Annotated in this window: 56 protein-coding genes (1 of these 56 running past the window's edge); 19 read left to right on the top strand and 37 right to left on the bottom strand. The window is 57.9% G+C overall.

All coding sequences use genetic code 11. From position 1 onward, the window contains the following. From IT585_08420 to IT585_08430, 3 genes are all read right to left on the bottom strand, one after another. Positions 1–150, bottom strand: a 150-nt coding sequence (locus tag IT585_08420; GenBank protein MCC6963260.1) for a prepilin-type N-terminal cleavage/methylation domain-containing protein, incomplete at its 3' end; no start/stop codon positions are given. A gap of 82 nt (positions 151–232) precedes the next feature. Continuing rightward, positions 233–670, bottom strand: coding sequence for a prepilin-type N-terminal cleavage/methylation domain-containing protein (locus IT585_08425; protein MCC6963261.1), 438 nt, complete (start codon positions 668–670; stop codon positions 233–235). 192 nt (positions 671–862) lie between these two features. Next, the gene (locus IT585_08430; protein ID MCC6963262.1) at positions 863–2,248 is read right to left on the bottom strand and encodes a sigma-54-dependent Fis family transcriptional regulator; all 1,386 of its coding nucleotides are present in this window, start codon (positions 2,246–2,248) and stop codon (positions 863–865) included. Between the two features lie 102 nt (positions 2,249–2,350). On the opposite strand from IT585_08430, the gene IT585_08435 reads away from it, so the two are divergent. From IT585_08435 to IT585_08450, 4 genes are all read left to right on the top strand, one after another. Next, on the top strand, positions 2,351–3,136 hold the full coding sequence (locus IT585_08435; protein ID MCC6963263.1) for a DUF169 domain-containing protein: 786 nt from the start codon (positions 2,351–2,353) through the stop codon (positions 3,134–3,136). Between the two features lies 1 nt (position 3,137). Continuing rightward, the gene (locus IT585_08440; GenBank protein ID MCC6963264.1) at positions 3,138–3,596 is read left to right on the top strand and encodes a GAF domain-containing protein; all 459 of its coding nucleotides are present in this window, start codon (positions 3,138–3,140) and stop codon (positions 3,594–3,596) included. Between the two features lie 479 nt (positions 3,597–4,075). After that, the gene (locus IT585_08445) at positions 4,076–5,224 is read left to right on the top strand and encodes an FAD-binding oxidoreductase (protein MCC6963265.1); all 1,149 of its coding nucleotides are present in this window, start codon (positions 4,076–4,078) and stop codon (positions 5,222–5,224) included. An 18-nt stretch (positions 5,225–5,242) separates the two neighbouring features. Beyond that, positions 5,243–6,067: an alpha/beta fold hydrolase gene (locus IT585_08450; protein ID MCC6963266.1), complete on the top strand. Its 825-nt coding sequence runs from the start codon at positions 5,243–5,245 to the stop codon at positions 6,065–6,067. Between the two features lie 10 nt (positions 6,068–6,077). Here IT585_08450 and IT585_08455 read toward each other — a convergent pair whose 3' ends face one another. Both IT585_08455 and IT585_08460 read right to left on the bottom strand, forming a co-directional pair. Continuing rightward, positions 6,078–6,581 (bottom strand): zf-HC2 domain-containing protein, encoded by a 504-nt coding sequence (locus IT585_08455; protein ID MCC6963267.1) that lies wholly within the window; start codon positions 6,579–6,581, stop codon positions 6,078–6,080. Next, the gene (locus tag IT585_08460; GenBank protein MCC6963268.1) at positions 6,578–7,150 is read right to left on the bottom strand and encodes a sigma-70 family RNA polymerase sigma factor; all 573 of its coding nucleotides are present in this window, start codon (positions 7,148–7,150) and stop codon (positions 6,578–6,580) included. Before IT585_08460 ends, IT585_08455 begins: the two co-directional genes overlap by 4 nt. Before the next feature lie 91 nt (positions 7,151–7,241). Here IT585_08460 and IT585_08465 point away from each other — a divergent pair, with 91 nt between their 5' ends. Next, on the top strand, positions 7,242–7,661 hold the full coding sequence (locus IT585_08465; GenBank protein MCC6963269.1) for a hypothetical protein: 420 nt from the start codon (positions 7,242–7,244) through the stop codon (positions 7,659–7,661). Here IT585_08465 and IT585_08470 read toward each other — a convergent pair. Then, positions 7,634–8,326, bottom strand: a complete 693-nt coding sequence (locus IT585_08470; GenBank protein MCC6963270.1) for a hypothetical protein — start codon at positions 8,324–8,326, stop codon at positions 7,634–7,636. The two genes, IT585_08465 and IT585_08470, sit on opposite strands and share 28 nt — an antisense overlap. A 358-nt stretch (positions 8,327–8,684) precedes the next feature. Between IT585_08470 and IT585_08475 the strand changes: the two genes are divergently transcribed. Further along, a complete protein-coding gene (locus IT585_08475) occupies positions 8,685–10,142 on the top strand; it encodes an amidophosphoribosyltransferase (protein ID MCC6963271.1) in 1,458 nt (485 codons plus the stop codon). Between the two features lie 138 nt (positions 10,143–10,280). Here IT585_08475 and IT585_08480 read toward each other — a convergent pair whose 3' ends face one another. The 19 genes from IT585_08480 to accC all read right to left on the bottom strand — a co-directional run bounded on the left by IT585_08480 (position 10,281) and on the right by accC (position 28,982). Beyond that, on the bottom strand, positions 10,281–11,735 hold the full coding sequence (locus IT585_08480) for an NADH-quinone oxidoreductase subunit N (GenBank protein MCC6963272.1): 1,455 nt from the start codon (positions 11,733–11,735) through the stop codon (positions 10,281–10,283). A 52-nt stretch (positions 11,736–11,787) separates the two neighbouring features. After that, a complete protein-coding gene (locus tag IT585_08485) occupies positions 11,788–12,000 on the bottom strand; it encodes a glutathione S-transferase N-terminal domain-containing protein (GenBank protein ID MCC6963273.1) in 213 nt (70 codons plus the stop codon). 2 nt (positions 12,001–12,002) lie between these two features. Continuing rightward, on the bottom strand, positions 12,003–13,553 hold the full coding sequence (locus tag IT585_08490) for an NADH-quinone oxidoreductase subunit M (protein ID MCC6963274.1): 1,551 nt from the start codon (positions 13,551–13,553) through the stop codon (positions 12,003–12,005). A gap of 2 nt (positions 13,554–13,555) precedes the next feature. Continuing rightward, on the bottom strand, positions 13,556–15,484 hold the full coding sequence (gene nuoL / locus IT585_08495; GenBank protein MCC6963275.1) for an NADH-quinone oxidoreductase subunit L: 1,929 nt from the start codon (positions 15,482–15,484) through the stop codon (positions 13,556–13,558). 22 nt (positions 15,485–15,506) lie between these two features. Next, complete coding sequence (gene nuoK / locus IT585_08500; protein ID MCC6963276.1) at positions 15,507–15,809, bottom strand: NADH-quinone oxidoreductase subunit NuoK; 303 nt, start codon at positions 15,807–15,809, stop codon at positions 15,507–15,509. 2 nt (positions 15,810–15,811) lie between these two features. Beyond that, positions 15,812–16,312, bottom strand: a complete 501-nt coding sequence (locus IT585_08505; protein ID MCC6963277.1) for an NADH-quinone oxidoreductase subunit J — start codon at positions 16,310–16,312, stop codon at positions 15,812–15,814. After that, complete coding sequence (gene nuoI, locus IT585_08510) at positions 16,312–16,815, bottom strand: NADH-quinone oxidoreductase subunit NuoI (GenBank protein ID MCC6963278.1); 504 nt, start codon at positions 16,813–16,815, stop codon at positions 16,312–16,314. The genes IT585_08505 and nuoI overlap by 1 nt, the downstream gene beginning before the upstream one ends. Before the next feature lie 10 nt (positions 16,816–16,825). Beyond that, positions 16,826–17,809 carry an NADH-quinone oxidoreductase subunit NuoH gene (gene nuoH / locus IT585_08515; protein ID MCC6963279.1) on the bottom strand — a complete coding sequence of 328 codons (984 nt, stop codon included), beginning with the start codon at positions 17,807–17,809 and terminating at the stop codon, positions 16,826–16,828. 1 nt (position 17,810) lies between these two features. Beyond that, positions 17,811–20,408, bottom strand: coding sequence for an NADH-quinone oxidoreductase subunit NuoG (nuoG, locus tag IT585_08520; protein MCC6963280.1), 2,598 nt, complete (start codon positions 20,406–20,408; stop codon positions 17,811–17,813). Next, a complete protein-coding gene (nuoF, locus tag IT585_08525; GenBank protein ID MCC6963281.1) occupies positions 20,405–21,709 on the bottom strand; it encodes an NADH-quinone oxidoreductase subunit NuoF in 1,305 nt (434 codons plus the stop codon). The genes nuoG and nuoF overlap by 4 nt, the downstream gene beginning before the upstream one ends. Before the next feature lie 2 nt (positions 21,710–21,711). Next, positions 21,712–22,188, bottom strand: a complete 477-nt coding sequence (locus tag IT585_08530) for an NAD(P)H-dependent oxidoreductase subunit E (protein ID MCC6963282.1) — start codon at positions 22,186–22,188, stop codon at positions 21,712–21,714. Then, positions 22,185–23,354, bottom strand: coding sequence for an NADH dehydrogenase (quinone) subunit D (nuoD, locus tag IT585_08535; GenBank protein ID MCC6963283.1), 1,170 nt, complete (start codon positions 23,352–23,354; stop codon positions 22,185–22,187). Before nuoD ends, IT585_08530 begins: the two co-directional genes overlap by 4 nt. Before the next feature lie 2 nt (positions 23,355–23,356). Beyond that, the gene (locus IT585_08540; protein MCC6963284.1) at positions 23,357–23,857 is read right to left on the bottom strand and encodes an NADH-quinone oxidoreductase subunit C; all 501 of its coding nucleotides are present in this window, start codon (positions 23,855–23,857) and stop codon (positions 23,357–23,359) included. A 39-nt stretch (positions 23,858–23,896) separates the two neighbouring features. Then, positions 23,897–24,388, bottom strand: a complete 492-nt coding sequence (locus tag IT585_08545) for an NADH-quinone oxidoreductase subunit B (GenBank protein ID MCC6963285.1) — start codon at positions 24,386–24,388, stop codon at positions 23,897–23,899. Continuing rightward, on the bottom strand, positions 24,379–24,741 hold the full coding sequence (ndhC, locus tag IT585_08550; GenBank protein ID MCC6963286.1) for an NADH-quinone oxidoreductase subunit A: 363 nt from the start codon (positions 24,739–24,741) through the stop codon (positions 24,379–24,381). The genes IT585_08545 and ndhC overlap by 10 nt, the downstream gene beginning before the upstream one ends. Positions 24,742–24,900: 159 nt before the next feature. Then, entirely contained in the window at positions 24,901–25,305 is a 405-nt protein-coding gene (gene mce / locus IT585_08555; GenBank protein ID MCC6963287.1) for a methylmalonyl-CoA epimerase, read from the bottom strand. Positions 25,306–25,389: 84 nt separating this feature from the next. Then, a complete protein-coding gene (locus IT585_08560) occupies positions 25,390–26,946 on the bottom strand; it encodes a methylmalonyl-CoA mutase (GenBank protein ID MCC6963288.1) in 1,557 nt (518 codons plus the stop codon). Between the two features lie 9 nt (positions 26,947–26,955). After that, the gene (locus IT585_08565) at positions 26,956–27,462 is read right to left on the bottom strand and encodes an acetyl-CoA carboxylase biotin carboxyl carrier protein subunit (protein MCC6963289.1); all 507 of its coding nucleotides are present in this window, start codon (positions 27,460–27,462) and stop codon (positions 26,956–26,958) included. Next, positions 27,459–28,982 carry an acetyl-CoA carboxylase biotin carboxylase subunit gene (accC, locus tag IT585_08570; GenBank protein MCC6963290.1) on the bottom strand — a complete coding sequence of 508 codons (1,524 nt, stop codon included), beginning with the start codon at positions 28,980–28,982 and terminating at the stop codon, positions 27,459–27,461. Before accC ends, IT585_08565 begins: the two co-directional genes overlap by 4 nt. Positions 28,983–29,108: 126 nt before the next feature. On the opposite strand from accC, the gene IT585_08575 reads away from it, so the two are divergent. Then, the gene (locus IT585_08575; protein MCC6963291.1) at positions 29,109–29,651 is read left to right on the top strand and encodes a DUF3592 domain-containing protein; all 543 of its coding nucleotides are present in this window, start codon (positions 29,109–29,111) and stop codon (positions 29,649–29,651) included. Here the strand turns inward: IT585_08575 and IT585_08580 are convergent. The 3 genes from IT585_08580 to IT585_08590 form a co-directional block, all read right to left on the bottom strand. Continuing rightward, positions 29,638–31,065, bottom strand: a complete 1,428-nt coding sequence (locus IT585_08580) for a M48 family metallopeptidase (GenBank protein ID MCC6963292.1) — start codon at positions 31,063–31,065, stop codon at positions 29,638–29,640. The two genes, IT585_08575 and IT585_08580, sit on opposite strands and share 14 nt — an antisense overlap. 40 nt (positions 31,066–31,105) lie before the next feature. After that, a complete protein-coding gene (locus tag IT585_08585; GenBank protein ID MCC6963293.1) occupies positions 31,106–31,663 on the bottom strand; it encodes a LemA family protein in 558 nt (185 codons plus the stop codon). A gap of 79 nt (positions 31,664–31,742) precedes the next feature. Next, positions 31,743–32,126, bottom strand: a complete 384-nt coding sequence (locus IT585_08590; GenBank protein ID MCC6963294.1) for a zf-TFIIB domain-containing protein — start codon at positions 32,124–32,126, stop codon at positions 31,743–31,745. Positions 32,127–32,302: 176 nt separating this feature from the next. Here IT585_08590 and IT585_08595 point away from each other — a divergent pair, with 176 nt between their 5' ends. The 7 genes from IT585_08595 (at position 32,303) to IT585_08625 (ending at position 41,019) form a co-directional block, all read left to right on the top strand. Further along, positions 32,303–33,613, top strand: coding sequence for a hypothetical protein (locus IT585_08595; GenBank protein ID MCC6963295.1), 1,311 nt, complete (start codon positions 32,303–32,305; stop codon positions 33,611–33,613). 15 nt (positions 33,614–33,628) lie between these two features. Then, complete coding sequence (locus tag IT585_08600; protein ID MCC6963296.1) at positions 33,629–34,474, top strand: phosphate ABC transporter substrate-binding protein; 846 nt, start codon at positions 33,629–33,631, stop codon at positions 34,472–34,474. A 139-nt stretch (positions 34,475–34,613) separates the two neighbouring features. Continuing rightward, positions 34,614–35,390 carry a hypothetical protein gene (locus IT585_08605; GenBank protein MCC6963297.1) on the top strand — a complete coding sequence of 259 codons (777 nt, stop codon included), beginning with the start codon at positions 34,614–34,616 and terminating at the stop codon, positions 35,388–35,390. 90 nt (positions 35,391–35,480) lie between these two features. Then, positions 35,481–36,638, top strand: coding sequence for a hypothetical protein (locus tag IT585_08610; GenBank protein ID MCC6963298.1), 1,158 nt, complete (start codon positions 35,481–35,483; stop codon positions 36,636–36,638). 1 nt (position 36,639) lies between these two features. After that, the gene (locus IT585_08615; GenBank protein ID MCC6963299.1) at positions 36,640–37,119 is read left to right on the top strand and encodes a substrate-binding domain-containing protein; all 480 of its coding nucleotides are present in this window, start codon (positions 36,640–36,642) and stop codon (positions 37,117–37,119) included. A gap of 55 nt (positions 37,120–37,174) precedes the next feature. Continuing rightward, the gene (locus IT585_08620; protein ID MCC6963300.1) at positions 37,175–38,818 is read left to right on the top strand and encodes an MCP four helix bundle domain-containing protein; all 1,644 of its coding nucleotides are present in this window, start codon (positions 37,175–37,177) and stop codon (positions 38,816–38,818) included. Positions 38,819–38,865: 47 nt separating this feature from the next. Next, positions 38,866–41,019, top strand: a complete 2,154-nt coding sequence (locus IT585_08625; protein ID MCC6963301.1) for a DUF2723 domain-containing protein — start codon at positions 38,866–38,868, stop codon at positions 41,017–41,019. Here IT585_08625 and bfr read toward each other — a convergent pair. Together bfr and IT585_08635 are read right to left on the bottom strand one after the other, a co-directional pair. After that, positions 41,000–41,479, bottom strand: a complete 480-nt coding sequence (gene bfr, locus IT585_08630) for a bacterioferritin (GenBank protein ID MCC6963302.1) — start codon at positions 41,477–41,479, stop codon at positions 41,000–41,002. The two genes, IT585_08625 and bfr, sit on opposite strands and share 20 nt — an antisense overlap. 104 nt (positions 41,480–41,583) lie before the next feature. Then, positions 41,584–41,967, bottom strand: coding sequence for a VOC family protein (locus tag IT585_08635; protein ID MCC6963303.1), 384 nt, complete (start codon positions 41,965–41,967; stop codon positions 41,584–41,586). 309 nt (positions 41,968–42,276) lie between these two features. Between IT585_08635 and IT585_08640 the strand changes: the two genes are divergently transcribed. The 3 genes from IT585_08640 (at position 42,277) to IT585_08650 (ending at position 46,153) form a co-directional block, all read left to right on the top strand. Next, the gene (locus IT585_08640; protein MCC6963304.1) at positions 42,277–42,606 is read left to right on the top strand and encodes an RNA-binding protein; all 330 of its coding nucleotides are present in this window, start codon (positions 42,277–42,279) and stop codon (positions 42,604–42,606) included. A gap of 184 nt (positions 42,607–42,790) precedes the next feature. Next, a complete protein-coding gene (locus tag IT585_08645; protein ID MCC6963305.1) occupies positions 42,791–43,546 on the top strand; it encodes an SDR family oxidoreductase in 756 nt (251 codons plus the stop codon). Between the two features lie 147 nt (positions 43,547–43,693). Then, a complete protein-coding gene (locus IT585_08650) occupies positions 43,694–46,153 on the top strand; it encodes a sodium-translocating pyrophosphatase (GenBank protein ID MCC6963306.1) in 2,460 nt (819 codons plus the stop codon). Between the two features lie 219 nt (positions 46,154–46,372). Here the strand turns inward: IT585_08650 and IT585_08655 are convergent, their stop codons facing one another. Continuing rightward, a complete protein-coding gene (locus tag IT585_08655; GenBank protein MCC6963307.1) occupies positions 46,373–46,870 on the bottom strand; it encodes a hypothetical protein in 498 nt (165 codons plus the stop codon). A 385-nt stretch (positions 46,871–47,255) separates the two neighbouring features. Further along, positions 47,256–48,920: a carbon starvation protein A gene (locus tag IT585_08660; GenBank protein ID MCC6963308.1), complete on the bottom strand. Its 1,665-nt coding sequence runs from the start codon at positions 48,918–48,920 to the stop codon at positions 47,256–47,258. A gap of 183 nt (positions 48,921–49,103) precedes the next feature. Here IT585_08660 and IT585_08665 point away from each other — a divergent pair, with 183 nt between their 5' ends. Continuing rightward, positions 49,104–50,066 (top strand): dockerin type I repeat-containing protein, encoded by a 963-nt coding sequence (locus tag IT585_08665; protein ID MCC6963309.1) that lies wholly within the window; start codon positions 49,104–49,106, stop codon positions 50,064–50,066. A gap of 19 nt (positions 50,067–50,085) precedes the next feature. Next, positions 50,086–51,063 (top strand): hypothetical protein, encoded by a 978-nt coding sequence (locus tag IT585_08670; protein ID MCC6963310.1) that lies wholly within the window; start codon positions 50,086–50,088, stop codon positions 51,061–51,063. Between the two features lie 173 nt (positions 51,064–51,236). Here IT585_08670 and gatD read toward each other — a convergent pair whose 3' ends face one another. The 5 genes from gatD to IT585_08695 form a co-directional block, all read right to left on the bottom strand. Beyond that, positions 51,237–52,619: a Glu-tRNA(Gln) amidotransferase subunit GatD gene (gene gatD, locus IT585_08675; GenBank protein ID MCC6963311.1), complete on the bottom strand. Its 1,383-nt coding sequence runs from the start codon at positions 52,617–52,619 to the stop codon at positions 51,237–51,239. Beyond that, positions 52,612–54,594: a Glu-tRNA(Gln) amidotransferase subunit GatE gene (gatE, locus tag IT585_08680; protein MCC6963312.1), complete on the bottom strand. Its 1,983-nt coding sequence runs from the start codon at positions 54,592–54,594 to the stop codon at positions 52,612–52,614. The genes gatD and gatE overlap by 8 nt, the downstream gene beginning before the upstream one ends. Positions 54,595–54,870: 276 nt before the next feature. Beyond that, positions 54,871–55,542 (bottom strand): hypothetical protein, encoded by a 672-nt coding sequence (locus tag IT585_08685; GenBank protein MCC6963313.1) that lies wholly within the window; start codon positions 55,540–55,542, stop codon positions 54,871–54,873. Between the two features lie 187 nt (positions 55,543–55,729). Next, positions 55,730–57,373 carry a phosphoenolpyruvate carboxykinase (ATP) gene (gene pckA, locus IT585_08690; protein ID MCC6963314.1) on the bottom strand — a complete coding sequence of 548 codons (1,644 nt, stop codon included), beginning with the start codon at positions 57,371–57,373 and terminating at the stop codon, positions 55,730–55,732. Continuing rightward, positions 57,370–57,671, bottom strand: partial view of an aminotransferase class I/II-fold pyridoxal phosphate-dependent enzyme gene (locus IT585_08695; protein MCC6963315.1) — the 3' portion only. It continues 916 nt past the right edge of the window; 302 of the gene's 1,218 nt are visible here — the last part of the coding sequence; its start codon lies beyond the right edge, outside the window; its stop codon occupies positions 57,370–57,372. The genes pckA and IT585_08695 overlap by 4 nt, the downstream gene beginning before the upstream one ends.

Raw genomic sequence — 57,671 nt, forward strand, 5'->3', positions numbered from 1 at the left:
AATCTGCTTGGCTTCCGACTGCTTCGACTTGGTGGTGGCCCGCATAAACCGCGGAATCGCCAACGCCGCCAAGATACCAATGATCACAACCACGATCATCAGTTCGATCAGGGTGAAGCCCTTCTGGCCTCTCTGGAGTTTAGAGAACATTACAACCTCCTCATGAGTTGGTTTGTTATGCGATTTGCTGTTTTCCATATCGTCAAACAGTGTTTCAAAACTGAAACAATTCTCAGTTTTCCGAGTCGTCCATGCCCGGCGTGACCTGCAGTTCGCCTAACTCGTTGATAGTCCATTGGTCTTGGGTCGGGTCGTCATCAAGAATCCCGCTGGTCGCCGTTGCAGTAAAAGTTGTCGGCGTGCCGGCAATCGTATAGCTGTAGCGCGCCGGCGTCCGCATATCGACCCAGATTTCCGCAAAGGCGTTGGGCGTAACCGAATTGGCCACTGTGCCGCCTGGCGGAATCCAGTAAGTGTTGTTCTGCTGAAAGTAAGTCGACTGGTTATTGTGGATCTGCTTGAGAATGAGCTTCGCTTCGGATTGCTTGGATTTCGTGCTGACCGCGATGAAGCGCGGAATGGCCATCGCCGCCAGAATCGCGATGATTACGACGACGATCATCAGTTCGATGAGCGTGAATCCGCTATGATCAACTGTTCTGCGTTTCATCTTTTCTCCTTGCCAATCGTCAGGGAAAGCCCAAGCAAGGATGATGCCCGATCTCTGCCTGATCGTAATTCCCTTTCTGACCGCCGCTTGCGCCGGCGTCGCTTCCGCCGTCATGAAAGCAGCGACTCAAATCAGCGGAAACTGCACCGCCGCCCTCGCAAAGTGCAAGACTCCCCGCTCAACTCCGGATTACTACTGCGCGGAATCTTTTTCCCCTTCTCGCTTCAACCCGTAGCGTTCGATCTTGCGGTAGAGTGTCGATGCGTCGATCCCGAGAAGCTTCGCCGCCTTGGTCTTTTGCCAATTTGTCTGGTTGAGAATCCAATAGATGTACGCTTTCTCGATCGACTCCAGCGTTGGATTGCCGGCATCGCCGGAAGCCGTCACCTCGACTTCTTCGCTCTTCTGCAATTTGTCGGGGAAATCGGCGGCCGTGATGACATTGCCCTTTGACAGCAAGAACGCGCGCGTGATCGTGTTCTCCAATTCGCGCACGTTGCCCGGCCACTCGGCGTGGGCGATTAGTTCTTCGGCATCTGTACCGAGGGTCTTCGGCTCCGCGTCGTGTTTCGCTCCCAGCCGTTGAAGAAAGTGGTTCGCCAACAGAAGGATATCCTCGCGGCGCTGGCGCAGCGGCGGCAAGGTGATCGGCAGGACATTCAGACGGTAGAACAGATCGGCGCGAAATCTCCCGGCTTTGACATCGCCTTCCAGATCGGAGTTGGTGGCCGCCAGCAGACGCACGTCCACTCGCACCGGCGTCGTCGAGCCGACCGGAGTGAACTCCTGCGTCTCCAGCGCGCGCAGCAGCTTAACCTGCAGCGCCGTCGAGAGATTACCAATTTCGTCGAGGAACAAGACGCCGCCGTCCGCTACTTGGAACAGTCCATCCTTGTCGCGGATGGCACCGGTGAACGACCCGCGTTTATGGCCAAAGAGCTCGGATTCAAGGAGCAACTCGGGGATGGCGCCGCAATTGATCGCGACGAACGGTTTCTCGCAGCGGCGGGAATGGCCGTGGATCGCGCGCGCAATCAAGTCCTTGCCGGTGCCGCTTTCGCCGAGGATCAATACCGTCGAATCGGACGCGGCAATCTGCTTCACCAGCTCTTTCAGTTTGACCACCGCCGGCGCGTTGCCGATGAAACGATCGAGCGTGAACTTTCCGGCCAACTCATCCTTGAGCTTCTGGTTTTCGCGCCGCAGTTCGCGATTTTCCAGCAGGTTCCTGATGACGTGCTTGATCTCGTCAACCTTAAACGGTTTAGTGATGTAATCATCGGCGCCGCGCTTGAGCGCGTCGACCGCGGAATCAACCGAGGCAAACGCCGTCATGACGACAAAGTGCAGATCGTCGCGCCGCTTCTTGGCTTCGACGAGCAACTCGATGCCCGACATCTCCGGCATCATGATGTCGGAGATCACCAGGTCCGGCGCTTCGCTTTCGAGCAGAGTGACGGCAGCCTTGCCCGATTGCGCCGTCGAGACTTCATAGCCCTCTTTGCGCAGCATGATTTCCATGAAGTTGCACATCGACTCTTCGTCGTCGACCACGAGGATACGCGGGATCTTGCTCACTCTGCCAGTTTCGGCAAAATGCAAGAGTTCTGAAGACGCTTGTTTCGAAGTGGAGCAGCGCCCGATCATTGACAATCGACTGCTTTCCTCTATATTCCCACCATGTCCGACTTGCTTCAGAATCTTAACGACACCCTCACGCGGCACATCCGGCCTGACACGTTTCCGCTGGCCATCAAGATGTGCAAGAGCGACGACGACCTGCCGCCGCGGGTCAAGCGCCCCTTTCGTGACCTGGGCTACAAATCGGCGATTTGCCAGGGAATCGCGGTAGCGCGCCGCTATGGCTACGTCATCGCCCTCGGCCATGAGGACATTTCCTGCCCGTTGGCCAAATCTGCGTTCGGCTTCGAACCGCTGGTCGAACACTTCACGAGCGGCTGTTGTTGCGAGGGGATGTACACCGAGACGGCGCAGGCCGGCGCGCGCACGGAAAGCGAGTTGCCCAAATTCTCGTTCCGCGAGTACAAGTACTTCCTGACCGCGCCGCTCGAGCGCACCGCTTTCGAGCCGGACGTCATCCTCATGTACGGTAATTCCGCGCAAATCATGCGGCTGCTGGCGGCGTCACTCTGGAAATCGGGCGGGTATCTGCACTCGCGCTTTTCGTCGCGGCTCGACTGCGCAGATATCTGTATCGAGACGATGCAGACGCAAAAACCGCAGGTGATACTTCCCTGCTACGGCGACCGTCTCTTTGGCGGGACGCAGGATCACGAGATGGCGTTCACATTCCCGCATCAACTGAGCCAAACGATGATCGACGGCCTTGAGGGCACGCACAAGGGCGGTATCCGCTACCCGATCCCGGCCTATTTGCGGTTCACGGCCGAGTTTCCCGAAAAATATCGCGAACTGGAGGACTACTGGAAGAATGAGCGCGGCTGAGATGAGTTACTTGACCGAAGAGGACGTGCTGGCGCGCTTGCGCGAGGTCGCTTCAGCGCCCGACTCTCGCGAGCGCCTGCCGCTGGAGGTCGTTCATATCCTCAAGCACAACTACCCCCACTATGATTGGGTGGGAATCTACATTCTGGACAAGCCAGATGAACTGGTGCTGGGGCCGTTTCTCGGCAAGCCGTCACCGCATGTGCGCATCAAAACCGATTCCGGTATTTGCGGTGCTGCGGTTCTGCACGAGGAGACGATCATCGTCGACGACGTCAACGCCGACCCGCGCTACCTGGCCTGCTCGCTCGAGACCAAATCGGAGATCGTTGTGCCGGTCTTCAAGAACGGCAAAGTCGTCGCCGAAATCGACATCGACTCGCACACCCATGCCGCTTTCACCGACAAGGATCGGCAACTGCTGGAGCAGGTGGCGGAGATACTGGCGGCGGCGTACTGAGCGCCAGAATCGTGCCTGATCTGTCCGATCGGAAATTTGCTCTGCTATATGTGCCCGGTCCGCAGTCGGCCGTACTCCTGCGATCAGTCCGAATACTGCGACTGCTGCCACTCCTCACGAACACGTTCGCGAAACTTGCGATCCAGCGCCATCCGGAGCAGGCAGCAGATTAGCCTTACAACCTCTGCCAGTCGTTTCATGGCCGCCGTGATCCCTTGATCCAGTGTTCGAGGATCTCGGCGACGATAAAGCCACAGGCGATGCCTAATACAAATCCCAACAGAAACACCATGACTCGGTCCCTTTGCTGATGGCCAACCCTTGTAAGTGCATATTAACTCCGATTCGAACTTCGCGCAATCCCGAATTCTCTTATCTGGAGCCCCTAAACCGCCGTCACCGCCCGCCCTTTTCCCGCTTGACTACGCCCGTTTCCCCCCTTAATTGGCACGGAAGGGTTTGTCCATAGGAGCGTTTTCATGTCGGAAAAATTCGACGTCGTCATCATCGGTGGGGGGATTCTCGGGTGTTCGATCGCGTTCTATCTTGCCAAGAAGAAGTTCGGGAAAATTGCTGTCGTTGAGAAGGAAATGTACCTCGGCAACGGCGCCACCGCCAAGTGCGCCGGCGGCATCCGCGCGCAGTTCGGCACCGAGATCAACGTCCGCATGTCGATGCTTTCCGAAGACAAATTCGAAACCTTCAAGGAAGAAACCGGCGCCGAAGTCCAGTTCGATCAGGTCGGCTACTTGTTCCTGCTGACGAACGAAGATCACGTCGCCAAGTTTCGCACGCAATTTGCGATGTGGCAGCGCCTCGGGCATCCGGTGGAGTGGCTTTCGCGCGAAGAAATCAAGAAATTGGCGCCGCCGCTCTTTGTTGACGACGTTCTCGCCGGCACGTTCTCCCACCGCGACGGCATCGGCGATCCGCATCAGTTTACGCAGGGCTATGTCGCTGCCTGCCGGCGGCTCGGGGTGAAGTTCTTTCTCGAGCACGAGGCGATCGGCATCACACATACCGGCGACGTGCTCACCGGAGTCAAGACGGCCAAAGGTGATTTCGCCACCGACACGATCGTCAATTGCGCCGGCCCGCATTCGGCCATCGTTTCATCATGGCTGGGGATCGATTTGCCGGTGAAACCGTATAAACGACAGATCGTGACCACTGCGCCGCTCGATTTCATCAGCGACACGTTCCCAATGGTGGTCGATATCGGCTCCGGGTTGTACACGCACAAGGAGTCGGCCGGGTTGTTACTGGGTTGGGCTGATAAGGACACTCCGGAAGGTTTCGATGAGTCGGCGCACCCCGACTATACCGAGGCAATTTTGATGAAGGGCCTCGATCGGATTCCGCAGTTGGAGACGGCACAGATCAAGACCGCCTGGGGCGGCCTGTACGATACCACACCGGACCATCACGCGGTTCTCGGCTCGAGCGGCGTGATTCCGAAGTTTTATCAGGCGAACGGTTCATCGGGCCACGGCTTGATGCATGCACCGGCCGTCGGTATTGTGATGTCGGAGTTGATCTGCGGCGAGCCGACGACGATCGACATTTCCTCGCTCTCGCCGCACCGCTTCGCGGACAAGGCGTTGATCGAGGAAAACACGGTAATCTAACGGAGGACTTCGCTGCCAATGACTGATCGCCACTTGAGACGCGTGCTCCCAAGCCCGACCAGCCTGTTGACAATTACCTGCCTTCTGATTCTGATCAGCCTTTCGTCGGCGGTAGCGGCGCGCTTTCCGCTGAATCCGCCGATCGAAGTTACCGTCGACGCTCCCGATTCCAGCGTGGAGTTGGTCGGCCGCCTTGAAATCCCCCACGCCAGCCTGGTGAAGAGCGGCAAGCCGCCGTTGTTGATCCTCTTGCACCAATTCGGCATGAGCAATGTCAACTGGGGCATGTTCACCGAACAATTGCTGCGCAACGGCATCGCTTTTCTTGCGATGGACCTGCCCGGACATGGCTTGTCCATCTATGATCTCAAGCAGCAGAAGAATCGGCCGCCGTACAGCTACTACACCGGCGAACTTCTCAACTTCCCGCAGGATGTTGCGGCGCTGGTGGAGCAGACGATCCGGCTCCATCACGATCGCGTCGACACGACCCGGATCGCCGTCCTCGGCGCCGGACTTGGTGCCAACGTCGGATTGCTTTACGCCCACAACGATCCGCGCGTGAGGTACATCGCGCTGGTATCGCCGGGACTGGAGTTCAACCAGCTGCGGATTGCGCCGGTACTGCGCGAATTTGACGACCGCCCGATCATGATTGCGTACTCGGACACTGACGTCTATGCCGTGCAAACGGTCGACCTCCTGACCGATATCATCCCGCGCAAATTCGATCTTTTCGTGAGTTCGTCGATGTATGCGGGCAACCGGCTGCTCAATAGCGAGCCCGCCCTGCAAGTCAAGGTCCTTGATGATCTGAGGAGATTTCTTGTAAGGGAGAAATGAGCGCCGGAGCTTAGGCTCTCTCGCGGCGGCTTCGTCGTGGCGAATCGACTAACAGCACGAGCGCCGCAGTCAGCACCACGGCCAAAAGTGCTAATCCAATGTAGCGAACCGCGGGATTCGCCAACCACTCGCTGACAACGATGCTGAGTGTTTCCGGCCGTGCCGCCAGCTGTCCGGCGATGACATCATTACCCCTTGAGAAAAACTGGCTGAACGTCCAATAGGCCAGCGCCGCAAACGCCGCGCTCGCACCAAACACCGCAAACAGATAGCGAATCACGGTGGCCCAAACGCCCAGCACCGGAAACTCACCAACCACTTTCCTGGAGAAGTCCGCAGGTAACGTCGAGTCATTGGCCCTCAGGTAGTTGTCGATCCGGTGCCCGATCGTGAGCATGCCGACGCAGCGAGAGCAGACATCGAGGTGGCTTCTTACAGCCTCATCTCGATCCTGGTCAAGTTTGCCGGCCAGGAACTCGTTTAGTTGCCAGCGAATTTCGCGACACTCGCTCATAGCAGCTCCTCCGGACGATACTTCCCGGTTACGATCTCTTTGAGCGCGCGCTTGCCGCGATGGAGATAGGTCTTAACGGTGCCGATCGGGATTTTCATCACTTCCGCGATTTCAACGTAACCGACGCCGCGCAGGTAGAACAGCCGCAAGGCGGTGGCATAGTGAATCGGCAATTGCGCCAAGGCCTCCTCGATCACGCGGCTGCAAAACAGCGATTGATACACCTGGTCCGGGTGCGATGCCTGGTCGGCGGCGAGATACTCGTGCTCTGACAGCGAGACTTGCTCCAGCCTCTTTTTCGCACGCTCCGCCAAAGCGAGATTCAAAGCAATTCGATAAAGCCAGCTTGAAAACTTCGCATCGCCACGAAACGAGCCGAGATTCTTGAAGGCGCGAATAAACGCCTCGTACGTTAGTTCCTCGGAGCGCCCGGGATCGTCGAGCATCCGGTTGATCAGCGCAAACACCCGGTCTTTGTAGGCGTCGGTCAGCCGCGCCAGTGCCGGCTGCTCGCCGACGCGGGCCCGCTCGACTAATTCGCGGTCGTGATCGATGATGGCTGTTTGCATGAGTATATAGACTGATTTTTCTCCAAAAAGTTGCGGGAAATGAAACCAATTTCGGTTTCCGGCGGTCTAAAGAGCGAAACAAGGAGTCTACATGTGGAGGCTTGATCTTACTGATGTCTTTGGCATGCTCACCGGGATTATTCTCGGTCTTGGCTTTTTTGCCCTCGTCGCGTTCTTAGTCTATTTGTTCGTGTACAAGCGCATCAAGATGAATCATGAAATGCGGCTGGAGATGATCCGCCAGGGTCGCGACCTGCCGGTCGACACCGAGCGCTACGGCAGCCTCAAGGCCGGGATCGTCTTGATGGCGGTCGGCGCCGGTTTCCTGCTGGCGATGATTTTTGAAGGCGTAAACAGCGGCCATTCGCCGGGTGCGGAACTGGTCTTTGCGTTTGTGCCGATGTTGACGGGCTTGGGGCTGGCAATCTTTCACTTCGTCGCCCGCGCCGGTAATGGGACGAATCGGCGCGAGCAGTTCAATCGCTATCCTTCCGAGTCGCTGGACTCCTGAAGGTCAATCATCTTGGTGTCATCGACATAGGTTGTCGTCCGCGCTTCATTCAACTTCATCAGTTTGCTCACGGCATCGCGGATGCGCAGACTGCTCTCCTCGATCAGCCGCAAGCGCTTGATCACATCCGCCGGCAAACCTTCCGTCTTCATCAACAGGAGCTGCACATTACCGAGGACGACGGTCAGCGGATTATTGATCTCGTGATTGAGCGTCGCCGTTGTTTCCTTGACCGCGTCGAGCCGTGCGGTGCGAATTTGCCCGACCTGCCCAAGCGAATTGCGGATCGCCGCTGCCATCACCTCGATGAATTCCTGCTCCAGGGCAATATTGCGCGAGCCGATGCAGATGCCGGAAACGGTGCCGAGCGTGCGGTCGCCGCTCTTGATGACGTAAGAGAATATCGATTTCAGGCCATCCGCGTTCAGCGTGGAATACAAGGTTTCGATGCCGAATTGGGTCCGCATTGACGCGATCATTCGTTCCTCCAGCCCCGCGAGCGCGGCCACCAGATGAGCATTGCCTTCGGCGATCTCGACCAGCGGCTTGCCTTTGTCGTCCAGGACCACCAGCGATCCGGCCGCCACTTCGAGGGCGTCGAGCGCAGCCGCGAGTGCTTCCCGCAGATACGACTCGGCCGCCTTCGGCTCTGTCGGCGCTGTCAAGATTTTGCGCAGCGACTCGTATTTCTGTCTATCACGATTGACCATACTGACCCAAGGAAATAGCTTGCGCAAACGCTGTGCCGCCCGCTTCGATTCCAGAGACGATTCTCCCCTAAACCGACCCCTGAGACGATTCTGCTAATCAGCAGTATTACAATGGGTTCCGAGGCTGCTCCTGCGTCACTCTCTTCACCAATATAGCCTCTCATGACGATGACGGCAATCGATTCTGCAATTTCCTTCGCTTTTGCTGCACTCTGCGCAGCCTTTTGCGCCGTATTAGTACTTTGGGGCGGGGTTAAAATGTTGTTGACAGCGGTCTTGTGGCCTCTATCTTAAGCGATTTTTCGAGGCTGGAATGTCGGACGATCTGCGTTGTGAGTGCGGTGTTTTCGGAATCTTCGGGGTCCCGAATGCTGCGGAACTAACCTACTTTGGGCTCTACGCCCTCCAGCATCGCGGCCAGGAAGCTGCCGGAATCGTGAGCTTCGACGGCGAGACACTTAACGAAGTCCGCGGCCAGGGGGAGGTCAACAACGTCTTCAGTCGCCATGATCGGCTGTCGGTACTCAAAGGCGACCGCGCGATCGGCCACAATCGTTACTCCACGGCCGGGGCCTCCGTGATCCGCAATGTTCAGCCCCTCGTGATCACAATCAAGGGGCAGAAGATCGCAATCGGTCACAATGGAAATCTCACGAATAACGAATCGCTGAAGAACAAGCTCGAACAAAGCGGATCAATCTTCCAAACCACCTCGGACACTGAGGTGATCCTGCATCTGATCGCCAAGAGTCACAAGCCGCGATTGCTTGATGCGATCTGCGATGCTCTCAAGAAAATCGAAGGCGCCTATTCCCTGCTGTTCTTGACCAAAGACGGGATCGTTGCCGCGCGCGACCCGCATGGTTTCCGACCGCTGGCACTCGGCAAACTGGGCGACAAGTGGGTCGTGGCGAGCGAGACCTGCTCATTCGACATCATCGGTGCGCAATATGTCCGCGACGTCAAACCTGGGGAAGTTGTCGAGCTGACTACGGAGGGCGTGCGCTCGGTCTTTCCGTTTCGCAGGCGCAAGCATGCGTTTTGCATCTTTGAGTTCATCTATTTTGCGCGTCCCGATTCCAAGATTTTCGAGGAGAACGTCGACAAGATTCGCCGCCGCCTCGGGCGCTACCTGGCGTTGCAGCATCCAGCCGAGGCCGATATCGTCATCTCCGTGCCCGACTCGTCCAATACTGCGGCACTCGGTTTTTCGGAACAGTCGAAAATCCCCTTTGAATTCGGACTGATCCGCAATCACTACGTCGGCCGCACTTTCATCGATCCCAAGCAGGATATCCGCGATCTCGACGTGAAGGTTAAGTTCAATGCGGTCAAGGGTGTGCTCAAGGACAAGCGCGTGGTCGTGGTGGATGATTCCATTGTGCGCGGCACGACGATGAAGAAGCTGATCAAGATGATCCGCGAGGCCGGCGCCAAGGAAATCCATCTGCGGATCTCGTCCCCGCCGATCATCTCGCCCTGCTTCTACGGCATCGACATGCCGACCAAGCAGGAGCTGATCGCGGCCAATATGTCGGTCGAAGAGATCGGCAACTACCTCGGTGTCGACTCAATCGGCTATCTGTCGATCGACGCCATGCTCTCGATGCATTCGCTGCCCAAGGAGAGTTTCTGCGTCGCCTGTTTTTCCGGCAAGTACCCGACCAAGATCGCCAACAAGAACGGCCGCCTGCTCTCTCACGCCGAAACCGCTGAAGACCCCAAGCGGACGTTTGCCAAGCGCTCACGCAAGCTCAGGGTGACGGCGTAGCGGCGATCGCTACCTCCCTATCCTGATTACCTGCACACCCCTTCCAAACCCTGTCATTGCGAGGAGCGAACGCAGCACTGACAATCCCGCCGCGTTCTCTCGCGACGAGGCAATCTCAATTTCGTTAAAGCTGCCCCTTTATCTCGCCGTAACCGCGGTCAGCCCCTCAAGCGGATACCATTGGTGCGGGAAGATACCGATCGCGAACACCGCCACGACGGCGACGATCAACGCCAGCAGGAGAAACGCCGGCAGCGCCGGCACTGAAATCGGTTGGACGTCCTTGTCGGCCATGAACATCTTGACGATCACGCGCAGATAGTAGTAGACCGAGATCAGGCTGTTAATCACCGCGATCACCACCAGTGCATAGTAGCCCTCAGCCAATGCGGCTTTGAACAGCACCAGCTTGCCGACAAATCCCGCGGTCGGCGGGAAGCCCGCCAACGAGATCATGAAAATCAAGAGCAAGACCCCCAAAAGCGGCCGGGTGCGCCCCAGGCCGGCGTAGTCGTTGATCGTCGCGACTTCGTCGTGAGCATGTGACGAATCGACCAGGCTGATAATCATGAAGGCGCCGAGATTCGTGAGGGCGTAGCAGAGCAGATAGAACGCCGCTGCGGAAGCCGCTTCGGCCGTCCCGACCACCAGCGCGATCATGATGTAGCCGGCGTGGGCAATCGACGAGAACGCCAGCATGCGCTTGAAATTCTCCTGCCGCAACGCCATGATGTTGCCCACAATCATCGTCGCCACCGCCAACACCCAGAACAATGGTTCGAGCTGTGCCTGGAAATCTTGGTAGCCAAAGCTGAAGATGCGCAGCATTGCCGCAAATGCCGCCGCTTTCGGTCCTGCCGACATGAAGCCGGTCACCGGTGAGGGCGCGCCTTCGTAGGCGTCCGCCGCCCACATATGGAACGGTACCGCCGCCACCTTGAAGCCCAACCCGACGATCAGCAGTGCCGCTCCGATCAGGAGGAACGCGTCGATGCCCGGGGTCTGCCGGAAGTAGGTCAGCACGTCGTTAATCGCGAACGTGCCGGTAACACCGTAGATGAACGCAATCCCCAGCACGGTAAAGCCGGTGGCAAACGCGCCCAGCAGGAAATACTTGATCGCGGCTTCGGTTGAGCGTAATTGCGTTCGCGCGAAACCCGCCAGCACGTACAACGAGACCGACATGATTTCCAGACCGAGGAAGATGACGAGCAGATTCGTCGTCGAGGCCATCACCATCATGCCGTAGGTCGCGAAGAGCACAAGCGGATAAAACTCGCCGTGGTTGTTTTCCTTCTTCTTGAGATAGTCGAGCGACATGAAGATCGTGAGGATGCCCGCGGCCAGAAAGATCATATTGAAGAACAAGCTGAATTCGTCGAGCACGAACTGGCCGGAGAACGTCGAACCCTGCTCGCCGATTTGCTGGCCGCAAAGCACGAGGGCCAGGGCCATGCCGATCCAGCTCAAATGGCCGATCCATTCCTGCCGCCGCTCGGACACAAACGGCTGCAGCAACATCGTCAGCAGCGCGGAAACACACACCGTCAATGACGGCGCGATTAACCACCAATCAACCGATTGAAATGACATCTGTTCCTGTCTTACTCAATCTCCGGCGGCAACTGCCGCCAACTTAAAATCCTCAGGACCCGCCGAAACCGACGGTCACCTTGCCATTCTCAAATATCACCGGCACGCGCCGGCTGCCGCCCTGCAGCCGCTGAGCTTCTTCCGCCGCACCCGGCGTCGTGTGCACGTCCAGCTCCTCAAACGCCACGCCCCGCGCCTTGAAATCTTCGCGCGCCGAGGCGCAATACGGGCAGCCGACTTTCGTATAAAGTTTCACCGCACCCATGACTACTTCTCCGCCTTCGTCACCCAGTTGGCCTTATCAACAGTCTCGTACATTTGCGACAATTGCACCTTGCGCGCTTCCGCCTGTCGGATCAAGTTCGTCACCGACGGCGCCATCGCCTCGAAAATCGGTTTCGGATACAGGCCGATCCAGAAAATCAGCACGACCAGCGGCGTCAGCACGGCCCACTCGCGCAGATTCAGATCGGTTAGACCTTGATTTTCCGGATTCTCAACTTTGCCCCAGACCACGCGCTGGAACATCCAGAGCATGTAAGCCGCGCCGAGCACGATGCCGAACGTCGCGATGACAGCGTAGGTCACATTGAACTTGAAGGTACCGAGCAAGATCACGAACTCACCCACAAATCCATTCGTCCCCGGCAAACCGATCGATGAGAGCGTCACGATCATAAAGAAGGTGGCAAAAATCGGCATCACTTTGAACAAACCGCCGAAATCGGCGATCAGGCGCGTATGCCGGCGCTCGTAAATCATCCCGACGATCAAGAACAGGGCGCCGGTCGAGATGCCGTGGTTGAGCATCTGCATGATCGAGCCGCCCACACCTTGGTCGTTGAGCGCTACCATCCCGATCATGACGAAGCCCATGTGCGCAACCGAGGAGAATGCCACCAACGACTTGACGTCCTTTTGCACCATTGCCACCAGAGCGCCATAGATGATCCCGATCAACGACAGCACCGCAATCGTCGGCAGCCACGCTTCGAACGCGTTCGGAAACATCGGAATGCAGTAACGCAGAAAACCGTAGGTGCCCATTTTCAGCAGCACGCCTGCCAGGATCACCGAGCCCGCCGTGGGCGCCTGCACGTGCGCATCCGGCAACCAGGTGTGGAACGGAAACACCGGGACCTTGATCAGAAACGCCAGCGCAAAGGCGACAAAGAGCCAGTTTTGTACCCCGGGGCCGATCGCCAGCCGATAGTAGTCTTGCAGCGCAAATGAGTAGACGCCGGTCGTCTTGAAATGGATCAGCACCAGCGCGATGATCGCCACCAGCATCAGCAGCGATCCGAACATCGTAAATAACACGAACTTGATCGCGGCGTAGATGCGATTGATGCCGCCCCAGATGCCGATCAGGAAGTACATCGGGATCAGCATCACTTCCCAGAAAATGTAGAACAGGAACAGGTCAAGCGAAACAAAGACGCCGATCATCCCGACCTGCAAAATCAGCAGCGAGATCATGAAGCCCTTGAGCCGATCCTTGACCGCATTCCAGGCGGAAAGGACCGAGATCGGCATCAGTACCGTCGTCAGCAGCACCAGCAGCAGACTGATACCGTCGATACCGAGGTTGTAGCTGATTCCCAGCGATTGAATCCAGGGGACTTGCACCGTAAACTGCATCGCCGAGGTCGTTGAATCGAAGTGGAACCATAGATGCAGCGACAGGACGAAAGTGACCAGCGTTGTTGCCAGCGTGATCATCTTGATTGCCTGCTCCGACTCCTTGCGAACGAACATCAGCAGCAGGACGCCGACCAGCGGGAAGAATGTCACTAATGTAAGAATCGCTTGATCCATGATCACCTATTCAACAATAAGTAGCCGACGACAAACACCACGCCGGCCAGGAAGATGAACGCGTAACCGCGCACCATGCCGGTCTGCGCCTTGCGCAACACTCCGGAAAACTGCCCCAAAAGCCAGGCCGAGCCGTTGACAATCCCGTCGATCACCAGCACGTCGAATTTCTGCCACAGGAAGACCGACAGATTTACGCAGGGCGTGACGATCGCTTTGTCGTACAGCTCATCTACGTAATACTTGTGATAGATCAACTGGTAGACGCCCCCCAGCTTCTGTTCCATCACGTCGGTCTCGACCCGATTCAGATAGAGCCGCCGCGCCGCCAGAATTGCGATGAGCACCAGCACGATGCTGGACACGATCAGCAGATATTCCATCGCATGCGAGTAATGCCCTGCTTCATTAAGCTTTCCGATCTCGGCTCCAGGGGCAAACACCGGGTGCAGGAAATGCTCGAACCACGCGCCGCCACCCAATACTGCCGGCCAACCGATCAGCCCGCCGATCACCGACAGCACGGCCAGTACCATCAACGGCACGGTCATCACTTTCGGCGACTCATGCACATGCTCAGCGGTATGGTGATCGTAGCGCGCTTTGCCGTAGAAGGTCATGAATATCAGTCGGAACATGTAGAAAGCGGTCAGTCCGGCGGTCAACACCGCGACGACCCAGAAGATCGGCGATCCGAACGGCGAGGAAAACGACTGCCACAGAATTTCGTCCTTCGAAACGAAGCCCGCCAGCGGCGGAATCCCCGCAATCGCCAGCGTCGCGATCATCATCGTCCAGAACGTCGTGGGCATCTTGTCCTTCAAGCCGCCCATCTTGCGCATATCCTGTTCGTCGCTCATCCCGTGTATCACCGAGCCGGCGCCGAGGAAAAGCAGCGCCTTGAAGAACGCGTGCGTCATCAGGTGGAAAATGCCCGCGCCAAATGCGGCGACGCCGCAGGCCAGGAACATATATCCGAGTTGACTGACCGTCGAGTAGGCCAGCACGCGTTTGATGTCATTTTGGAACAGACCGATAGTCGCCGCGAAGATCGCCGTAAACAACCCGATCAGCGCCACGACCAGCAAAGTTGTCGGCGCCATCATGAAGATCACATTACAGCGCGCGACCATATAAACGCCGGCAGTCACCATCGTGGCCGCGTGGATCAGCGCCGACACGGGTGTCGGGCCTTCCATGGCGTCCGGCAACCAGACATAGAGCGGCACCTGCGCCGACTTGCCGGTCGCACCGAGGAATAACAGCAGCGTCGCGGCCGTAACAATCCCGCCGCCAAAGGCGAGCTGCTCCGGCGCCAGATTCATCACTTCGGCGAAATTGACTGTCCCCAGATGCCAGAAGAGCAGGAAAATACCAAGCGAGAAGCCAAAGTCGCCGATGCGGTTGACAATGAACGCCTTCTTGCCCGCATCCGACGCCGATTTGCGCTCATACCAGAATCCGATTAACAGGTACGAGCAGAGGCCGACCCCCTCCCAACCGACATACATCAGCACGAAGTTGTTGGCCAGCACAAGGATCAGCATCGCGCCGGTGAATAGATTCATATATGTGAAGAAGCGTGAGTAGTCCCTGTCGTGCGCCATGTACCCGATCGAGTAGATGTGGATCAAGAACCCGACGCCCGAGACCACCAGGATCATGACTGCCGAGAGCGGATCAAGCAGGAAACCGAAGTCGGCGTTGAAACTGCCGACCGGAATCCAGGAATACAGCGACAACTCGAACACGCGGGCTTCGGCGGGCAGACCCATCAACTCCAGCACGGCGTAAATGGAGAGCAGCAGCGAGGCCAGTACCGAACCGCAGGCGATATACCCGACGGCGGGTTTCGGCAAGCGCCCGCTGAGGAGACCGTTGATCAGGAATCCGAGCAACGGCATCAACGGTATCAACCAGATCAGCTGCATTCGTCTTCTTCTCCCGTCCGCACTACCACTTCAACAGGTTGATTTCGTCGATATTGGCGCTGTCGCGGTTGCGGAACAGCGCGATGATAATCGCCAGCCCCACCGCTGCCTCGGCCGCCGCCACGGTCATGACGACAAACACCATGACGTGGCCGCCCATCGTGCCCAGGTCGCGCGAAAACGCCACCAGCGCCAAGTTCGCCGAGTTAAGCATCAGCTCGATCGCCATGAAAATGATCATGATATTGCGAGCAATGATGACGCCCAGCATGCCGATCACGAAGATCACTCCGGCGACAATCAGGTACCATTCCAGCGGAATCATCGCTACAGCCTCTTCTTCGCCATGACTACGGCGCCCAGCACCGCCACGATCAGCAGCACTGACGTCAATTCAAACGGATACAGGTAATTCGTAAACAACTCCATGCCGACACCCTGCACCGAACCGAAGTCGGGCGCCAGTTGCACACGCGGCGCCTTGGCCGCCAACGACGACTGCACCGCAACGATCGTCTCCAGCAGCAGCACAACGGCAAACGCGATCGCCAACGGCTTGAAGCGCATCTTGATGTCTTTGCCGAAATCTTCCCGCCGTAAATTCAGCAACATGATCACGAACAGGAACAACACCAGCACGGCGCCGGCGTAGACAATCACCTGCAGCATCGCCAAAAAGGCGGCATGGAGGGAGATAAAGAGCACCACTTGCGCCACAAACGAGGTGAGCAGATACATCACCGCGGCAATCGGATTGCGCTGGGAGATCACCAGGACCGCCGACACAATCGCCACCGCCGCAGCGCCGATGAAGATCGCCAGTTCCATTAGTGCGGATGCTGCTCCTGCTGCCAGTCGACGCGCCGCAGCGGCCGGAGAAACTTCACCTCCGACGGCTTGGTGCGCGGCCACTTGACCAGCAAATCGTCCTTCGTATAGATAAACTTGTCGCGATGATCCGCGGCAAACTCGTACTCGCGCCCGAGAAAGATCGCTTCTTCCGGACAGGCTTCTTCGCAGAAGCCGCAGAAGATGCAGCGCAGCTCGTTGATCTCGTAGATCTTCGCGTAGCGCTCGCCGCGCTCGGTCTCCGCTGGTTCCATATAGATCGCATCCGCCGGACAGGAGGCCGCGCAGAGTCCGCAACACACGCACCGCTCGCTGCCGTCGCTGTCGTAGCGCTCCAGGAAATGCAGACCGCGATAGCGCGGCATCATCGGTTCTTTGACGAACGGATAATTGAGCGTGACCGGCTTGTGGAACATCTGTTTGAGCACGGTAAACATGCCGATCGGGATGGCGATGAAAATCTCTTTGAGCACGCGCAACATCGTCAACCTCCTATAGCTGCGTCACCAGCGCCGTGATCAGGATATTGGCCAGCGCCAGCGGAATCAGCACGTACCAACCAAACTTCATCAACTGGTCGTAGCGGAATCGCGGCAGCGACCCGCGCAGCCAGATGTAGAAGAACAAGAACGCGAAACACTTGATGATGAACCACAAAATCGGCGGCAGGAACGGCCCCTGCCAGCCGCCCAGGAACACCGTCGTCGCGACCGCCGCAACCGTGACCATATTAGCGTATTCGCCAACGAAGAACAGCCCGAAACGCATCGACGAGTACTCAGTGTGATATCCGGCCACCAGTTCCGACTCGGCTTCCGGCAGGTCAAACGGCGCCCGATTGGTCTCGGCGATCGCGCAGGTGAGATACAGCAGAAATGCCAGCGGCTGCTTGAAGATGTACCAATCGAGAATCGACGATTGCTGCTGGACGATCTCCACCAGATTCAATGTCCCGGCCAGCATGATCACGCCGATGAAAGACATCCCGAGGCCGATCTCGTACGAAATCATTTGCGCCGAGGAGCGCAAGCCGCCGAGCAGCGAAAATTTGCTGTTCGGCGCCCAACCCGCCATGATGATGCCATATATCCCCAACGACGTGACGGCGAGGATAAACAACAGCCCGAGGCTGAAATCCGAGATCACCAAATTGATTTCGCGGCCAAACAGCGTGATCGTATCGCCAAACGGGACCACCGCAATCGGCAGCATCGCCGGAATGAAGGCCATCAGCGGCGCCAGCAGATACAGCGGCTTGTGCGCGGCGGCAGGAATAAAATCTTCCTTGAAGAGCAGCTTGACCAGATCCGCCACCGGTGTCAGCAGTCCCTTGAATCCGGCCGTGTTCGGCCCGATGCGCGACTGCATCATCGCCAGCACCCGCCGCTCCAGATAGGTCAGCCAGGCGCATGCCAGCAGCAGCACGGTGAGTGCGACTACGGACTTAATCAGGGCGATGACGGCGATTTCCAGCATTCTACATCTCAGCGATCTTGACGAGATCGAACTTCTCTTTCAAACCCGTGAGTAAATTCGGTTTCAGTTCATCGAAGTTCTCCGGCACCAACACCATCTTGTCCGGCAAGCCGGCGATCACGCGTACCTTGACGACGACTTTTCCGGTCCGCGACTCGACCTTGATCAAGTCGCCCTCCGAGATACCAAGAGCCTTCGCTTCGCCTTCACTGATCCCGACGTACGGTTCGTTGGCAAAGCGCATCAAGCTCTCGCTCCGTTCCGTCAGGGTCCCGCGATGATGATCGGCGTTTTCAATCGCCAGATAGTACGGGTACTCGCTGTCGGCCGGCACCGGATGATATTCGACCGGAACCAGTCCGGCACGTTCAATCTGCGACTCGGCGCGCAGGAGACATCCATCGGCCGTGAACTGCGCAAAACGTTCCGGCAAGTTCGACAGGATCTTTCTCATTTCTGCATACACATCCGCTTCGTGCGGTTGGTCAAAGCTATTCCCCAGCGCATCTGCCAGCAGCTCGATGATTTCGCAACCCGGCTTGGCCTGGAACGTCGGCTTAATCGCCCCTTGCGAGTATTGCACCCGGCCTTCCCAGTTCGTCCGCGTCCCCTCGAATTCGGCGAAACTGGTTCGTGGCAGCAGAACATCTGCGAGCCGCGCCGTATCCGTCATAAAGCTATCGATCACGATCAGCGTTTTGAGCTTCTCCAGTACTTCCTTGGCGTAGACGCCGTCGGCGAAACTGCGTGCCGGATCGCTGTTGAACACAAAGCCGCATTCAATCTCGTCCTCATTGATGGCATCCAGGATCGCCAGCGTATCCTTGCCGACTGAGTCCGAGATTGGCCCGCGCCAGAGGTCTTCGAATTTTGTTTTCCCGTCCATGCCCAGCTTCCCCGGCAGTCGATCCGGCAGCGCACCGAGCCATTCGGCGCCCACCGAGTTGGAGTCGGTCGGCATAACCAGGAGCTTGGCTGATTTGCAGACCCGGCGCAAGTCATGTAGCGCCGCCAATTCTTCGTCGCGAAATGGGTAGCGCCCGAAGTCGCTCCCGGTGAGAATGACCGTCGTCTCCGACTTCGCCAGAGCAGCGATTGCTGCCTCCAGGTCCTCTGGTTTGAGGCCGGCGTTAGCTGCGATTTTGTCGAGACCGAGCGCGGCGTGCTGCTTGCGGAACTCCGCGATCGCGGCATCACTGATTCCCATCGATGCCTGGTCCAATCCCGGCTGGCCGAGCAAGCCGTTAATCAGCCCCAGCAGCGCCAGGACTCCGGCGCCGGGCTTGTGCATCAACTGGATCGCGCCTGTCCGTACCGCCAGATGGGTCGGTCGCGCATTGATAGTGATCAGCCTGGCGTCGCGGTGCCGGATTCCCCGTTTCAACCGCAGCGCAGTGATCGGATTCTCAGTATGCAAGTCGGACGCATAGACCACGTACGTGTCCGCCTGATCGAGATCGTCGTAAGTGCCGACGTCCGGCGCGATGCTCTTGCCGTTGATTTCCGTGGTCAGACTCAGCCGGCGCTTACGGTTCAAGCGGTGGTCGATGTTGTTGGTCCCAATGACGCGGCGCAGGAATCGCTGGAAGGAATAAACCTCTTCGTTGCTGGAAGTCGGCCCGATCAGACCGAAGAAGCCGCTTCCGGAAAGCTTCGTCTTGTGCTCGGAGACGTGTCTCTTGATGAAGTCGAGCGCTTCTTCCCAACTCGCCTCAACCAACTGTCCGCCCTTCTTGATCATCGGCGTCTTCAGCCGGTCGCTGCTTTGTACATATTGATATCCGTACCGCCCGACGTCGCAGATGAAACCGCGATCGATCTTCTCGTTGGGATGCGCCGTTGCCCGGAAGAGCTTGTTGTGGAACGACCACAGGGTCAGATTGCAGCCGTCGGGACAGAGCGAACAGACCACATTCGCCTGCTTGGTCAGCCAGACGCGCACCTTGTAGCGCCAGTCGGTATTTGTCAATGCGCCCACCGGGCAGTATTCGACGACGTTTCCGGAATACAGATTGCGAATCTCGCGTCCGGGCGGCGGCAGGATTTCCGTGTGATAGCCGCGCTGATAGGCGCCGAGATCGTCCTCGAAGCACACCTCATCCGTGATGCGGGTGCAGCGATAGCAGTGGATGCAACGGTTCTGATTACGGATGATCTCCGGCCCGATCCGGTAGTCGTCGAACGTCGAATCCGCGTCGACGATGAACCGGTGCTTCGGCTCTTCCAGACGGCTGTAATCCAGACCGTATTTGAAAGTGATATTCTGCAAGTCGCACTCGCCGCCTTTATCGCAAGTGGGACAATCGAGCGGATGGTGCGCGAGAATAAACTCCAACACTCCCTGTCGCGCCTTGACCACCTTCGGCGACTCGGTGTGCACAACCATACCGTCGGTCGCCGGCGTCGCGCACGCCACCTGTAGCTTGGGAAACTTCTCAATCTCGACCAGGCAAATGCGACAGGCGCCCACCGGCACCAGTTGCGGGTGCCAGCAGAAGACCGGAATATCGATCCCGGCGGCCAGCGATGCCTGCAGCACCGTTTGTCCTTTGATGACCGGAACCGTCTTGCCGTTGACTGTAATCGAGAAGTCGCTCATGATCTCAGCCTGAAATTCGATTTCACCTTGCAAGTCTTGTGCTCGATGTGATGCACGTATTCGTCTTTGAAATGCCTGAGAGTCGTCAGCACCGGCACTGCGGAGGCGTCGCCCAGCGCGCAGATCGTATTGCCCTCGATGTTGTGCGCCAGATCCTCCAGCGTCGCCAAATCCTCCGGTTTGCCCTGGCCGTGCTCGATACGGTGGACGATCTCGTAGAGCCAACCCGTCCCCTGCCGACACGGCGTGCACTTGCCGCACGACTCGTGCATGTAGAAGTGCGCCAGCAGCTCCGCCACCCACACCATGCACGTCTCTTCGTGCATCACGATCACAGCACCCGAACCCAGCATCGAACCCGCCGCCTGCACCGACTCGAAGTCGAGGGGCGTGTCGAGCTGATCCGGCAAGAGCACCGGCACCGAAGATCCACCCGGAATCACGGCCTTCAACTTCTTGTCATCGAGAATCCCGCCGGCGAAATCGTAGATCAGCGTCCGCAGCGGCGTACCCAGTTCGAGTTCATAGTTGCCCGGTTTCTTCACGTGTCCCGACACCGAGAAAATGCGCGTGCCGGTTGACTTCGGCGTTCCCATTGCCGCATACCACTGTGCGCCCCGCATCACAATGCGCGGCAGATTCGCCAGCGTCTCGACGTTATTCACTACGGTCGGACAGGCGTATAATCCCGATACCGCCGGGAATGGCGGCTTAATCCGCGACAAGCCCTTCTCGCCTTCCAGTGACGACAGCAGTGCGGTTTCTTCACCGCAGATATAGGCGCCGCCGCCGCGGTGCAGCACCAGTTCCAGATCATAACCTGATCCGAGAATATTCTTGCCCAGGAAGCCGCGGGCGTAAGCATCGCTGATTGCCTTCTCGATCCGCCGCATGCTCAAGTCGTACTCGCCGCGAATGTAGAAGAAGGCGATATGGCAGTCGATCGCCCGGGCTGCAATCAAGACGCCCTCGATCACGTTGTGCGGATCGTTTTCCATCAAGACGCGGTCCTTGCAGGTGCCCGGCTCCGATTCGTCGGCGTTGCAGCAGAGATATTTTGGCTTCGGGGAGTTCTGCGGCACGAAGCTCCACTTCAGACCGGTCGGAAATCCCGCGCCGCCGCGCCCGCGCAGACCGGAATCTTTCACCAGCTGCACCAGGTCTTCGCGCTTGATCTCCTTGAGCACCTTGGCCCACGCCTTGTAAGCGCCGAGCTCGATCGCGCGATCGATGTTGTGCAGATTCGGATCGTCGATATGCTCGAACAGCACGCGCTTCTGCGCGCCGATGGCGGCTTCCATGATCATTTTGCGGCTTTCCATTCTGCGATCAACTGGTCAACCTTGGCCTGCGTCAGATTCTCGAAGTACTTCTCATTGACCTGCATCATCGGCGCCGAACAGCAACTGCCGAGGCATTCGACTTCGACGACGGTAAACAATCCGTCTTTCGTCGTCTCGCCCAGCTTGACGCCGAACTTGGTCAGCAAGTACTGCGTGAGATGGTGCGAGCCCATCAAGGCGCAGGAGATGTTGCGGCAAACCTGAATTAGGTATCTGCCGCGCGGCGCCTTGGGGAACATGGTATAGAACGAAGCAGCCTCGGCCACTTCGATGAACTTCACGCCCAGCACCTCGGCGATTTGCTCGTACATCTGGTCGTTGAGGAATCCGTGTTCCTCGTAAGCCAGATGCAGTGCCGGCAGGATCGCCGACCTGATCTTGGGATAGCGCGTTCCCGCTTGTGAAATCTTTAACTTTGTATCTTGTGACAAAATCATCGATCCACTTCTCCCAGTACGATGTCGATCGAGCCGATACAGGCAATCACATCCGCCAGCAGCCGGCCGACAACCAGCTTCGGCAGCGCCGCGATATTGACGAAACTCGGCGGCCGCACGCGCATCCGGTACGGCATCGGTGACCCGTCCGACACCATGTAGAAACCGATCTCGCCCTTGGGCGACTCGATCGTCACATAGACTTCACCCGGCGGCGGACTGAAGCCTTCGGTAGTCAACTTGAAATGATAAATCAACGCTTCCATCGAGTACAGGGTCTCTTCCTTGGTCGGAAGCACGACTCCCGGCGCGCGCGCGCGAAAACGGCCATCCGGCATCCCGGCCAGCGCCTGCTCGATAATCCGCAGCGATTGCCGCATCTCCTCCATGCGCACTTCGTACCGGCCGAAACAGTCGCACCGGTCCGAGGTCGGAACCTCAAATTCGAATTTTTCGTACGACGAATACGGCCGCGCCTTGCGGAGGTCGTGTTTGACGCCCGAAGCCCGCAACAGCGGACCGGTTACGCCCGACTTGATCGCTTCTTCCTTCGTCAGGCGGCCCACGCCGATCGTGCGGTTGCGCCAGATGCGGTTGTTCGTCAGGATGTCTTCGTACTCTTGCAGCCGCCGGCGCACGTTGGTAACCATCGTCTGGACCAGGGAGCCGAAATCCTCCGGCAAATCTTCCGCCAGTCCGCCGATGCGGAAGTAGGTTGACATCATCCGCTGACCCGAAACCGCCTCGTAGATCTTCAGGATATCCTCGCGCTCGCGGAATGCGTAGAGCACCATGCTGAGTGCGCCGATATCGAGCGCGTGCGTGCCCAGCCACACGAGATGCGAATTGATCCGTGTCGCCTCCGCCAGCAGGACGCGCGCCCATTGCGCTTTCGGCGGGATTTCAACGCCCAAAAGTTTTTCCACTGCCAGACAATAGCCGAGATTGTTCGACATCGGCGCCAGATAGTCCATCCGGTCGGTCAGTGGAATCGCCTTATAATAAAGCTTGGCCTCCGCCGTCTTCTCGATCCCGGTGTGCAAGTACCCGACCTCTGGCCGGCAACCCACCACCGTCTCGCCGTCAATATCCAGGACCACGCGCAACACGCCGTGCGTCGCCGGGTGTTGTGGCCCCAGATTGATGGTCATCAACTTCTGGTCCATGCCTACTTGATGACCTCCGGCGGTTCGTCCTTATTGTAAGTAAACTGGGGGACTTCGTAGGTGAGCGGATAGTCCTTGCGCAGCGGATGCCCCTCGAATCCTTCCCAGGTCAGGATGCGGCGCAGATCGGGATGGCCGGTGAACTTCACGCCGAACAGATCATACACTTCCCGTTCCAGCCAATTCGCGCCGTCCCATTCGCTACAGAGTGAATCGATCGGTTCTTCCTCGCCAACACGTACCTTCACCCGCACATAATCGCGCAGGTCGAAGGAATAGAGATGATAGACAACTTCGAAGCGCTTGGGACGGTCGAGCCAGTCGGTGGCGGTGATGTCGGAGAGATGGAGATACTTCAGTGCCGGGTCGTCGCGCAGAAACCGGACAACCGCGAGCAAATCGCCTTTGTCGATCAGAAAGGTCAATTCATCAAACGCAGTTGAGGTCTCGAGGAGCTTCTCCCCAAACCGCGCAACGACCTTATCCCTGGTAGTAATGTCCATGCAGAAAAGCGCGTGCCTAAATCACCGAAGCCGATCCGACTAAGCGGTCTTCTTCTCCGATTCCTTGATCTTTGACTGTTTCACCAATTCATGCAGTTTGACGATCCCGTCAATCAACTGCTCCGGCCGCGGCGGACAGCCGGGCACGTAAATATCCACCGGGACGATCTTGTCGACGCCCTGCAAAATTGCGTAGTTGTTGAATACGCCGCCGCACGACGCGCAGGCACCCATCGCAATCACCCATTTCGGGTTGGGCATCTGTTCATACAACCGCTTCAAGACCGGTGCCATTTTGTTCGAGACCCGCCCCGCGACAATCATCAGATCCGCCTGACGTGGCGAGGCGCGCATGACTTCCATGCCGAACCGCGCCATATCGTATTTGGGGCTAAAGGTCGAAATCATCTCGATCGCACAACAGGCCAGACCAAAACCAAACGGCCACATCGATTTGGTGCGACCCCAGTTGATCACCTTCTCGGCCGTCGTCAGGATGATTCCATCCGGGAGTCTTTCTTCTAATCCCACTTCAGTGCTCCTTTCTTAACGATATATACGTATCCGACGAGCAGAATCAGGATGAAAACACCCATCTCGATCAACCCGAACAAACCTAACTTGTTGTAGCTGACCGCCCACGGATACAGGAACACGGTTTCCAGATCGAAGATGATAAACAGAATGGCCACCAGGAAGAACTTCACCGGAAAGCGCCCGCGCGCATCACCTTCGGCGGTGATTCCGCACTCATAGGCATCTTCCTTAATCGGGCTGGAGGTCCTTCGCCCAAACAAGGACGACCCAAAGAACATCACCAGTCCGATGATGATCGCGACGACAATCTGAAGGGCTAAGGGCAAATAGACTTCAAAATTGCTCATTCAACTCCCGCAGGCAAACCGCGACCGGCATGCCTCAAACCGCCCCAAAGAGTACAGGGAAAGTAGAGATTTTTTTCACAAAGTCAAGATTTTTTCGGAAGCACTTCAGTGAAGATTGAAAATGTGGAGCCTTATTATAGGCTGACTATTGCTCTGTTGTCAGTGTCCGGCTTCTTCCACCTCGACCAGCACTCCCCCGGTCGACTGCGGATGCACAAATGCCACCCGGTGGCCTTCCGCGCCGACTCGCGGTTGCTCGTCGATCAACCGAATTCCCTCCCGTTTGTATTCAGTCAAGGTCGCTTCGATGTTGTCGACCTCCAGACAGATATGATGAAGTCCTTCCCCGCGCTTTTCCAGAAACTTCGCTACGCCGACATTTCCTGCCGTCGGCTGAATCAGCTCGATCTTTGTTTCGCCGGTGTCGATGAAACTCACCTTCACTCTCTGATCCGGCACCTCCTGAGCTTCACTGGCCGGCGTTCCGGAAATCATCGAGAAGAGCGCCCGCGCCTTCTCGATGTCTTTCACCGCTATCGCAATGTGTCTGATTCGTCTTGCCATGGCATCAATTCTTTCCAACCACGGGCGACCGCGAGGGTCGCCCTGACGGTCAAGAACCCATCCAGATTCCTGTCCCGGGACTTGTCATACTACCACAGTCTCTTTGTATTCCCCCCAGGCCCGGCGCAGTGTATTGGAGATTTCGCCGACGGAGGCATACGCTTCGACACAGTCCAGAATCAGCGGCATCAAGTTCTCCGTGGTCGTAGCCGCCTGCTCCAGCCGCGTCAGCGCCGCCGTCACGCACAGATTGTCGCGTTCTGCTTTGACGTGCTTCAGGCGCGCGATCTGCTCCTCGCGTGACTGCTCGCTGATCTTCTGCAGCGGCACCTGCACTCGGTCATCAGTCTTGAACTTGTTGACGCCGACAATAGTGCGCTTCCGGGCCTCGACCTCAAGTTGAAACTCATATGCCGAACGCTGAATTTCGCGCTGAAAGAAACCCTCCTCAATGGCCCGCAGCGCGCCACCGATCCGATCGATCTTGGTCAGGTATTCGTTGGCTCCGTGTTCAATCTCGTCAGTCTTGGCCTCGACGACGTAACTCCCGGCCAGCGGATCAACGGCTTCACTGATGCCGATTTCGTACCCGATCACCTGCTGAATCCGCAGCGCGAGTTGTGCCGATGCCGCCGTCGGCAACGCCAGAGCTTCATCGTGCGCGTTCGTGTGCAACGACTGCGTCCCGCCCAATACTGCTGCCAATGCTTCCAGTGTCGTGCGCACGGTATTGACCTCCGGCTGCTGCGCCGTCAGCGATACGCCCGCTGTCTGGGTGTGAAAACGCAGCATCAACGAGCGCGGGTCGCGGGCGCCGAAACGCTCTCTCATGATCCTCGCCCACAGCCGTCGCGCCGCCCGAAACTTGGCCACTTCCTCCAGCAGGTTCTGTTGCGCGCAGAAGAAGAACGACAGGCGCGGCGCGAAGTCATCAACATTCAGCTCCGCCGCCAGCGCTTGTTTCACATACTCGATGCCGTTCGCCAAAGTGAAAGCCACTTCCTGAATCGCCGTTGCCCCGGCTTCGCGAATGTGATACCCGGAAATCGAAATCGTGTTGTAGCGTGGGAGGTGATTGCCGGCATAGGCGAAGATGTCGGTCACCAGTCGCAGCGACGGTTGCGGCGGGTAGATGTAGGTTCCGCGCGCGATGAACTCCTTTAGGATGTCATTCTGAACGGTGCCCGTAATTTGCACCGGCGCCACGCCCTGTTTCTTTGCCACCGCGATGTACATGCACAGCAGGATCGCCGCCGTCGCGTTGATCGTCATCGAGGTCGACACCCGGTCGAGCGGGATGCCGTCGAACAGCGTCTCGAAATCCGCCAGCGTGTCGATCGCCACGCCGGTCCGTCCGACCTCGCCGACCGCCATCGGATCGTCTGAATCGTAACCGATCTGCGTCGGCAGGTCGAAAGCGACACTCAGTCCGGTCTGACCTTGCGCGAGGAGATAGCGATAGCGCTGATTCGATTCCGCTGCCGTCGCATACCCGGCATACTGCCGCATTGTCCATAGCCGTTCGGTATACATCGCCGGATACACACCGCGGGTGTATGGATACTGGCCCGGATCTCCCAGATCCCGGGCATAATCGAATTCGCGACGATCCTCCGGTCTGAGAAATTTCTTGTTGTTCACGTTCGCTTCCTATGACTCAAAAGTGACCAGCAGTGCGCCCTTCTCTACCGGTCTTCCTGCCACGGCATGGACCTCGGCAATCACACCGTCGGTCGGCGACTTGAGCTCGTTCTCCATCTTCATCGCCTCCACGACCAGTAGCGGTTGCCCCTTCTTAATCACTTCGCCGGCACGATGCAGAATCTTCACGACCAATCCCGGCATTGGCGCATGCAGCTCCTTGCGCGCCGCGCCGATCTTGACACCGGCGGCTTTACGGATCGCCACCAGCCGTTGATCTTCGATCCGGCAGTCAAACCCGCGGCCATGAAGCAGCACGCACTTCTCGCCGTTAGTCGCGAACACCTCCGCATCATAGGCTTTCGCGTCCAGGAGCAGAAGGAAGCGGTGGTCATCTCGATCGCGCACGATCGAGGTCGTCAGCGCTCTGCCGTTCAGTGTGACGACGGGTCCATTGGCGGCATCATTGACGTCGACGTCGAATTCCCGATCGCCGATCGTGACGATGTACCTCACCAGCGCCCTCCCTCTAACCGCCTCAGTGAATCCTCCCGCGCTTTCTGAACCCAGGCGCTGAAAGGCTTCGTCCCGGCTGCAATCGTCTTCAGTCGTTGGGACTGGTAGTACTCGTGCAGGGCCGCCGCCACCGCTGCCGCCTGCACCAATTCGAGGTCGCGTTCTTCATTGCTGATGCCGTTGGGAAAATTATCGGCGATGTAACTCGTCGACAGTTCGCCGCGGTGAAAGGCCGGCATCTGCATCACTGTCTCGTGGAAGCCGATATTCGTGACAACGCCCGCAATCCGATATTCAGCCAGCGCCTGTGCCATCCGCCGGATCGCATCGTGGCGCGTCGCGCCGTAGGTTATGAGCTTCGAGATCAGCGAATCATAGTATGGCGTGACTTCCGAATCCTGGCGCACGCCGGAATCGACGCGCACTCCTGGCCCCGAGGGCTGCCGATAGCTGATGATCTTGCCGGTGCTGGGAATGAAGTCGTTGGCGTGGTCCTCGGCGCAGATGCGGCATTCGATCGCATGGCCGCGGATCTTGACGTCTGCTTGCCGGATTGACAACGGTTCACCCGCCGCCAGTCGGATTTGTTCATCCACGAGGTCGATTCCCGTCACCAGCTCGGTGACCGGATGCTCCACTTGCAGTCGGGTGTTGACTTCGAGGAAGTAGAAGTTCTTGTCCTTATCGACGAGGAACTCCACAGTGCCGACATTGGCATAGCCCGCCGCTCTTACCGCCGCCACAGCCGTCTCGCCCATCCGTCGGCGCAGGTCGTCGTCGACGAACACCGAGGGAGCCTCTTCGATCAATTTCTGATGACGCCGCTGGATCGAGCACTCGCGTTCGCCGAGATACACGGCGTTGCCATGAGCATCGCAAGCCACCTGAATTTCAATATGCCGCGGCCGCACGATACATTTTTCGATGAAGACGCGGTCATCCCCGAACGCCGATCGCGCCTCGTTGCCGGAAGCAATTAACGCCTTCTCCAGTTCGTCATCGCCAGTCACGATTCTCATTCCCTTGCCGCCGCCGCCGGCGACGGCCTTCACCAAAACCGGGTAGCCGCATTTCAACGCCAGCTTCCTCGCTGCCGGCAAGTCCGCCGCATTCACGGGACCACCCGGCACCGTCGGCACGCCATGGCTCTCGGCCAGCTTGCGCGCTTCCAACTTGTCGCCGAGCAGGCGAATTGCCTGGGGCGGTGGGCCGATGAAGGTCAATCCCGCATCCTGGACCACCTGCGCGAACTGCGCATTCTCGGCCAAGAATCCATAACCCGGATGGATGGCATCCGCACCGGACTTGCGGGCAACCTCAATCAATCGTTCCATTACCAGATAGCTTTGCGTCGCCGGCGCCGGGCCGATCAGGTAGGCTTCATCCGCCATCCGCACGTGTAGCGCCGCGTGGTCGGCCTCCGAGAACACGACGACGTTCTTGATTCCGAGCAAGCGACAACCGCGAACTATCCGAATCGCGATTTCGCCGCGATTCGCTATGAGAATCTTCTTGAACATGCCCATTCAGCGTGCGGAATAATACGGAAACGACCGCAAAAGTCAACGAATTCGCAGCGACCGGCAAATCTGTTTGCGTTTGCGAGTGTCGCGCGTTTAGCTTCATTCATCAGGAGAGTGTTGCACATGACCAGAATAATCATCGCTCTTGCCATCGGCGCCGTCACCGCCGTCATCGCCTTGACTGTCCGCGCCCGTCGCCGGCGACGCGCAGTCCGTCCCCTCGTCATTACGCTCGCGCTGGTCATGATCTTGCTCGGTGCCGTCGCCGGTTCTTTCGAGGCGCAGGAGTTGGCTCAGTTGCGTGCCCGCCGCAGTTGGCCCCAGGCACACGGCGTGGTTACCGATGCCCACATCGCCGGCGAGAAAGCCATCGTACCGGTCGTTAAATACAATTACACAGTTGCCGACTCGAATTATTCCGGCGCCAGCGACCTTGGCACTCCCGGTTTCGGCAATGCCGCCAAACGTCTCGACGCGGCGCGGACGCTGATCTCCGACTATCCTCCCGGCAAAGCGATCAAGGTGCACTACAACCTGGTGCAGCCATCCGAATCGTATCTGACGACAGCCGTCCCCTGGAACGCCTACATGCGTTACGGTCTTTGGATATTCGTCTTGTTGGCAGCTCCGGTAGTTTTGGGGATTTTTGGCTTCAAGCGTCCTTAGTGTCTTCAATCGCAGTAACCCGTCCGCAATTCGAACAGGTGATCTGATCGCCGGCAAACGCCGGCGAGAGTTGCAGAGTTCGGCCACAGCCACAGCGAAACGACTCCCAACCGCTCCCGCGCCGTCGATAGACCTGGCCCGGTTGCTCTGGCGCGGCGCCCGCTCGCTGGGTTTCCAGTACAGCCGCTACCGCCGCCAACTCGGCGGTCGGAATCTGATTCACCGTTCCGCAGCGCGGACAGGTCACCGTCGGCTTCTGGTACTCCGGCGGTACTTTCATCTTCAGGCCGCAAGCGCAGTTCAGGAACAGGAATCCGTTCACCGCGCGGACGATGTCATTGACATCGCGCCGCTGTCCAGACGGCTTCGGCTCGGCCGCAGGCGGTCGAATCGGCACAGCTTCGTTTTGATCCAAAGCCGAGTTGGGAAGGATTCGTTCTCCTTTACCGCGCACGGCATTGAAAGCGCTCTGGTACTCAAGATACCCGGAGCCGCCGGCAATCGAACGCAGGATGCGAATGCGCTGCGAGATGGGCGGATGCGTGCTGGTCAGATCCGAGAGCTTTGCCCCCGCCCGCTTCAGCGGATTCGCGATGAACATCGGCGCGATCGCCTTGTTGACCTTTGGCAGGTCTTCGGTAGAATTTGCGATCTTCTCTAATGCCGATGCCAGCCCTTCCGGGTAGCGCGTCAACCGCACAGCCGTGGCATCCGCCAGATACTCCCGCCGTCGCGAGATCGCAAAATACAGCAGCCGCGCCATAATCGGCGCCAGGATCGCCAACACCACCGCCGCCACGGCGATGATGGCGCCCCCTTGACCGCCGCTCTTGCCGCGACTCGAGCCAAGGCGACGGCCGCTGCCGCCGGAGTACCACAATCCGCGCAGGAAGATCTCTGAGATGATCACGATCGCACCCAGCATCACGCCCGCGAAGGTGACAAACTGCACGTCGCGGTTGGTGATATGCCCGGTCTCATGCGCCACGACGCCCTGCAACTCATCGCGATTCATCCGCGAAAGCAGGCCGGCCGTTACGGCAATCGCGCTGTTCTCCGGCTTCATCCCCGTGGCGAAAGCATTCAGCGCCGGGCTGTCAATAACATAGACTTTGGGCATCTTCGGGAGCGCCGCCGCGATTTTCATTTCTTCGACGACATTGAACAACTGCGGGTGAATGTCCGGGGTGACTTCCTTGGCCCCCACCGAATTGAGCATGATCGACGCACCGCTGCTGTAGCTGATCAGCGACAACACCAGCCAGACGATTCCGGCCACGATCATGCCGCCAACACCGCCGTTCGGTGGCGCGTACGTGGCGCCGATCGCGTAGCCCAACCCGATCAGCAACGCCCCCATCGCAAGAAACAACCACCACGAGCGGCGGCGATTCTGGGCAATCAGTTCCCACATCCCTTAGGACTTTCTCGTTCCAGTTTGCCCGCGTTTCAACTTAAGAGAAGTCCACCTTCGGCGTCTTGCGTTCGGCCGCGTCCTCCACCTGGAAGAACTCGCTGGCCTGGAAATTAAACATGCCGGCAATGATGTTCGAGGGGAACATCTGCGTCTTGTTATTGTAGGTCATCACCGCATCGTTATATGCCTGCCGGCTGAAAGCGATTTTGTTTTCCGTCGACGTCAACTCCTCCTGCAACGCGAGAAAGTTCTGGTTGGCTTTCAGGTCGGGATAATTCTCGACCACCAGCATAAACTTGCTGATCGCTCCGCTCAGAGCGCTTTCAGCCTGTGCCTTCTCGCCAACGGTCCCGGCGCCCATCGCGCGGCTGCGGGCGTCGGTAATCGCCTGCAGCGTTTCGCGCTCATGCTTCATGTATCCTTTGGCCGTTTCCACCAGATTGGGGATCAGATCGTGGCGCCGTTTCAACTGCACATCAATCTGCGACCAGGCATTCTTGACCGCATTGCGCAGTCCGACCAGGCCGTTGTACATCCCGACCAGCCAGACCACGATCACAACGATGAGACCGACCAACACTAAGAACCCGAGCATTGTCGCTTCCTTTCTCGTCCTCTGTGTCTTAACACAATTTTAACATTCAACTAATCAGACCGATAATCTTGCGCTCGTACTATCGGGTGAATATGGAGCGAAGCCGTGACGATATCAACTCCCGTACTGCCGGATCGAGCCGCGTGATGACTGTTTCCAACTCCCCGCGGTCAAACCAGATTCCATGACCGCGCACGCACCGATCCAGCGTCGGACCGCCGCCGCCGGCGAAACCAACCTGCTCCATTTTCTTGCGGCAGATCGGACACTTGCGCCGGCTGGCCATTGCCGCACTTTCGCCGCCCAGCGCCAGCAGTTGCCCCTCGCTGGCTCCGGCATCATTCAAAATCAGCGAGAGTTCACCATGATCCAGCCAGATGCCGCCACAGGAAGTGCAATAGTCGATCTCCAGTTGTTCGTACTCGCACGTGATCAGCGGTTGTCCGCACGCAACGCAATCCATAGTCGGGGATATTATACGGTAATCAGCACCAACGGATACATAAATCTCATTGCCGCAGCACAGCGCGTACCGGGGAGGCTTCAAGCGACACTTAACCGATGATCCAAATCCGATTTCATTCTCATTCGAGGGTAAGGACCTGGTCCATTTCTTTCAGGCGTAAATGGAGGATTCGCATGCAGCGAACAAGAACATTCGTTTTCGTTATCGTCCTTATGATGGCTGTCGGCGCCACGCTTCGCGCCGCGACCGCGGAGGACAGTCTCAAAGCCGGGCAACAGGAACTCAAAGAGCGCGTGGACGGTATGGCCGAGACGATGGCCGTCATGTCTACCGATGTCGGCATTCTCAAGAAACTCAAAGTCTCCGGCTACGTCCAGGCGCGCTTTGAGTACAACGACTCTTCCCGCTCCGGTGTCGCGGGCGGTTATGATGCCACCAAGAATCTCAATGCCAACAATTTCTACATCCGTCGCGGCCGCGTCAAATTCACCTTTCAACCCAGCGACTGGAGCAAATACGTCATCTACTTTGACGGCTCGCGCAATACGATTTCGATGAAGGAAGCCTACATCGAGTTGACCAAGCTCCATCGCGAACACAACTTCCAGTTGACCGTCGGCCAATTTAACTACCCCTTCGGCTACGAGATCGAACTTTCCTCGTCGGTCCGTGACTTCCCCGAGCGCAGCCTCGCGGAGAATCGGCTCTTCCGCGGCGAGCGTGACCGCGGTGTCAACTTCGCCTGGACTGCACCGCGCCGCTTGTCGGCGAATATCGGACTCGTCCAGGGTTACGGCATCGAGAACTCAACTTTCACCTGGTTTGACCCGACCAAACAGAAGGATCTGATCGGGCGGGTCAAGGCCAGCTTCGGTCGGGTTGATGTTGGCGTTTCCGGTTATTGGGGCGAGACCTACACACCCGGATCGGCACCGGTCGCGGAAGTTCCCGGCCGCACGGTCTGGTACGACGCCAACGGCAATGGCACGATCGACGCCGGCGAAATCACTACCACTCCACCGGTAGCCGCCAAAGCCGCAACCGCCGCCGTCGAAAAAGACAAGATTCGTTACGGGCTGGATGCGCAGACTTACTTCGAAATCCTGCCGATCGGCGGATCGAGCGCGCGGGCCGAGTTCTACTATGCCGAAGATTACGCCAGCGGCGCCGCCGACCTGTCTGCCGTGAGCAAGGGCTGGTATCTCTGGCTGTCGCAGAGTATCGGTACCAAGTTTGGCGCCGCGGTGCGTTACGACTTCTTTGATCCGAACGTTCACAACGACTACAAGAGCCTGACGCCGGCCAATATCAACGATGCCGTCGGCACGCTCTCAATGGTGTTGCACTACTACTGGGACGGCAATGTCCGCATCTCCGCCGCGTACGATATGCCGCGGACGCTCAAGGACGGCTCGCTCTTCTCCAAGTCTGACGGCGACGTCAAGGACAACCGATTCACCCTGCAGTTTCAGTTCGCGATTTAGGAAAGGACAAACGATATGCATAACCTGAATTCATTCGGCAAGATTATCATCCTCACGCTCGGAATCGTCGCGCTCTTTGCCGCCATGGCCGGCGCCGGAGAACGCCTTACCGTCAAAGGTTCCGACACGATGGTCATTCTCGGACAGCGCTGGGCCGAGGCCTTCATGGCCAGTCACCCGGAAACCGTAGTCCAGGTCACAGGCGGCGGCTCGGGTGTCGGCTTCGCCGCGCTCATCAACGGCACCACCGACATCTGCGAAGCCTCACGGCCGATCAAGCCGAAAGAGCAGCAGAGTCTGAAGAGCCGGTTCAACACCACCGGCGTCGAAATCCCGGTGGCCCGCGATGGACTGACCGTCTACTTGAACGAAGCCAATCCGGTTAGCGAACTGACTATCAAGCAACTGGCCGCCGTCTACTCCGGTGAAATCACCAACTGGAAGGAACTCGGCGGCGAGGATGCGCGCATCATCGTCTACGGCCGCGAGAACAGCTCCGGCACTTACGTCTACTTCAAGGACGAGGTCCTCAAGGGTGAGGACTTCGCGCCGCAAGTCCAGACTCTTCCCGGCACGGCAGCCATCGTCAACGCGGTCGCCAAGGACAAGAACGGCATCGGCTATGGCGGCGCCGCCTATGCCAAGGGCGTCAAGTATTGCGCCCTCAAAGCTGACGCGCAGTCGCCGGCGTTCAAGCCTGATCTCGAACATGTCAAGAGTGGCGCCTATCCGCTGTCGCGCTATCTGTTCTGGTATCTGCGCAACAAGCCGAGCGGCGATATGAAAACTTTCGTCGACTTCGTTCTCTCCGCCGAAGGTCAGAAGATCGTCTCGGAAGTCGGCTACTTCCCGGTTCAATAACCGTCCCTTATCCATTCCGCTGGTTCTTCCCGCGCTCGCAAGAGCGCGGGAAGGCCTTTGCTCTTCAATTTGATTGTGCGGCCACGCGCCCGCACTGTATAATCACTCGTCGTCACGTCAAGCTGTAAGGGAGGAACTGATGTCTGGTGCGCCTTTCCGAATTGCAATTCTGCTCCTGGCGGCTGTCGGGACGCTTCTGACTCTCTCGTGTTCCGGCGATGAGTGCACCCTCAACTGCAACGGCGACTTGCGCTATCCGCTCGCGTTGGGTCTGAGTTGGCAGTACGACCTCACGCGTCAGAAATACAACTTCCGCCCATACTACGATACCACCTTCTGGCATCCGGCCGATTCAATCATGCACTGGAATATTACTCTGTCGATCACTAACGTGGACACGATCGAGGCCGGCGTGGTCATCTATGAATTCCACGAAGTTGTCACTGAAGCTACCACGCTCATCAGTCAAGCCTATAGCTGGTATGCAAACTCCGGCGACGGCTTCTGGCAATACCCTGATCTTGGTTCCGGCCCCGGACTTTCCGTATTCTCGCTCAAACCTGTCGCCGGCGCCGGCCCGAGCGCGACGCGCACCTATAAGGTCCTCGAGTATCCGCTGCGCGAAGGCATCCAATGGGAGCTAACCAACGGCTATTCTGACATCGGCCCAATCTACAAATCGGTCATCGGCATCGGCGAACAGTCTGTTCCCGCCGGCAAGTACGATTGCTACGCGGTGGCCTGGCTTTGGGAGAGCATCAGCACCATCACTCGAACGCAATACTATTCCGATGTCGGCCTGGTCCGCAGCCGTACAGAGGTTAAAGACCTTTTCCATGATCCGTACGAAAACCAGGAATGGGCCGGCAGCTGGGATGAGACCGAAGAAATTCGACTCGTGCGCTCCCCGTTCTGAGCGAGGACTCGAATTTTCTGGCCTGCTCACGTTGAAAAATCCTTGCGCCAAGCTCCGCTTTCCCATAACCTTTACTAACTTATGCTTAGTGTGCACTCACAGCTCTTACGGCTCGGATTGGGCATTTCGCTTCTGTTGCCGGCCGTCGCGCGGGCGCAGATCGGCGACTCCAACCTGCGGATGTTCGGGTATTTCCAAACCTCATACCTCCACGCGAAGGACGCCGAATCCGATCGGGTTCAGAAGTCTTTCAGCATGCAGCAACTTAACATGTTTCTCCAACGCGATCTCGGCAGTAAGGCGACCGCGTTTGCCAACTTTGAAGTCCTCAACAATTTCTCGTCGGGAAAGCAATGGGGATCTTTTTCGATTGAAGAGGCTTGGCTGCGCTGGCATTTTGATCCGCGCCTCAATCTTCGCGTAGGACTTCAAACGCCGACCTTTAACTACTTGAACGACATCAAGAATCGCACTCCGTTACTCGCGTATGTTATCCGACCATTAGTGTATGAATCGTCGTTTAACGAAATCATCCGTGTCGAGGAATATCTGCCGGCACGCGCCTACATCCAGGCCTATGGATATATCCCCAAAGGCGTGGCCAAATTCGATTACGCAGTTTATCTCGGCAACAGCCCCAACATCAATTCCAATCAGGAATACGGTCAGACTGGAGTTGATACCACCGCCAGCTTTCTGGTCGGCAGCCGCGTCGGGTTGCGCGCGGGCGAGTTCGGTCTCGGCGTTTCGGCGACCTACGATCGCTACGACTTCCCCAAAGAAATCAATTCGCTGATCGGCGAGGACAAACAGAAATTCCTGCAAGTGCCGCGTGTTCGTCTCGGCGGCGATTTCCGCTATTCCCTGCGCAATTTCTCGTTGGAGAGCGAGTTTATCCGCGTCAATTACGACGAAAACGACTCCGACCTCAGCGTCGATCTCCGCTTCTACTACGCGACGCTCTTCTATGAGCCGATCTCGGCATTGAAGCTCTATGCCAGCTACTGGTATGTTAAGGAAGAGCAGTTCGGTTTCGAGGAGGAAATCGGCCTCAACGGCGCCTATCGGTCCTATTACGACGTCGACTACTTCTTCCGCGCCATCGGCGGCGGAGCGTCGCTGAATCTGGACGACAATATCGTGATCAAGCTGCAGGCGGCGCCGGTGCGTCAGGAGGTCGAGACCCCAACCATCCACAATGAGTCCGACCAATACTACTTTGCCATGGGACTTTCGGTGGTGTTATAAGATGACGCGACTTCGTTGGACAGGGAGGATTCTCGCCGCCGGCCTGGGGCTGGGCATCTTGCTGGCTTTGCTGGTCCCCCGCGCTTTCGCCGATTCCGTGGCAGTCATCGCCAACAAATCGGTGCCGGTGGATGCGGTTGACAAGATGCAACTACTCGATATCTACTCCGGCGATTTGCGCAATTGGAGCAACGGCCGCCCAATCGTGGTCCACGACCTCAAGATCAACAACGAGACGAAAGAGCTGTTTTATCGCCATCTCGGCAAGACCCCGTCGCGCATGAAATCGCTTTGGCTCAAGAAACTTCTGTCCGGTGAAGGCGCTCCTCCGGAGGCGGTTGAGACCGAACACGAGATGATCGAGCGCGTCGCCAAGACTCCCGGCGCCATTGGTTTCATCTCGGTCGATTCGATCAACGACACCGTTAAGACCCTGGCCATTATCGAGTCCGACGAGAAAAAGAAGACTGCCGAGCGATGAGCACGGTTGACCGCCTCCCTGCCGGTGTCCGGCCGCCCGGATAGCCGCACTTTCGATGCGATTCAGAGATCTCAAGATCGGCGCCAAACAGGCGATCGCCTTCGGCATCATCGCCGTCACGCTCGCGGGTGCCAACGCCATCTCGCTCAAGAACCTCGGCGACCTCAGCACGGACGTCGAAGAGATCACCCGCAGCTGGCTCCCGCGTGCACTGACGATTTCCGAACTCAATCTCTATGTCACCGATCTGCGCCAAAGCCAACTGCAAATCGCTGTCACCGAAGACTCCCTGACGCGCAGTCGCGAACTCCTCCAGGCTTCAGAACTCATTGACAAAATCGACGCCGCTATCGACAACTACGAGCGGCTGCGTGACGAGGCTGTCACCAAGGGCCTTTACTCTGAACGCGAACGCGCTTCTTATCAGCAATTCGGCGACAGTTGGGATCAATACCTCGATCTCAGTTTCGATTTTGCCAGTCTGGTGTTGACCGGCCGCCCCGGTTTCGGAGTCTCCTTGCTCAACGGCGAAATGCGCACCGTCTTCGAGCGACTGCGCGATGCGCTTCACGAGGTCGTCCGCATCAACACCGAGGATCCCTATGCGGCAGCCAAGCGCGCGGAGGAGGCCTTCCAGCGCGCCCGCCATGCCACCATCACGCTCTTGCTGCTGACTCTGGCCCTGGCGGTGCTGTTGGTGCTCGTTTTCGTCAAGCTGATCACAAAGCCGGTTAAGCTCCTCTCCAATGCCGCTGTCAAGGTGGCCGAGGGCGATCTCGACATTCGCATCGACCGAGTCAGCGGTGATGAAATCGGCCGGCTGGCTCATTCCTTCAACCGGATGACTAGTTCGCTGCGGGATGCCCGCGCCAAAACTGTCCAGCAAGAGGAGGCATTGCGCCGGCAGAATCTCGACCTGGAGATGACGCTGAAACAACTGCAGGAAACGCAACAGCAATTGGTAATGCGCGAGAAAATGGCTTCGTTGGGTCAACTGGTCGCCGGCGTCGCCCACGAGATCAACAACCCAGTGGGTGCCGTCAACTCTGCCGCCGACAACACCCGCCGCGCGATCACGCTCCTGCGCGAACGCGCAGCCCGCTTGCCGGAGGCCCAGACACTCCTCAACGATCCGCAGATTCACAAGGCGCTCGGCGCGCTTGACGAGAATACGGCAATCACCACGATGGCCTCCGAGCGGATCTCGCGCATTGTCCGGAGCCTCAAGAGTTTTGCGCGGCTGGACGAGTCGGATTTCCAGAAGGCGCACGTCCACGATTGCCTGGACACTACCCTGACCCTGCTGCACCACGAACTCAAGAACCGCATCGAGGTCGTCCGCAACTACGGCGACCTGCCGGAAATCCTTTGCTTCCCGAACGAACTCAACCAGGTCTTCATGAACCTGTTCGTCAATGCCGTTCAGGCGATTCGCGACAAGGGGCAGATCGTCGTCAGCACCTCGCGCGACCGTGACTCGATTTACATCAAGATCACCGATTCCGGCAGCGGGATCCAGCCGCAACATCTTCCGCGTATCTTTGATCCCGGATTTACAACCAAAGGCGTCGGTGTCGGCACCGGGCTTGGCCTGTCGATTTCCTATAACATCATCAAGAAGCACGACGGCGAAATCACCGTGGACAGTCAGGTCGGGCGCGGGACAACTTTTACCATCCGGCTGCCAATCCGGCTGTAGAAGTTTCTGCTTCTCTAATCGGCCTCAAGCACTGTTAATTGTCGCACATGCAACAGCTGTCGCGCCTGCCGTGGCTCGGGCCGGCGATTGTATTCGTGCTGGCCGCCATCGGCTACTTCTGGACGCTTTGCCCTGAGGTCTATCCCGGGGACAGCGGCGAGTTAGCCACCGCGGCCGCGTGCCTGCAGATAGCCCACCCGCCCGGATATCCCTTACTGACCAACCTCGGTCGTGTCGTCGTTGCCGGCGCCGGCTTTGTATCACCAATCGTCGCGTTGAATGGACTGGCCGCAGTCTGCATGGCCGCCGCCTGTGCCTTGCTTGCGGCTCTCCTGCGCGAACGATTTCCGACTGGCGATTCGAGATCCTTCGTTGCCGGGCTGCTGCCGCTGCTTCTGGCTTTCGGAGTTACCGCTTGGAGTGCCGCGACGCACTTTGAAGTCTACGCGCTTGGCGCATTGTTGATTGTTGCTGTACTTCTCTCCGCTCACTTCGCGTTGCCGAGTCCGAGTGCGAAGCCGCTCCTGCTTCACTCATTTCTCTTCGGTCTTGCGCTCACCAATCACTTGTCGGCGCTGACGCTTGCACCCGTGCTGCTGCATACACATATCGCTGCTCGCCGCCGACTTTCGCTGCGCACCATGTTTCTGTCCTTTCTGTTCCTGGTGCTGCCGCTGACACTCTATCTATATCTGCCGATCCGCTCCGCCCATCCACTGCTTCTCAGCTGGGGCGACCTATCGAACCTGAACGAGTCTCTGAACCACATCACTGGACATTTTTATCGCCAGTATCTCAGCGCACCAGCGCTCGCCGATGCAATTCCCGATCTGCGCCTGCTCGCGAGTATCCTCCTGAGCGAATGGTTCCTACCGCTGGCGCCATTGGCGGCGATTGGATTTGTGCTCCAGTTCCGCCGTAACCGATCCTGGGCGCTGGCCTTGCTGGCTGTCGTATTGTTGAACTGCGCCCTTGGCTTTGTCTACACGATTCCGGACATCGAGCCGTTCTTGCTGCCAACTCTGGTGGCAATGGTAATTTGGACTTCTGAACTACTTGCTCGACTCGCTGTATTCTCCCGAGGGTCACGGATCGTCGTCACGACTTGCGCGCTGGCACTGGCAATAGTTTGTTTTGTTGGCAATCTCCCCAAATGCAACCTCGCCGATCGGACAATCGCAGCCGACTATGCCCGCGCCGTTTTGTCCGCCGCACCGACTAACAGCGTGCTGATCTACGGCTCCGATTACACCGGCTTTCCCGCGCTTTATTATCACATTGTGGCGGAAGAACGAGCTGACCTACTGGTCTTCTCCCAACTGCCTTCGCTCGACTCGATGCGTGTATATTTCCGCGACCAGAGCCTGAAATCGACGATTGAGGTCGCCCGCGCGCTCGCCCGCAATCCTGATCGGCCCCCGCGCGAAGTGGTCTTCTCACGTGAGCCGCTTCGTGTCGTCGATGATGTTGTACTGAGCGCCACCGGCTTTCACTCCGACGGTCTGCTCGCGCGTACCGAGGTTGTTCCTGCGCGCTCGACGTCACCCATCGCCGCGCCATCGGCAAGTTCGCTGATTCGGATTTACGATCCCAAGGAAGCGGCCACCGCCATATCTCTGCTCCTGCTCGGCGCCGAACAACAGGGCGGAAGCGACAACTCTGCCGCCGATCGTCAAATCAACTCCGCCGTCGATCTGGCCCTCCGCATCAAGAATTTTGCCGTGGTGAACGAACTAGCGAGCTACTTGGTTGCGGCGGGACAAGCGCGTCCGGCGCGACGCCTGCTTGAATCGACAGTATCCTGGGCAACGCTTCGCGAGCAGGAACGGTTGCGACTGCTGGCTATGTTGGGGAGCGTGTACTTCGAGACCGGCAATTTACCCCGCGCCAAAGAGATCTTCGCATCGATCATACGGCGCCGGCCGACCGACCTTCACGCGCAGTACCACTTGCTGGCAATCGAGGCCGATTCACTCGATCGCAGCGGCGACACCGCCAAGCTCATCGGGCACTATCGCCGCATGCTCAGCATCTATCCCGATCAAATCGAGATCGCGTTTAGACTGGGACGGGCGGCCCTGCGGCTCGGCGACACCGTCACGGCCGCACAGCAATTCGCCCGCTGCCGCACCATCGGCTATCGCGTCGCCGCAATCGACAGCCTGCTCAAGTCGACAGCCGCTACGCCGACGGCTCCTTGACCTGCTGGGCCAGGTAATTCTGAATCCCCATCTGCGTGATCTGATCGAGCTGCGCTTCCAGCCAGTCGACGTGATCTTCCTCGTCGGCCAGGATCGACTCCAGCATGTCGCGCGTGGCATTATCGCCGGCATCGGCAGCGATCTTGACCCCGTCGTTGTACGATGTGACCGCGCCAATCTCGTCTTTGAGGTCGTTCTTGAATTGCTGCTCCACGTTGGCGCCGATCTTCATATCGTTCAGCCGGCTCACTTCCGGAATGCCTTCCAGGAAAATGATTCGCGCGATGTGCTTCTCGGCATGCTTCATCTCGGTAATCGCGCGCCGCTCGATTTCGTTGTGCAAGCGCGTGTAGCCCCAGTTCGCGCACATCTCGGAATGGACCATGTACTGATTGATTGCCGTCAATTCGTCGCGCAGCAATTCATTGAGCTTCGCGATGACCTTCTTGTTTCCCTTCATTTTCCCATCCTCTCGTTTGTTCTTCCCGCTGCGCCCAAGTCGGGCTCAGGCTCTGGCATCACGCTAAACGCCGACGCCGTCAATGTCAATAGTCTTGCTGCTGGCTATCGCCTCCAAAACAATGCGCAGACCGCACCCGCGGGATCCTGGATTACGCAATAACGCATGTCTTCGCCCATGTTTCTGGGTCCGAGGATCACCTTGCCACCGGCGGCACTACAAGCAGCAACACTCTGGTCCAGGTCGGTCACCCGGATATACATTAGCCACTGCGAGGGGATCTGAGCATTCTGGCCGCGCCGGTGGCAGATTCCGCCCGCCGCCACCTCGCCATCAGGCAGCATCATCGAGTAGTCAGAATAGCCGCCCATGTCCACTGGCGCCGGTGTCCAGCCCACCACCGCCTGGTAGAAGTCACGTACCCGATCGGCATCATCCACCGTAAGATCATGCCACTCAATCGTGCCGAAGTCGTTCGTCTCCGCCACTGGTTGCTCCTTTCTGTGCAGTTCCAAGATATTCCTGTTACGCCCCCCAGCGACCGCGGTTGCATCCGCCCTCAGGAAGTGGTCAAAAAAATAGCCAAAAAAAGCTGGTGGTTTTCAGCACTCGGTTGCGTATAATGCATTGAAATCATGAGGCTCCGCCATTATATCACTTCAAGTTCAAACTGAGACAGCTTGCCCCTTGAGAGAGTGTTAATCCGGAGATCAATGCGCAATCGTGCGCTTTTACCCGCTGGAAATTGGACCGTCCAGGATTGGCCGACCGATCTTCCGGCAAATCAGGAGTAGAGAATGAATATCTACGTCGGAAACCTGTCGCATCAGACATCCGAACAAGAACTCCGGACCGCTTTCGAAGCGTTCGGCCAAGTCACCAAAGCTTCGATCATTACCGACAAGTTCTCGGGCGAACCCCGCGGATTTGCGTTCGTGGAAATGTCGAACAAGGCGGAAGGGATTGCCGCCATTAACGGCATGAACGGCAAGGAACTTGGCGGTCGCACGTTGAACGTCTCCGAAGCTCGTCCCCGCACCGACAACCCGCGCATGGGTGGCGGCGGCGGTGGCGGTCGCAGCGGCGGCGGCAATCGCGGCGGCGGCGGCGGACGTCGCGGCTGGTAATCGCTCAGGCATCTTGCGCGGCATAGCCGCGTCATAATACCGATCGGCCAATCGCCGGGGAGAAATCCCCGGCGGTTTGGTTTTCTGTGGCCCGCCCTCGTCTTTCTCACTTCCCATTTCTCTCGGAATCCCTATCTTCCCGCACCGGGTGATTTGTCGCACCGAATGGAAGTGGAGGAAGATCGTGATCTCACTCAAGAACAAAACTGCCGTTATTACCGGCGCCTCGCGCGGCATCGGCCGGGCGGCCGCTGTCTTGTTTGCCCGGGCCGGCTGCCACGTCGTTGTGAACTACCGCAGCAATGAACTCGCCGCCGCCGAGGTCGTCCAGCAGGCCAGCCAGTTTGGTCCGCGTATCCTCTCCTTTCGCGCCGACGTCGGTCAGCGACCGGAGGCCGAAGCTCTAATCGCCTTCGGACTCTCACAATTCGGCCATATCGATATCCTTGTTAACAATGCCGGCATCTGGAAAGAAGCCGCTATCGACACGATGACCGAAGGACAACTCAACGAGATGATTGACATTAATCTCAAGGGTGTCTTCTTCCCCACCATCGCCCTGGCACCGCATCTGAAGCAGCGCAAGTCCGGTAACATTATCTTTGTCTCTTCCACCGCCGGTCAACGGGGTGAGGCGTTCCATTCCCATTATGCCGCCACCAAAGGCGCCATCATCAGCTTGACCAAATCACTGGCACCCGAGCTGGCGCCGTTCAACATCCGCGTTAACTGCGTGGCACCCGGCTGGGTCGACACCGACATGAGTCACGCCGATCTTGTCGGTCCCGATGCCGAGAAATACCTCCGCTTGATCCCGATGGGTCGTGCCGCCACTGCCGATGAGATCGCCGGCCCAATTCTCTTTCTTGCATCCGACTTGTCCACATTCATGACCGGAGAAATCCTGAATGTCAACGGCGGTGCAGTTTTGTGTGGCTAAGTCCGACTCGTTGACATATATTCCCCGCCAATTCGCCTGAATGAAGACCGCCGCTTGCGATATTCCGTGCCGGCGCTCGCGTTCACCCGAAGCTCAGGTTTGTTGATAGTCGTTGGTTGTAGTTAACTTCTTAACATTGAGGATCTAATGAAAGGACGGTTCAAGTTTGGGGGGATGATCAGCCGCTTGTTGCTGTTGTTGACGCTGATGATGGCCTTGGCCCCGCAGCTCCTGGCCAGCGAGGCGGACATCGAAGTCCCGGATCTCACCTCCCAGAGCTTTTTCGGGATGACCGGCCACAATCTGCTGCTCATTGGCATCGTCGTGTGCTTCCTCGGTATGCTCTTCGGCTGGTTTGCTTTCCGCGGCTTGAAAGGGCTCCCCGTGCACAAGTCGATGGCCGAGATCTCGGAACTCATCTACGAGACTTGTAAGACTTACCTGTTGACCCAGGGGCGCTTCATTCTGATTCTCTGGGCGTTCATTGCCGTCATTATGGTCGTCTATTTCGGCTGGTTGCGCCCCGTCGGCGCCGCCAACTTGGCGATCATCATACTGTTCAGTCTCATCGGCATCGGCGGTTCTTACACCGTCGCCTGGTTCGGTATCCGGATCAATACCTTTGCCAACTCGCGGTCAGCTTTTGCCTCCCTAACCGGTTCGGCCTTCCCGACCTATGCGATTCCGCTCCGCGCCGGTATCAGTGTCGGCACCCTGCTGATCTCGATCGAGCTGATCATCATGCTGGCAATCCTGTTGTTCGTGCCGGGCCACCTCGCCGGCTATTGCTTCATCGGCTTTGCTGTCGGTGAGTCCCTCGGCGCTGCCGCGCTGCGTATCGCCGGCGGTATCTTTACCAAGATCGCCGATATCGGCTCCGACCTGATGAAGATCGTCTTCAACATCAAGGAAGACGACGCCCGCAATCCCGGCGTGATTGCCGACTGTACCGGTGACAACGCCGGCGACTCGGTTGGTCCCACGGCGGACGGCTTCGAAACCTACGGCGTGACCGGCGTCGCGTTGATCACCTTCATCTTGCTCGCCGTCTTCGATCAGGCGCTGCAGGTACAATTGCTGGTCTGGATCTTTGCCATGCGCGTCATGATGATCGTCACCAGCATTGTCTCCTACTGGATCAACGGCGCGATCGCCAAAGCCAAGTACGGTAATGCCGCGAGCTTCAATTTTGAAGCGCCGCTGACCTCGCTGGTCTGGATTACGTCGATCATCTCGATTATCGTGACCTACGCGATTTCCTATTTGATGATCCCGAATCTTGGCGGTGACTCCACCCTTTGGTGGAAGCTCGCCTCCATCATTTCCTGCGGCACCCTTGCCGGCGCAGTGATTCCGGAACTCGTCAAAATCTTTACTTCAACCAAGTCGCGCCATGTCCAGGAGGTCGTCACCGCATCCAGAGAGGGGGGCCCCTCGCTCAACATCCTTTCCGGTTTCGTCGCCGGCAACTTCAGCGCCTACTGGATGGGCCTGACGATTATCGCTTTGATGGCCATCGCCTGGGGCGTCAGCACCTGGGGTCTGGGCAATATTATGGCCGCCGAGGCCGTCTTTGCGTTCGGTCTGGTTGCCTTCGGTTTCCTCGGTATGGGCCCGGTAACGATTGCCGTCGACTCCTACGGCCCGGTCACCGATAATGCCCAGTCGGTCTACGAACTCTCGACGATCGAGACCCTGCCGGGCATCAAGGATGAAATCAAGAAGGATTTCGGCTTCACTCCGAATTTCGAACGCGCCAAACTCTGCCTCGAGGAAAATGACGGCGCCGGCAACACCTTCAAAGCCACTGCCAAGCCGGTGCTGATCGGCACGGCCGTCGTCGGCGCAACCACGTTGATTTTCTCGATAATAGTGTTGCTTTCGCAACGGCTCAGCGGTGCGCATGTCGAGATTACTTCCATCGGGCAGATTCGCGAAATGCTGAACGCCGCCGGGTACTACTTCTCCCTGCTCAATGCCCCCTTCCTTCTCGGCCTCATCGCCGGCGGTGCCATTATCTACTGGTTCACTGGCGCCTCGACTCAGGCCGTTTCGACCGGCGCCTACCGCGCGGTCGAGTTCATTAAGGCAAACATTCGACTTGATTCCGGAGCCCAGAAGGCTTCAGTCAAGGACAGCAAAAAGGTTGTAGAAATCTGCACGCAGTATGCGCAGAAAGGCATGTTCAACATCTTCATCACGGTGTTTTTCACGACCCTCGCCTTTGCCTGCATCAACGAATACTTCTTCATTGCCTATCTGATCTCAATCGCCATTTTCGGCCTGTATCAGGCTATCTTCATGGCCAACGCCGGCGGCGCCTGGGACAACGCGAAGAAGATCGTCGAGACCGAGTTGCGCGAGAAGGGCACTCCGTTGCACGCGGCCACCGTGGTCGGCGACACCGTCGGCGATCCGTTCAAGGATACGTCGTCGGTGGCGATGAACCCCGTCATCAAGTTCACGACGCTGTTCGGTGTCCTGGCCGTGGAGCTGGCCATCGAGCTGCCGCACTCCACGCGCCTGGCGCTCTTCGGCATTTTCGCGCTGATCGCACTGGTGTTCGTCTATCGCTCGTTCTACATGATGCGGATCAAGAGCGAGTAGCTCTCGTTCGTACCACTGATTCTGCGCTTTACCGGCGGGTCGATACTCGGCCCGCCTTGTTTCTTGGGGTTGACGGAAAGTCAGGGATACACCTACATCGCGACTCTCAAGAAGATCGCAGCAAGTCACGGGGTCTCGATCTATGTCAGATGGCACGACCGGCAGGTAAGCACTTGAGAATGGCCAGGAGTCTCATGTTTTCAGAAGTATTCACCTACGTCAATGAGGAGGGCACTCTGCACAGGGCCCTGGTCCGTCGTTGAAGAGAAACTCGATGAGGTACACGACATCGCTGATGGTTACCGCCTGATCACAGTTAAGATCGCCATAGGATTCGTCCAAAGGAGATGGACCGCCGCCAAATATGAAGTCAAGAAAGTATACTGCATTGCCTAAACTCTGGATGTTGAGGCCACCTACCTCCCCGCATGCGTAGCGGCTGAACTGGATGGTGCCGGGAATAAACGAGCAATGAAAGCTGAAACCCTCCAATCCGGCAGCGTTGATCGTCTCATAGATTGTGTCGTTCGAACCGACGTAGGCCGGATAATGGCAAGTGTCGACTTCGGCAATGCCACCAATCGCTTCCGGCCGAATGTGCCAGTGAACCCGAAATAGCTCGCCAGTTCTGGATAGGAATTCCTGCAGACTGAACTGCGGGACGGCTCGTATGGGACCGCAGCGCTCAGTCTCCGAAAAGAGGATCATCCAGTTCACGTAAGGTCCGGCAATTGAACTGGCGGTAGAAACCGAATCGATAATCAGTCTTGGGTCTTCGATTCTAAGGGGAATAGAGATTCCGACCAGATTATCTGTGCTCCTGATCGTTATGCGAGTGTACCCGGACCTCCCTGCCATACTGAAGGAGTTGACAACCTGCACAACCACGGAATCAGGCGGAGCTTGCCCGCATAGGTTGGCTTCTGAAAGCAAGTCGCATCCGACAATGAGAAGCAGTACAAGAAGCACATGATTAGACTGGCATCGCATCTCGATCTCCGAGATCCATATGCAACCCCGGTTTGCGGTTTCAGAGATCCTTATGCCTCAATATTGGAACATCCGGCGATATTGTCAATTGGATAGTGACTAGTCGACAGCATCAGGAGCGGCGAGCGGACGTCCGATTTCGGACCAAAGCCGTCGCCACCAGAAATATCGCGAACAGAATCAATAGCCCCGCAAAAACCGCATTGATCATCGCTGTGTCAAACCCCACTGCGCTCCGGAAGTTGGCAATTGTCAGCTTGATCATTGACCACAATGTGATGGTCAGGACGAAGAGCATCGGTAGCAGCGTGAACGCGATCCGCTTGCGTGCCTGATGCAGCCAGACCGTGATTGTCAGCAGCGTCAAACCCGCCAGCAACTGGTTCGACGAGCCGAATAGCGTCCAAAACTTCACCCACGATCCCTCCGGTGCGAACGCGATGAAGTACACCGGCAACACCAGCACCGACACCGTGCCGACCATTCCCCCGATCGTCGAATGCCAGCCGGTCAACTCCTGGAAAATATACCGCGTCAGCCGCGTGCACACGTCCAGCGTATCGAACACAAATGTCGAAAACGCCATCGCGCCGAACGTAATCGCGAAGTTCAAGTGCTGCTTACCGATAATCAGCGTCATGAATTCGCCGATGCCGTTGCCATAAATCGTCCCCGGTTTCAGTCCCTTGACCACATCCGCGCCGACGATCATAATCGTGCCTAGGGCGATCAGGGCGACAAATCCCTCCGCCAACATCGCGCCGAACCCCACCGGTTGCATGTGTGATTCCTTGGCGATCTGCTTTGATGTCGTGCCGGTGCATACCAATCCGTGGAATCCCGAACACGCGCCGCAGGCAATCGTCACGAACAGGAACGGAAAGAGCGCGCCGGTCATCCCGCCGACATCCCACGACCGGAACGCTTCCTGTTTGATTTCGTAACCCCCGAACAGCAGCCCGACCACACCCAACGCCAACGCCATATACAAGATAAATCCGCCCAAATATCCGCGCGGCTGCAGCAGCGACCACACCGGCACCACCGACGCGACTGCGCAATAGATCAGGATCAGAATCCCCCAGACCTTGACATCGAGAATCAGCAGCGTCGAAATCGTCGTTCCCAACCACACCACCACCAGTGTCAACGGCACGAAGACAATCGTCATCAGCCACAGCGGCGGATTCAGGAATCGCTGCACCAGTCCCATTACGACTGCCAGCAGAAGGTACATGATCGCCGCTGCGGCCACCGCGCCGCCCGGATTAAACGCCGTCTGCGCCCCCGCCAGCTCTTCCGTCACGCCGACAAAGCTCGAGGCGGTGATATCCGTGAACGCGACGATGACATACATCAGCGTCACCCAGATCAGCGCCATCATCGCGCGTCCCGCCGCCGTACCCATATGTTCGCGCGTGATATCGGCAATCGAGCGCGCTCCGTGCCGAACCGAAGCCGTCAGACTGGAGAAGTCGTGCACCGCCCCGATCAATACGACTCCCAACCCTATCCAGAGCAGACACGGAAGCCAACCAAACGTCTGGCACGCCAGGATCGGCCCCGCAATCGGGCCGGCGGCCGCAATCGCCGAGAAGTGCTGCGCAAACAAGTAGAATGGTTTGGTGGGGACGTAGTCGATGCCGTCGCCTTTTTCCTGCGCCGGCGTGATCCGTTGATCGTCGACGGCAAATTGCCGCGCCACCCAGTGGCCGTAAATGCGGTACGCCAGTCCGACGAATACGATGAATCCGATGGCGAGCAGAAGTAGACTCATTGCACAATAACTCCGATCTCGATTCTGTTGTGTCAAAATTCTTCTGGCAAGATCAATTTGCCCAGGCGCCAACCATCGGAATGACGCCCTTTCAATCAGGTGTTGCTAAAATCGCTATTCCTGCCTATCTTTGTTTCAAGCATATAATTCAACGGTCGATTCCGGGCCTCGGAGGAATCGGATATGGCGCGCATCAAGCTCGGGGCCATTTTGCTCTTCCTGCTATCCATCGCGACAGCGGCTATCGCCGATCCGTGCGGTGACGCCAACAATGATGGTTTTATGTCATGGGGGGATGTGGTCTACATGCTGGACTACACGTTTGCCGGCGGCCCGCCACCACCCAACTTCGACAACGCCGACTTTGACCTCGCCCAAGGCTGGACTATCCGCGATGCCGCCTGGCAGATTTCGTGCATGGTGTTTGAATGCATACCGAGCCAGTACTGTCCGCCGGTCTATCCGCCGCTGGTCCCGCAAACCGCGAGCAGCTATCGGATTCGCCACACCACCGCCTTCCCGGCGCATCGTGAGCAGTCCGTCCTCGACCTGGCCCTCGATGCCCCCGCGCCGATCGAGGGACTTCAGCTTGCGATCCGAATCTCTCTCGAAGGCGGCGCTGTAGCGACGGTCGACTCGGTACATTTCCCGCTTGCCGGCAACGACTTCTTATACTTCCTCAACAAAATCGCGATCGTGGACAGCGCCGATGTCGTTGTCGTCGGCAGCGCGAGTCTCGGATTCAGCGCTGTCGAAGCTCCGGTGCATTTCGCGCGAATCTTCCTCTCGGCCCCGGTCGACACGGCTTCGCGCCTGATCACCCTTGAATATGCCGACTATGTCCCGGCGCTGGCGCCGCCGGGTCACAATGATCCCATTCCGGCATTTGTGTTGACCTATAACGGGTGCTTTCGGCCCACCTTCTACGGTACCTGCTGTATCGTCCCCGGTGATGCCAACGGCGACGGCCTGGCCTCGATCTCGGACGTGGTTTACCTGATCAATTACTATTTCGCCGGTGGCCCGGCGCCGTCAGGGTGCACCTTGCTCGGCGATGCCGACGGCAACGGCCTGCTCTCGATTTCCGACGCCGTTTACATGATCAGCTACATTTTCCAAGGCGGCCCGGCCCCGCTGTGCACGTGAGTGCACGAAAGGAATTTGCATGATATCACGCATCATGTTGTTAGCTCTAGTTGCTTGCCTCAACCTTGTCGTCCTCTCGCCACCGGCGGCAGCTCTGGTCTGCGGTGATGTCAATGGCGACGGCAACCCAACAATCAGTGACCTCATATATATGATGAATTACACCTATGCCGGCGGCCCTCCCCCGGTCGATTTTGCCGAGGCCGACAACGACCTCTACCAGGGCTGGAGCATCCATGATGCCTCTCTCCTCTGGTATTGCATAATCACGTGGTGTGGCGGCAAGAATCTCGGCTGTCCGCCAATTTACCCGCCGCTTGAACCCGCGGAGAACGACCATCTGGCCATTCTCTACCCAACGTCGTTTCCCGCCGGGCATAACTCGATGGTGATGGAACTGGCGATCCTAGCTGATCAACCCTTCAGCGCATTCCAGTTGCCGCTGCAAATTCAGGTCGCGGGCGTGACAGCGCATGTTGATTCCGTCAAATTTCCGCTCAGCGACTCCTACTTTGGTGATGCGCTCACGTTGTGCGACAACGACACCGTACACAACGTCTTCATCCTCGCGAGTCTGCAAATCATGTCCAACCAGGGATACAGCCGACTCTGCAGCGTGTTCGTTTCCGCCACGCCCGATGCCAGCAACCGCCAGATCACACTGGAGTGGGGAGACTATATCCCGCGGCAAGCTCCGCCCGGACACGATTCACCACTGGCGCCGATGTTCATTGACTATCTCCACCTGGAGGCTAATCGGCCGATACTCCTGCCCGACTGCTGTCTCTTCGGCACCGACCCCAACGGCGACCGCTCGCTGTCGATCTCTGATGTCGTCTTCATGATCAACTTCATCTTCGCCAACGGCCCGGAGCCGATCGGCTGCCCGCAAAATGGCGATGCGGACGGCAGCGGCCTGTTGACAATCTCCGACGCCGTCTATCTCGTGGGCTACATCTTCAGCAATGGTCCAGCCCCGATTTGTGGCGCCCTCTAACCCGTAGGTCAGGATCCCTGCGATTCCGACCTCGCTTTTTTCGATTCGTATCGGGAATCACTTGACGCGTGAGGCAGCATCGGTCGCAGCCAGTAGGTCAGGATCCCTGCGATCCTGACTAAGCGTCGATCGATTCTGACCGAGAATCCCCTGAGGAGTGAGGGTACATGCAGTTACTTGTGGATCCTCTTCAAGAACTCCTCCACCTCCGGCACACCACCCTGGAAAATCAGGTAGCCGTTGTAAGGCTCGCGCTCGGTGATTTCCTCGGCCACCGGCGTCAACATGATTTGCTTGACTTCTTCCAGATCCGAGGTCTGACCCAACGCCCAGCCAAGCTTGATGTAGGCCACTTCCGGCAGCATATTCGCCAGCGGAATAATCCCCTTGCTCATCAGGTCACGGCCCGTATCGTACACGAACATGTGCACATAGCCCCACAACGTCTGCACTGTCATGTACACCGCCACCCCCTCCTTCTGGCAGCGCTCGATCGCCGGATAGAGCGGTTTGTTGACGTGCCCCAGTCCCGTGCCCGCGATCACAATCCCCTTATAGCCGTTATCGATCAGCGAGGTGATCATATCCGGCATCATGTTCGGATAGTAATACACTAGCGCCACCTTCTCTTCGAAATACGGCTTGATCGTCACCTGGCGGTCGCGCCGCCGCCGATTGTAGTTGGTCTTGATCGGGGTGATTTTCTGGCGGTCGACCATCGCCAGCGGCATATCACTGATCGTCCGAAACGTCGACCGGTAGGAGGAATGCATCTTCCGCACCCGCGTGCCGCGATGCAGCAGGCCGTACTCATCCGACGTCGGTCCGAACATACACACCATCACCTCGGCAATATCCGACTCCGCCGCCGTCTTGGTGGCATGCATCAAATTCAGCGCCGCATCCGAGGACGGACGGTCCGATGACCGCTGCGATCCGACCATGACGATCGGCACGGGCGAATTCTGCACCATGAACGCCAGCGCGCTCGCCGTGTGGTGCATCGTGTCGGTGCCGTGGCCGATCACGATCCCGTCGATTCCCTTCTCGATTTCCTTGCCGATCGAAATCGCCAGCGTCTTGTATTGCTCCGGCCCCATATTCTCGCTGAACACCGCGAACAGTTTCTCCGTGGTCAGATTGCAGATGTCCGCCAGTTCCGGCACCGCGCCGTACAATTCACCCGGTGAAAATGCCGGAATCACCGCGCCGGTACGATAATCAAGACGCGAGGCAATCGTGCCGCCGGTGCCGAGCAACTTGACGCTTGGCTTGCCCGGATGCACCGGAAACTCCTTCTCCGGTATCTTATAGTGCGCCTCTTTGTAGCCCTCCTCCGTCATCGCCGTGATAGTGGACGTCGCGATGCCGATATTGTACCCCGAGGCCAGCTTCACCACAATGTGCTCATCGTCGTCGTTTTCGCTGCGCGGCAGCAAAATACCTTTGAACTCCCCACGCGTCGTCTCGACCTTGGTCTGGCTCCAAACCCGCGCATTGAACTTCTGCAGTGTCGCCAGCGCCTGTCCCTTGTAACCCTTGTATAAATCAACCACGGTTGATCACCTCCACCACCCGATGCTGCAACTCCCGCAGCGACACATTCCCGACCGCCCGCTTGCGCAATTGTCCCATGATCCAGCGCGCCTCTGCCTCCCGGTCACTGTCGTAGGCAATCTCACCGAACTTGCGCCGCAGCGCCGGCAGATATTCCAAAATCTGATCGATGCTTTGCTCCTTGAATTCGATCGTGATCAGCACCGACTGCAAATCCATGTTGGGATGGTCGTACACCACCGGCAGCATCTTCTTGAGAATCTCGTTACTCAAGCGGCGCTCCTTCACGAAACGGAACAACTGCCGCACCCTCTCATAGTCAAAGTCGGGCGGAGCTTTGCGCGTCCCCTGCAGATGTTTGAGCGTATGCGCCAGCAGTGTCGCCACGAATCGCGGCGACTGCTCGCTCTCGGCGACAATCGTTTCGATCAGCGGCACCAGGTTGTTGCGCAGCAAGTACGAGAAGGCGTCCTCCGGCACCTGCCATTCGCGCAGTTGTTTGAACCGTTCGGCGATGCTGACCGGCAGGTGTTTCCGCTTCTCGACGATCACGTCATCATCAATCGAGATCGGCGCCGAGTCGGTGTCAGGGTACATGCGATCCGGCCCCGGAAGGACACGTTCAAATATCGTCGTGCCGTCCGGCAAGCCTTTGCGCGTTTCGTTCGGTACACCCTGCAGTGCAATCTTACAGCGCTCCTCGATAGTCTCGATCGCCATCGCCACATCGTCCGGCGGCCCCCACACGACGATCTGCGCGTCGCCCACCGTCGCGCCCACATACTGCCGGATATCCACCAACTCCTGCTCGTCCCCGAACAGGTGCAACTGCTCCGAATGCAGCATATTCGGCCGCTCCAGGCACGCGATCACTTTGAGCCGGTCGCTCAGTTCATCCGCGAACATCCGCTCCGGCTGTGTGAAAAAGCTAAGTATTCCCTCAAAGTGCGGCAGGTTGACCGCCACCAATTTCCACCCACGCGACTTCACTCGCTTGATCGCTTTCTGCTCACGCGGTAACAGGTCCGCATCGAGTTCCTTGTGCGTCACCGACCAGGTCTTGGGATCAAGCCCGCGCCGCAAGAGTTCGTCGCGGATGAGAAGCAGCGCCCACTGCCGAAACGCCTCATTATGCACCAAGTTCGGAATCCAGCGAATATGTGCCACGCCCTTGATCTCGACCCGCGTTCCGCCGGTGACGCTGACATTGACATCCTCGCGCGCCGCGCCGATGCCGACCCGCACCTTGCCCGAGGAGCGCGCCAGAAACCGCAAGTAATGTGCCGCCTCCGCCGCTTCATCGGGGGTGAGCAGATCAGGGTAGGTCACGGTCTCGATCAGCGGCATCCCCAGCCGGTCGGTCATATAGATCCGCCAGTGCCCGACATCCGACACCTCGCGGCAGGCGTCCTCCTCGATCGAAATCTGGATGATCCGCACATCCTTGTGCTTGAGCGGAATCACCCCTTCGATCCCGACAATCGCCGTCCGCTGGAAGCCCGTCGGAATCGACCCGTCGAGATATTGCTTGCGCGCCACGTGCAGTTCGCCGACGATATTCGTCTTCAGCATCAGCGCGATGTCAATCGCCTTGTCGAGCGCTTCCTGATTGATCCGAAACGGCGGTGTGTCGTCGAAGTCGTACGTGCAGGCGGTCTTGTCCTTGATGCGATAGATGATGTTCTTCTTGGTCTTGAACTCCATCAGCGCCGTACCGTCATACTCGCCCAACTCCGACAGCGTTGGGCGCATGTGTCGCACTAGTTCGGCGTCGAAGTCGTCGTGTTCCTGATAGATTCCTGCCGGACAGCGGCAGAATAATTTCTTCTCGGTCAGAAGCTGTTGATGGATCTCCAATCCGCACTTGAAGCCGAGCCGCTGATAAGTTTCCGGTGTGGCCTCTTTGCGCGCAATCCAGCCCACCTGTTGTTTGGTCTTCTCAAAATTCGCTGCTGCGTCAAATCGCTGTGCCATAATGCAGAGAACATAGGCAATTTCCCCGCCCTTTACAAGCCTCTTGCCCGGCCATTTTTGACCACTGGAATCACCAGTTGCTCCGATTTGCAGTGGCTGAACGCGTGCGGTCAAAGCCGGCAGCCCACCCGGAGTGCCGGCGGAGGGTGGGTCTTAAATGATAGCCATCAGTCCCACCGTTCGCTTTGCGACTGCAGAAAATAGATGGACTCTGATGATGGTGAGGAGGTTGCTTCGGCGTCGCTCAGATGAATTCGCTGCGGGTGGGCTAGCGGCTCACGAAATGTACCTCATGTACTGCGCCTGAATGACCCACTTGCCGTCAACGCACTCCAGGCAGTAAAGCCACCCGCTGCCGGAGAGTCCCTCCTGTTGCTGGGCCACATAGATCAACGCCTGGGTGCGCTCTTCGTCGAATCCTACGCGAGAGACTGTGGTAATACCGATGTATCTTGGATAGACCCGATAGAAGGCCTCCCAGAAGCCGTCTTCGTCGGCCTCATATTGATCATCTTCTCCACCAGCCATCAATCGATAACCGAAGTCAAATACAAATCTGCGGCTGAGCCACTCCCCACCGAAGTTCTTGACCACGAAATCGTCAAAGGTCTCAAGCTTCAGTAGCTGCCATTGCTTCTGGATCGTATAATAGAGCTCGTCGCGATGAAGGTCGCGGAGACTCAGGTCGCCGCTTGTCAACGGATCGATGACGACCTTCAATGTATCGTGTTCTACTTCATTGATTCCAGTGAACGCCTCAATCTCCGAGTGTGGTCCGTCCACGTTGACCAGTTTGTTGGCGATCACGAGGGACATGATCTCGTATTCGATGTCCTCGATCTCCCGCGATACCTTGATTCTCTTGCGTTCGGTCGATTCGCTCAATACGGCAGCGCAGAAGCAGAAGCCTATGACTGCCGTCGCAACTGCAAAGGCTTGGACTCTCATTGCGCACTCCTTTCATCTATCACCCGACAGGTGAGCCGTCAGCCCCATCCTTTGACACTACAGTCTTGTTGACGGCTTATTCCCGGGAGCGTGCAACTATCCCGCATCACCCTCTCCCCGTTAGGGGGTCGGGGAGAGTGTGTTGCTCTGTCTCTACTTCACGGGCAGGTTCGAGCGGCTTGCCTCCCTACCGCCGCGGTCCCGCCGCTACGATTTCCGGTGGACAGCCGTCCTTGAACTTCTTGAAGTTCTCGATATAGAGTGACGCCAATTGCTTGTATCGGTTCGCGTACGCCGCCTTATCGGGCCACGAGCTTTCCGGATACAATGCTTCCGCCGGCACATCCGGACACGTCAACGGCACCTTGAATCCGAACATCTTGTCCTCCCGATATTCCACGTTGTCCAACTTGCCGGTCAGCGCCGCCTCCAGCATCGCGCGCGTATAGCGAATGCTGATGCGTTTGCCGACGCCGTACGGCCCGCCGGTCCAGCCGGTATTCACCAGCCAGCATTTGACGTCGTGCCGGATCATCTTCCGCTTCAGCAAATCGGCGTAGAAGTACGGATGATGCACCATAAACGGCGCGCCGAAACACGCCGAGAAGGTGATCTCCGGCTCCTTGCCCAGATCGATCTCGGTCCCCGACACTTTCGCCGTGTAGCCGGAGATGAAATGATACAGCGCCTGATCCGGCGTCAACCGCGCGATCGGCGGCAGCACGCCCGAGGCGTCGCAGGTCAGCATGATGATGTTTTTCGGATGCCCCGCTCGCTTCTCCGGCAGCGCGTTCTCGATGAAATCCAGCGGATACGAGGCGCGCGTATTCTCCGTGCGCTCGTCGTCATCGAGATCGAGATGCCGGGTGATGGGATCATAAATCACATTTTCGAGAATTGTACCGAACCGCCGCGTGCAGGCGTAGATCTCCGGTTCTGCCGTCGCCGACAGGTTGATCACCTTGGCATAGCAGCCGCCTTCAAAGTTGAACACGCCTTCGTCGCTCCAGCCGTGCTCGTCGTCGCCGATCAGGTGGCGGCGCGGATCGGCCGACAACGTCGTTTTGCCCGTGCCGGACAACCCGAAGAACAGCGCGACGTCGCCCGCCTTGCCGACGTTGGCCGAGCAGTGCATCGTCATCACCCCCTGCAGCGGCAGCAGGTAGTTCAGAATCGTGAACGCCGACTTCTTGATTTCGCCGCCGTAGCCTGACCCGCCGATAATGACGAGCTTTTGCTCGAAATTCAGCAGGATGAACGTCGGTGTCAAGGTTCCATCGATCGACGGCACTCCCTGGAACGACGGTGCGGCAATGATGGTGAACTCCGGCACGTGTCGCTTGAGCTGGTCGAGCGCGTCGATCCGGATGAACATATTCCGCGCAAACAATGAATGCCACGCATACTCCGTGATCACGCGAATCGGCAGCGAGTAATTCGGGTCGGCGCCGACGTAACAATCTTGCACGAACAGATCGCGATCCTGCAGGAACGCCTGCAGCCGCGCATACACCGCGCTGAACTTGTCCGCCGAAAACGGCCGGTTGTACTGACCCCACCAGATCTTGTCGGTGGTCGTTGCTTCCTGCACGACAAACTTGTCGTTGGCCGCGCGCGCCGTGTGCTTGCCGGTATTGACCACCAGCGGCCCCAGGTGCGAAATGTTCCCCTCGCGGCGGAACATCGCTTCCTCGTACAGCGCCGGTTCCACCAGATTCCAGTACGCCATGTGCAGGTTGGTCAGGCCGTGATGCTTCAGACCGAAGTCGCTGGCGCGCTCCTTGGCAATGTCATGCGCCGGTGACTTGATATTCAGGTAGTTGCTGTTCATTGCCAATCCCTCACAAGCTTTCTGTCGCCGATGTAGATTTCATTCGGTGATTTCGGATCCAGCACCCACTTGATCCGCGCAATGCCTTCCATGATGTCCTTGACCGTGCCGCAGAAACTCAGCCGCAGATGTCCTTCCATCCCGAATTCCTTGCCCGGCACCGCCACCACCATCGCTTTCTTGAGCAGCGTCTTCGACAAAGCCACCGAATCATTACTGTAGGCCCGGAAGTCGGGCAGCGCGTAGAACGTACCGTCCGGCGGAATCAGCTTCACGCCCTCGAACGCATTCAGCTCCT

Source organism: Candidatus Zixiibacteriota bacterium, from assembly GCA_020853795.1.
Taxonomy (GTDB): domain Bacteria; phylum Zixibacteria; class MSB-5A5; order CAIYYT01; family CAIYYT01; genus JADJGC01.

Bases quoted from the DNA above. Each gene is read 5' to 3' on its own strand.
- IT585_08650 (MCC6963306.1), top strand. From the start codon at position 43,694: ATGAAAGGACGGTTCAAGTTTGGGGGGATGATCAGCCGCTTGTTGCTG.
- IT585_08540 (MCC6963284.1), bottom strand. From the start codon at position 23,857: ATGGACATTACTACCAGGGATAAGGTCGTTGCGCGGTTTGGGGAGAAG.
- IT585_08505 (MCC6963277.1), bottom strand. From the start codon at position 16,312: ATGGAACTGGCGATCTTCATCGGCGCTGCGGCGGTGGCGATTGTGTCG.
- IT585_08685 (MCC6963313.1), bottom strand. From the start codon at position 55,542: ATGAGAGTCCAAGCCTTTGCAGTTGCGACGGCAGTCATAGGCTTCTGC.
- IT585_08625 (MCC6963301.1), top strand. From the start codon at position 38,866: ATGCAACAGCTGTCGCGCCTGCCGTGGCTCGGGCCGGCGATTGTATTC.
- IT585_08490 (MCC6963274.1), bottom strand. From the start codon at position 13,553: ATGGATCAAGCGATTCTTACATTAGTGACATTCTTCCCGCTGGTCGGC.
- IT585_08475 (MCC6963271.1), top strand. From the start codon at position 8,685: ATGTCGGACGATCTGCGTTGTGAGTGCGGTGTTTTCGGAATCTTCGGG.
- nuoG (MCC6963280.1), bottom strand. From the start codon at position 20,408: ATGAGCGACTTCTCGATTACAGTCAACGGCAAGACGGTTCCGGTCATC.
- IT585_08580 (MCC6963292.1), bottom strand. From the start codon at position 31,065: ATGTGGGAACTGATTGCCCAGAATCGCCGCCGCTCGTGGTGGTTGTTT.
- IT585_08585 (MCC6963293.1), bottom strand. From the start codon at position 31,663: ATGCTCGGGTTCTTAGTGTTGGTCGGTCTCATCGTTGTGATCGTGGTC.
- mce (MCC6963287.1), bottom strand. From the start codon at position 25,305: ATGGCAAGACGAATCAGACACATTGCGATAGCGGTGAAAGACATCGAG.
- IT585_08460 (MCC6963268.1), bottom strand. From the start codon at position 7,150: ATGCAAACAGCCATCATCGATCACGACCGCGAATTAGTCGAGCGGGCC.
- IT585_08575 (MCC6963291.1), top strand. From the start codon at position 29,109: ATGACCAGAATAATCATCGCTCTTGCCATCGGCGCCGTCACCGCCGTC.
- IT585_08615 (MCC6963299.1), top strand. From the start codon at position 36,640: ATGACGCGACTTCGTTGGACAGGGAGGATTCTCGCCGCCGGCCTGGGG.
- IT585_08665 (MCC6963309.1), top strand. From the start codon at position 49,104: ATGGCGCGCATCAAGCTCGGGGCCATTTTGCTCTTCCTGCTATCCATC.
- nuoD (MCC6963283.1), bottom strand. From the start codon at position 23,354: ATGGACCAGAAGTTGATGACCATCAATCTGGGGCCACAACACCCGGCG.
- IT585_08620 (MCC6963300.1), top strand. From the start codon at position 37,175: ATGCGATTCAGAGATCTCAAGATCGGCGCCAAACAGGCGATCGCCTTC.
- IT585_08425 (MCC6963261.1), bottom strand. From the start codon at position 670: ATGAAACGCAGAACAGTTGATCATAGCGGATTCACGCTCATCGAACTG.
- bfr (MCC6963302.1), bottom strand. From the start codon at position 41,479: ATGAAGGGAAACAAGAAGGTCATCGCGAAGCTCAATGAATTGCTGCGC.
- IT585_08445 (MCC6963265.1), top strand. From the start codon at position 4,076: ATGTCGGAAAAATTCGACGTCGTCATCATCGGTGGGGGGATTCTCGGG.
- IT585_08465 (MCC6963269.1), top strand. From the start codon at position 7,242: ATGTGGAGGCTTGATCTTACTGATGTCTTTGGCATGCTCACCGGGATT.
- IT585_08600 (MCC6963296.1), top strand. From the start codon at position 33,629: ATGCATAACCTGAATTCATTCGGCAAGATTATCATCCTCACGCTCGGA.
- nuoK (MCC6963276.1), bottom strand. From the start codon at position 15,809: ATGATTCCGCTGGAATGGTACCTGATTGTCGCCGGAGTGATCTTCGTG.
- IT585_08455 (MCC6963267.1), bottom strand. From the start codon at position 6,581: ATGAGCGAGTGTCGCGAAATTCGCTGGCAACTAAACGAGTTCCTGGCC.
- pckA (MCC6963314.1), bottom strand. From the start codon at position 57,373: ATGAACAGCAACTACCTGAATATCAAGTCACCGGCGCATGACATTGCC.
- IT585_08435 (MCC6963263.1), top strand. From the start codon at position 2,351: ATGTCCGACTTGCTTCAGAATCTTAACGACACCCTCACGCGGCACATC.
- IT585_08480 (MCC6963272.1), bottom strand. From the start codon at position 11,735: ATGTCATTTCAATCGGTTGATTGGTGGTTAATCGCGCCGTCATTGACG.
- accC (MCC6963290.1), bottom strand. From the start codon at position 28,982: ATGTTCAAGAAGATTCTCATAGCGAATCGCGGCGAAATCGCGATTCGG.
- IT585_08660 (MCC6963308.1), bottom strand. From the start codon at position 48,920: ATGAGTCTACTTCTGCTCGCCATCGGATTCATCGTATTCGTCGGACTG.
- IT585_08530 (MCC6963282.1), bottom strand. From the start codon at position 22,188: ATGATTTTGTCACAAGATACAAAGTTAAAGATTTCACAAGCGGGAACG.
- gatE (MCC6963312.1), bottom strand. From the start codon at position 54,594: ATGGCACAGCGATTTGACGCAGCAGCGAATTTTGAGAAGACCAAACAA.
- IT585_08590 (MCC6963294.1), bottom strand. From the start codon at position 32,126: ATGGATTGCGTTGCGTGCGGACAACCGCTGATCACGTGCGAGTACGAA.
- nuoH (MCC6963279.1), bottom strand. From the start codon at position 17,809: ATGCTGGAAATCGCCGTCATCGCCCTGATTAAGTCCGTAGTCGCACTC.
- IT585_08595 (MCC6963295.1), top strand. From the start codon at position 32,303: ATGCAGCGAACAAGAACATTCGTTTTCGTTATCGTCCTTATGATGGCT.
- IT585_08485 (MCC6963273.1), bottom strand. From the start codon at position 12,000: ATGGGTGCGGTGAAACTTTATACGAAAGTCGGCTGCCCGTATTGCGCC.
- IT585_08450 (MCC6963266.1), top strand. From the start codon at position 5,243: ATGACTGATCGCCACTTGAGACGCGTGCTCCCAAGCCCGACCAGCCTG.
- nuoF (MCC6963281.1), bottom strand. From the start codon at position 21,709: ATGGAAGCCGCCATCGGCGCGCAGAAGCGCGTGCTGTTCGAGCATATC.
- IT585_08640 (MCC6963304.1), top strand. From the start codon at position 42,277: ATGAATATCTACGTCGGAAACCTGTCGCATCAGACATCCGAACAAGAA.
- IT585_08605 (MCC6963297.1), top strand. From the start codon at position 34,614: ATGTCTGGTGCGCCTTTCCGAATTGCAATTCTGCTCCTGGCGGCTGTC.
- ndhC (MCC6963286.1), bottom strand. From the start codon at position 24,741: ATGAGCAATTTTGAAGTCTATTTGCCCTTAGCCCTTCAGATTGTCGTC.
- nuoI (MCC6963278.1), bottom strand. From the start codon at position 16,815: ATGTTGCGCGTGCTCAAAGAGATTTTCATCGCCATCCCGATCGGCATG.
- nuoL (MCC6963275.1), bottom strand. From the start codon at position 15,484: ATGCAGCTGATCTGGTTGATACCGTTGATGCCGTTGCTCGGATTCCTG.
- IT585_08670 (MCC6963310.1), top strand. From the start codon at position 50,086: ATGATATCACGCATCATGTTGTTAGCTCTAGTTGCTTGCCTCAACCTT.
- IT585_08440 (MCC6963264.1), top strand. From the start codon at position 3,138: ATGAGTTACTTGACCGAAGAGGACGTGCTGGCGCGCTTGCGCGAGGTC.